Annotated in this window: 55 protein-coding genes (2 of these 55 running past the window's edge); 30 read left to right on the top strand and 25 right to left on the bottom strand. The window is 64.3% G+C overall.

The annotated features are described in order from the left end of the window. From XH85_RS43045 to XH85_RS43070, 6 genes are all read left to right on the top strand, one after another. Positions 1-535: the final stretch of a permease gene (locus XH85_RS43045; protein WP_128936776.1), read on the top strand. The gene continues 992 nt to the left of window position 1, outside the view; 535 of the gene's 1527 nt are visible here — the last part of the coding sequence; its start codon lies beyond the left edge, outside the window; the stop codon is at positions 533-535. A gap of 85 nt (positions 536-620) precedes the next feature. Continuing rightward, positions 621-875 (top strand): AbrB/MazE/SpoVT family DNA-binding domain-containing protein, encoded by a 255-nt coding sequence (locus XH85_RS43050; protein ID WP_128936777.1) that lies wholly within the window; start codon positions 621-623, stop codon positions 873-875. Then, positions 872-1267 carry a type II toxin-antitoxin system VapC family toxin gene (locus XH85_RS43055; protein WP_128936778.1) on the top strand — a complete coding sequence of 132 codons (396 nt, stop codon included), beginning with the start codon at positions 872-874 and terminating at the stop codon, positions 1265-1267. The genes XH85_RS43050 and XH85_RS43055 overlap by 4 nt, the downstream gene beginning before the upstream one ends. Before the next feature lie 71 nt (positions 1268-1338). Then, positions 1339-2154, top strand: coding sequence for an MBL fold metallo-hydrolase (locus XH85_RS43060; RefSeq protein WP_128936779.1), 816 nt, complete (start codon positions 1339-1341; stop codon positions 2152-2154). A gap of 65 nt (positions 2155-2219) precedes the next feature. Next, the gene (locus XH85_RS43065) at positions 2220-2741 is read left to right on the top strand and encodes a hypothetical protein (protein ID WP_164939784.1); all 522 of its coding nucleotides are present in this window, start codon (positions 2220-2222) and stop codon (positions 2739-2741) included. A gap of 321 nt (positions 2742-3062) precedes the next feature. Continuing rightward, positions 3063-4115 carry an amidohydrolase family protein gene (locus XH85_RS43070; RefSeq protein WP_128936781.1) on the top strand — a complete coding sequence of 351 codons (1053 nt, stop codon included), beginning with the start codon at positions 3063-3065 and terminating at the stop codon, positions 4113-4115. 80 nt (positions 4116-4195) lie between these two features. On the opposite strand, the gene XH85_RS43075 is transcribed toward XH85_RS43070, so the two are convergent. Beyond that, a complete protein-coding gene (locus XH85_RS43075; protein WP_128936782.1) occupies positions 4196-4651 on the bottom strand; it encodes a cupin domain-containing protein in 456 nt (151 codons plus the stop codon). A 240-nt stretch (positions 4652-4891) separates the two neighbouring features. Here XH85_RS43075 and XH85_RS43080 point away from each other — a divergent pair, with 240 nt between their 5' ends. Continuing rightward, entirely contained in the window at positions 4892-5446 is a 555-nt protein-coding gene (locus tag XH85_RS43080) for a hypothetical protein (protein ID WP_128936783.1), read from the top strand. A 170-nt stretch (positions 5447-5616) separates the two neighbouring features. Here the strand turns inward: XH85_RS43080 and XH85_RS43085 are convergent, their stop codons facing one another. Further along, positions 5617-6873 (bottom strand): aminopeptidase, encoded by a 1257-nt coding sequence (locus XH85_RS43085; protein ID WP_091885349.1) that lies wholly within the window; start codon positions 6871-6873, stop codon positions 5617-5619. Between the two features lie 113 nt (positions 6874-6986). Further along, positions 6987-8348: a 3-carboxy-cis,cis-muconate cycloisomerase gene (pcaB, locus tag XH85_RS43090; protein WP_128936784.1), complete on the bottom strand. Its 1362-nt coding sequence runs from the start codon at positions 8346-8348 to the stop codon at positions 6987-6989. Positions 8349-8737: 389 nt separating this feature from the next. Between pcaB and XH85_RS43100 the strand changes: the two genes are divergently transcribed. Then, positions 8738-10297 (top strand): winged helix-turn-helix domain-containing tetratricopeptide repeat protein, encoded by a 1560-nt coding sequence (locus XH85_RS43100; RefSeq protein WP_128936786.1) that lies wholly within the window; start codon positions 8738-8740, stop codon positions 10295-10297. Positions 10298-10454: 157 nt separating this feature from the next. Here XH85_RS43100 and XH85_RS43105 read toward each other — a convergent pair whose 3' ends face one another. Next, a complete protein-coding gene (locus tag XH85_RS43105; protein WP_128936787.1) occupies positions 10455-10877 on the bottom strand; it encodes a GFA family protein in 423 nt (140 codons plus the stop codon). 85 nt (positions 10878-10962) lie between these two features. Beyond that, complete coding sequence (gene mddA / locus XH85_RS43110) at positions 10963-11748, bottom strand: methanethiol S-methyltransferase (RefSeq protein WP_128936788.1); 786 nt, start codon at positions 11746-11748, stop codon at positions 10963-10965. Positions 11749-11881: 133 nt separating this feature from the next. Between mddA and XH85_RS43115 the strand changes: the two genes are divergently transcribed. Continuing rightward, positions 11882-13444, top strand: a complete 1563-nt coding sequence (locus XH85_RS43115; protein ID WP_128936789.1) for a winged helix-turn-helix domain-containing tetratricopeptide repeat protein — start codon at positions 11882-11884, stop codon at positions 13442-13444. A 55-nt stretch (positions 13445-13499) separates the two neighbouring features. On the opposite strand, the gene irr is transcribed toward XH85_RS43115, so the two are convergent. The 3 genes from irr to XH85_RS43130 all read right to left on the bottom strand — a co-directional run bounded on the left by irr (position 13500) and on the right by XH85_RS43130 (position 15917). Beyond that, positions 13500-13979: a Fur family transcriptional regulator Irr gene (gene irr, locus XH85_RS43120; RefSeq protein WP_164939783.1), complete on the bottom strand. Its 480-nt coding sequence runs from the start codon at positions 13977-13979 to the stop codon at positions 13500-13502. A gap of 272 nt (positions 13980-14251) precedes the next feature. Continuing rightward, positions 14252-15010 carry a DUF2147 domain-containing protein gene (locus tag XH85_RS47200; RefSeq protein WP_128936790.1) on the bottom strand — a complete coding sequence of 253 codons (759 nt, stop codon included), beginning with the start codon at positions 15008-15010 and terminating at the stop codon, positions 14252-14254. Positions 15011-15278: 268 nt separating this feature from the next. Next, the gene (locus tag XH85_RS43130) at positions 15279-15917 is read right to left on the bottom strand and encodes a TetR/AcrR family transcriptional regulator (RefSeq protein WP_128936791.1); all 639 of its coding nucleotides are present in this window, start codon (positions 15915-15917) and stop codon (positions 15279-15281) included. Between the two features lie 216 nt (positions 15918-16133). On the opposite strand from XH85_RS43130, the gene XH85_RS43135 reads away from it, so the two are divergent. The 7 genes from XH85_RS43135 (at position 16134) to XH85_RS43170 (ending at position 23158) form a co-directional block, all read left to right on the top strand. Next, a complete protein-coding gene (locus XH85_RS43135) occupies positions 16134-17684 on the top strand; it encodes an ABC transporter substrate-binding protein (RefSeq protein WP_128936792.1) in 1551 nt (516 codons plus the stop codon). Positions 17685-17930: 246 nt separating this feature from the next. Next, on the top strand, positions 17931-18902 hold the full coding sequence (locus XH85_RS43145) for an ABC transporter permease (RefSeq protein ID WP_128937625.1): 972 nt from the start codon (positions 17931-17933) through the stop codon (positions 18900-18902). After that, entirely contained in the window at positions 18899-19738 is an 840-nt protein-coding gene (locus XH85_RS43150) for an ABC transporter permease (RefSeq protein WP_128936793.1), read from the top strand. Before XH85_RS43145 ends, XH85_RS43150 begins: the two co-directional genes overlap by 4 nt. A 2-nt stretch (positions 19739-19740) precedes the next feature. Beyond that, positions 19741-21360: an ABC transporter ATP-binding protein gene (locus tag XH85_RS43155; RefSeq protein ID WP_164939782.1), complete on the top strand. Its 1620-nt coding sequence runs from the start codon at positions 19741-19743 to the stop codon at positions 21358-21360. Between the two features lie 307 nt (positions 21361-21667). Beyond that, on the top strand, positions 21668-21889 hold the full coding sequence (locus XH85_RS43160) for a hypothetical protein (protein ID WP_128936795.1): 222 nt from the start codon (positions 21668-21670) through the stop codon (positions 21887-21889). Next, positions 21886-22095, top strand: coding sequence for a hypothetical protein (locus XH85_RS43165; protein ID WP_091885309.1), 210 nt, complete (start codon positions 21886-21888; stop codon positions 22093-22095). The genes XH85_RS43160 and XH85_RS43165 overlap by 4 nt, the downstream gene beginning before the upstream one ends. A gap of 124 nt (positions 22096-22219) precedes the next feature. After that, positions 22220-23158 carry an AEC family transporter gene (locus XH85_RS43170; RefSeq protein ID WP_128936796.1) on the top strand — a complete coding sequence of 313 codons (939 nt, stop codon included), beginning with the start codon at positions 22220-22222 and terminating at the stop codon, positions 23156-23158. Between the two features lie 11 nt (positions 23159-23169). Here XH85_RS43170 and XH85_RS43175 read toward each other — a convergent pair whose 3' ends face one another. Next, on the bottom strand, positions 23170-23454 hold the full coding sequence (locus XH85_RS43175; RefSeq protein WP_128936797.1) for a hypothetical protein: 285 nt from the start codon (positions 23452-23454) through the stop codon (positions 23170-23172). A 189-nt stretch (positions 23455-23643) separates the two neighbouring features. Between XH85_RS43175 and XH85_RS43180 the strand changes: the two genes are divergently transcribed. The 4 genes from XH85_RS43180 to XH85_RS43195 all read left to right on the top strand — a co-directional run bounded on the left by XH85_RS43180 (position 23644) and on the right by XH85_RS43195 (position 28570). After that, positions 23644-23964, top strand: coding sequence for a helix-turn-helix domain-containing protein (locus XH85_RS43180; protein WP_128936798.1), 321 nt, complete (start codon positions 23644-23646; stop codon positions 23962-23964). Positions 23965-24189: 225 nt separating this feature from the next. After that, entirely contained in the window at positions 24190-24915 is a 726-nt protein-coding gene (locus XH85_RS43185) for an outer membrane protein (RefSeq protein ID WP_128936799.1), read from the top strand. A 163-nt stretch (positions 24916-25078) separates the two neighbouring features. Then, positions 25079-27220: a methyl-accepting chemotaxis protein gene (locus XH85_RS43190; RefSeq protein ID WP_128936800.1), complete on the top strand. Its 2142-nt coding sequence runs from the start codon at positions 25079-25081 to the stop codon at positions 27218-27220. Positions 27221-27508: 288 nt separating this feature from the next. Continuing rightward, a complete protein-coding gene (locus XH85_RS43195) occupies positions 27509-28570 on the top strand; it encodes an MBL fold metallo-hydrolase (RefSeq protein ID WP_128936801.1) in 1062 nt (353 codons plus the stop codon). Between the two features lie 168 nt (positions 28571-28738). On the opposite strand, the gene aroQ is transcribed toward XH85_RS43195, so the two are convergent. Further along, positions 28739-29170 (bottom strand): type II 3-dehydroquinate dehydratase, encoded by a 432-nt coding sequence (gene aroQ, locus XH85_RS43200; protein WP_128936802.1) that lies wholly within the window; start codon positions 29168-29170, stop codon positions 28739-28741. Between the two features lie 337 nt (positions 29171-29507). Between aroQ and hemA the strand changes: the two genes are divergently transcribed. Beyond that, positions 29508-30737 carry a 5-aminolevulinate synthase gene (gene hemA / locus XH85_RS43205; RefSeq protein WP_128936803.1) on the top strand — a complete coding sequence of 410 codons (1230 nt, stop codon included), beginning with the start codon at positions 29508-29510 and terminating at the stop codon, positions 30735-30737. Positions 30738-31052: 315 nt separating this feature from the next. Then, positions 31053-34562 (top strand): PAS domain-containing hybrid sensor histidine kinase/response regulator, encoded by a 3510-nt coding sequence (locus XH85_RS43210; protein WP_128936804.1) that lies wholly within the window; start codon positions 31053-31055, stop codon positions 34560-34562. Positions 34563-34598: 36 nt separating this feature from the next. On the opposite strand, the gene XH85_RS43215 is transcribed toward XH85_RS43210, so the two are convergent. The 3 genes from XH85_RS43215 to XH85_RS43225 all read right to left on the bottom strand — a co-directional run bounded on the left by XH85_RS43215 (position 34599) and on the right by XH85_RS43225 (position 36716). Beyond that, positions 34599-35162 (bottom strand): cytochrome P460 family protein, encoded by a 564-nt coding sequence (locus XH85_RS43215; RefSeq protein ID WP_128936805.1) that lies wholly within the window; start codon positions 35160-35162, stop codon positions 34599-34601. 72 nt (positions 35163-35234) lie between these two features. Beyond that, a complete protein-coding gene (locus tag XH85_RS43220) occupies positions 35235-36263 on the bottom strand; it encodes an alpha/beta fold hydrolase (RefSeq protein ID WP_128936806.1) in 1029 nt (342 codons plus the stop codon). 33 nt (positions 36264-36296) lie between these two features. Next, complete coding sequence (locus tag XH85_RS43225) at positions 36297-36716, bottom strand: organic hydroperoxide resistance protein (protein ID WP_128936807.1); 420 nt, start codon at positions 36714-36716, stop codon at positions 36297-36299. Positions 36717-36915: 199 nt separating this feature from the next. Here XH85_RS43225 and XH85_RS43230 point away from each other — a divergent pair, with 199 nt between their 5' ends. Beyond that, positions 36916-39756, top strand: a complete 2841-nt coding sequence (locus tag XH85_RS43230) for an ATP-binding protein (protein WP_128936808.1) — start codon at positions 36916-36918, stop codon at positions 39754-39756. Between the two features lie 179 nt (positions 39757-39935). Here the strand turns inward: XH85_RS43230 and XH85_RS43235 are convergent, their stop codons facing one another. After that, positions 39936-40607: a response regulator gene (locus tag XH85_RS43235; protein ID WP_091885267.1), complete on the bottom strand. Its 672-nt coding sequence runs from the start codon at positions 40605-40607 to the stop codon at positions 39936-39938. Positions 40608-40901: 294 nt separating this feature from the next. On the opposite strand from XH85_RS43235, the gene XH85_RS43240 reads away from it, so the two are divergent. Beyond that, the gene (locus XH85_RS43240; RefSeq protein ID WP_245473595.1) at positions 40902-42536 is read left to right on the top strand and encodes an MFS transporter; all 1635 of its coding nucleotides are present in this window, start codon (positions 40902-40904) and stop codon (positions 42534-42536) included. Between the two features lie 69 nt (positions 42537-42605). Here XH85_RS43240 and XH85_RS43245 read toward each other — a convergent pair whose 3' ends face one another. Both XH85_RS43245 and XH85_RS43250 read right to left on the bottom strand, forming a co-directional pair. Beyond that, on the bottom strand, positions 42606-43079 hold the full coding sequence (locus XH85_RS43245) for a secondary thiamine-phosphate synthase enzyme YjbQ (protein WP_128936809.1): 474 nt from the start codon (positions 43077-43079) through the stop codon (positions 42606-42608). 153 nt (positions 43080-43232) lie between these two features. Then, positions 43233-43754 (bottom strand): hypothetical protein, encoded by a 522-nt coding sequence (locus tag XH85_RS43250; RefSeq protein ID WP_128936810.1) that lies wholly within the window; start codon positions 43752-43754, stop codon positions 43233-43235. Between the two features lie 359 nt (positions 43755-44113). Here XH85_RS43250 and XH85_RS43260 point away from each other — a divergent pair, with 359 nt between their 5' ends. The 5 genes from XH85_RS43260 to XH85_RS43280 all read left to right on the top strand — a co-directional run bounded on the left by XH85_RS43260 (position 44114) and on the right by XH85_RS43280 (position 46753). After that, positions 44114-44488, top strand: coding sequence for an AtpZ/AtpI family protein (locus tag XH85_RS43260; protein ID WP_091885261.1), 375 nt, complete (start codon positions 44114-44116; stop codon positions 44486-44488). Positions 44489-44596: 108 nt separating this feature from the next. Next, complete coding sequence (locus XH85_RS43265) at positions 44597-45346, top strand: F0F1 ATP synthase subunit A (RefSeq protein WP_128936811.1); 750 nt, start codon at positions 44597-44599, stop codon at positions 45344-45346. A gap of 53 nt (positions 45347-45399) precedes the next feature. Continuing rightward, entirely contained in the window at positions 45400-45630 is a 231-nt protein-coding gene (locus XH85_RS43270) for a F0F1 ATP synthase subunit C (protein ID WP_007599451.1), read from the top strand. Positions 45631-45695: 65 nt separating this feature from the next. Next, the gene (locus tag XH85_RS43275; RefSeq protein ID WP_128936812.1) at positions 45696-46262 is read left to right on the top strand and encodes a F0F1 ATP synthase subunit B; all 567 of its coding nucleotides are present in this window, start codon (positions 45696-45698) and stop codon (positions 46260-46262) included. 5 nt (positions 46263-46267) lie between these two features. Next, positions 46268-46753: a F0F1 ATP synthase subunit B family protein gene (locus XH85_RS43280; protein WP_091885253.1), complete on the top strand. Its 486-nt coding sequence runs from the start codon at positions 46268-46270 to the stop codon at positions 46751-46753. 235 nt (positions 46754-46988) lie between these two features. Here the strand turns inward: XH85_RS43280 and XH85_RS43285 are convergent, their stop codons facing one another. The 5 genes from XH85_RS43285 to XH85_RS43305 all read right to left on the bottom strand — a co-directional run bounded on the left by XH85_RS43285 (position 46989) and on the right by XH85_RS43305 (position 52307). Continuing rightward, on the bottom strand, positions 46989-47639 hold the full coding sequence (locus XH85_RS43285; RefSeq protein ID WP_128936813.1) for a hypothetical protein: 651 nt from the start codon (positions 47637-47639) through the stop codon (positions 46989-46991). A 146-nt stretch (positions 47640-47785) separates the two neighbouring features. Then, positions 47786-48373: a GNAT family N-acetyltransferase gene (locus tag XH85_RS43290; protein ID WP_091885248.1), complete on the bottom strand. Its 588-nt coding sequence runs from the start codon at positions 48371-48373 to the stop codon at positions 47786-47788. 36 nt (positions 48374-48409) lie between these two features. Continuing rightward, positions 48410-49699, bottom strand: a complete 1290-nt coding sequence (locus tag XH85_RS43295; RefSeq protein WP_128936814.1) for a M16 family metallopeptidase — start codon at positions 49697-49699, stop codon at positions 48410-48412. After that, complete coding sequence (gene thrC / locus XH85_RS43300; protein ID WP_164939781.1) at positions 49696-51114, bottom strand: threonine synthase; 1419 nt, start codon at positions 51112-51114, stop codon at positions 49696-49698. The genes XH85_RS43295 and thrC overlap by 4 nt, the downstream gene beginning before the upstream one ends. A 548-nt stretch (positions 51115-51662) precedes the next feature. Beyond that, a complete protein-coding gene (locus XH85_RS43305; protein WP_091885239.1) occupies positions 51663-52307 on the bottom strand; it encodes a response regulator transcription factor in 645 nt (214 codons plus the stop codon). 86 nt (positions 52308-52393) lie between these two features. On the opposite strand from XH85_RS43305, the gene XH85_RS43310 reads away from it, so the two are divergent. Further along, positions 52394-53734: a histidine kinase gene (locus tag XH85_RS43310; protein WP_128936816.1), complete on the top strand. Its 1341-nt coding sequence runs from the start codon at positions 52394-52396 to the stop codon at positions 53732-53734. 12 nt (positions 53735-53746) lie between these two features. Here the strand turns inward: XH85_RS43310 and XH85_RS43315 are convergent, their stop codons facing one another. From XH85_RS43315 to XH85_RS43330, 4 genes are all read right to left on the bottom strand, one after another. Continuing rightward, the gene (locus tag XH85_RS43315; RefSeq protein ID WP_091885231.1) at positions 53747-54112 is read right to left on the bottom strand and encodes a nuclear transport factor 2 family protein; all 366 of its coding nucleotides are present in this window, start codon (positions 54110-54112) and stop codon (positions 53747-53749) included. A gap of 114 nt (positions 54113-54226) precedes the next feature. Beyond that, a complete protein-coding gene (locus XH85_RS43320) occupies positions 54227-54979 on the bottom strand; it encodes an SURF1 family protein (protein ID WP_128936817.1) in 753 nt (250 codons plus the stop codon). Then, entirely contained in the window at positions 54976-55377 is a 402-nt protein-coding gene (locus XH85_RS43325; RefSeq protein ID WP_128936818.1) for a DUF983 domain-containing protein, read from the bottom strand. Before XH85_RS43325 ends, XH85_RS43320 begins: the two co-directional genes overlap by 4 nt. Positions 55378-55476: 99 nt before the next feature. Beyond that, on the bottom strand, positions 55477-55762 hold the 3' end of the coding sequence (locus XH85_RS43330) for a cytochrome c oxidase subunit 3 (RefSeq protein WP_091885221.1). The gene runs 611 nt beyond the window's last position; the window shows 286 of its 897 coding nt (coding positions 612-897); its start codon lies beyond the right edge, outside the window; the stop codon is at positions 55477-55479.

Here is a 55762-nt window from a genome sequence, read left to right on the forward strand (position 1 = left end):
GCCACCGGCGCTACTGCTCTGGCGCAATTTTGCCGACAGTTCGGCGGCGCTGACGCTGATCACGCCTGTCATGGTGATGGCTGCCGGACAGCTCGCCGGCGGGCTTGCCTGGCTGACCATCTCGGGCGAGGACGCGCCCGACCTGGTCGCGACCTCGCCGCTGACGCCATCCAGCGTCATCCGTGCCAAGATCGAGGTGGTGCTGATCGCGACCGCCGTGATCTTCTGCCCCCTGGTTGCGGCACTGGCCTTCGCCTCGCCATTCCAGGCGGCAATCAGCGCCGGCGCGATCATCATCAGCGCAGCTTCCGCCACCGCGATCCAACTCTGGTTCCGGGTGCAGGCGCGGCGCAGCCAGTTCCGCCGGCGCCAGACTTCCTCGCGGCTTGCGACCTTTGCCGAAGCCTTCTCCTCGATCGGCTGGGCCGCCAGCGCCGCGCTGCTGCTTGCTCTTCCCATCGCCGGCCTCGTCAGCGGCCTGATCACAGCCAGCCTCATCGCCATCACCTGGAAGTTCAGCCCAAGGCGCGAATAATAAAAGGTGTGAGCGAGGGCCACCTTGAAAGTAAGGCTGATTTTCCTTACATTTCTTTGAATGTCAGAAACCTTACAGGCGGCCTATGGGTGAGCTTACCGTCACAGCCAAAGGACAAGTCACGCTGCGAAAGGATTTGCTGGAGCACCTAGGTGTGCATCCGGGTGACAAGATCTCGATCGAAAAGCTTCCGGGCGGGCGCGTTGAAGTGAAAGCAGCTCGACCCACCGGCAAGATCTCAGATGCTTTCGGCATTCTAAAGACAAAAAGTAATGCGCGGTCGTTGTCGATCGAGGAGATGAACGAGATTATCGCTGACGGCTGGGCTGGCAAGCGATGAAAATAACACCCGACACCAACGTATTGGTACGGGTTCTCGTCGAGGATGATGCCGAGCAGAGCAAGGCGGCTCAGGCCATTCTCAGGAAGGCAGACGTGATAGCTATCTCGATCACCGCACTGTGCGAGCTGACCTGGGTTCTCTCACGTGGTTACAAGATTTCTGCTGCCGACATCGCGATTGCAATTCGACGCTTGATCAATGCCGCCAATGTAGCGGCGAACCGTCCAGTAGCGGAAGCAGGATTGGCGCTGCTCGATGCCGGCGGCGATTTCGCCGACGGCGTCATCGCCCACGAAGGCAACTGGCTCGGAGCCGACACCTTCGTGTCTTTCGACAAGAAGGCCGTGAAACTGATCGAGGCAAGCGGCGGATTGGCGCGGACGCCTTAGCGCTGCATGACGTCGGGATAATTCGACGATACACTGATTGGACTGCCGCCTGAACCACGGACAGTCTTGTGATGACCCGACTATTGCTGACGGCTCTTGCGATCCTCGGCTGGCTGATGGCTCCTGCCCTCGCCCAGCAGCCACCTCAACGCAGCGAATGCCTGGCGATGGCGAACGCGGCGCCCCGCGCGCTGCCGGTCGCGCTCCGGCACGCCGGCGGCTCAGCCGAGGTCGAGATCACCTATGCCGGCCACTCCACCTATTTCATCGATACGCCCGGGGGCCTGCGCATCGCCACCGATTATAGCGGCGCCTATCAGGTGGGACGGCGCCCCGATGTCGTCACCATGAACCGGGCCCACAGCACTCACTACACCCTGTTCCCGGACAAGCGCATTCCCCATGTGCTGCATGGCTGGGGCGAGGACGGCAAGCCCGCGGTGATCTCCGAGCGCATCGGCGACACCTTCATCCGCAATGTCACCACCGACATCCGCCGCTATTTCGGCGACGATTCCGGCGCCGACATGATCCGCGACGGCAACTCGATCTTCATCTTCGAGGTCGCCGGCCTCTGCATCGGTCATCTCGGCCATCTCCACCACAAGCTCGACGACAGCCATTTCGCCCAGATCGGGCGGCTCGACATCGTGATGGTGCCGATCGACGGCACCTACACCATGTCGCTGGACGGCATCTCCGAGATCACCAAACGGCTGCGCTCCTCGGTGGTGCTGCCGATGCACCGCTTCGCTACACCGCTCGACGATTTCATACGCCGGATCGGCCAGCAGTTCGAGATCGACCAGCGCATCGAGCGATGGTTCCGGATCTCGCGGGATGCGCTGCCGTCGAAGCCGACGGTGATCATCCTCGACGGGGTCTGACGCGCAATTTTCTCCAAGTCCGCTAAGGCGCGTTCGTGCTGATCTCCTGGCAACAGGAGATCGACATGACAGATTTTGCGAGACTGTTGCACGCGGACGGACCGAACCCGGAGCACGCGGCGGCGCTGCAGCTTTACGGCCGTTTCGTCGGCGACTGGGACGCCGAAATTACCGCCCATGGGCCCGATGGAACCAAGTACGCCGCACCCGGCGAAATCCATTTTGGCTGGGTGCTGGAAGGGCGCGCCGTGCAGGACGTCTGGATGATTCCTCGTCGCGCGGGCAGCCCGGCCTTTCCGATCGCCGGCAATTGGTACGGCACGACGCTACGTGTCTATGACCCAACCATCGCCGCATGGCGGATTTCCTGGTTCGATCCCGGCCGCAGCGTGTTCCGGCAGCAGATCGGCCGTCCGCAAGGCGCGGACATCGTGCAGGAAGGCACGACCGAAGCCGGCGAGCTGACGCGCTGGAGCTTTACGGAGATCACTGGCGATTCCTTCCACTGGCTCGGCGAGGTCAAGCCTGCGACGGCAACCGATTGGCGGCTCGTCGTCGACGTGAAGGCGAAGCGGCGCAAGACTTAAGATCGAATCGCTCTTGAATCAGTCAGCTCCGGGCGCGCGACAACCTCTCCCGCTTGCGGGGGAGGTCGCGCCGAAGGCGCGGGTGGGGGCTCTCTCCACACTGGGGATCTCTCTGTGGCGGCACCCCCACCCCAGCCCTCCCCCGCAAGCGGGAGAGGGAGCGCACCTTCCGTGTGGCGGCAATCGAGCTTCATCTAGTCGATATCGGTCACACCGCCGCTGTGCTCGCGATGACGGGTGCGGTTGCGCAACGTGCGCTGCTGCACGAAGACATGAGATGCTAGGCTCCCCAGCACAAGAATACAGAGGGAGCGAACGCCTATGGCCGCAAGCGGGTTGCCCGCCAGTACGAGCGGGCTGTTTGTCGAGCCGCGCGAGGACTGGCTCGCGCAGCACCAGGAGGAGATCATCGATGCGGCCCGGCCGATCGTCGATCCTCACCACCACCTCTGGAATCGCGGGCATCGCTATCTGATCGAGGAGATGGCAGCCGACATCGCCTCCGGCCACAACATCATTGCAACCGTCTATGTCGATTGCCGCTCGATGTATCGCGCGCATGGGCCAGAGGCGTTCCGGCCCATCGGCGAGGTCGAGTTCGCCAATGGCGTCGCCGCGATGAGCGCGAGCGGTGCTTACGGCAACGCGGCGATCTGTGCGGGCATCGTCAGCCACGCCAATCTGCTGCTGGGTGACGCGGCCAAGCCGGTGCTGGAAGCGGAAATCGCGGCGGGCAACGGCCGCTTCCGCGGCATCAGGCATTCCTCGGCCTGGGACGAAGACCCCGTCGTCGCCGGCATGTATGCGAACCGGCCGAAGGGCCTGTTGCGGGATCCGACCTTCCGCAAGGGATTCGCCTGCCTCGCGCCGCTGAACCTCAGCTTCGATGCCTGGCTGTTTCATCCGCAGATCGGCGAGCTCACCGAGCTTGCGCGCGCCTTTCCCGATACCAGGATCGTGCTCGACCATTGCGGCGGCCCGGCCGGCGTCGGACGCTTTGCAGGACGGCGCGAGGAGGTGTTTGCACAGTGGCGCGCCTCGATCCGCGAGATTGCGAAATGCGAGAACGTAGTGGTTAAGCTCGGCGGGCTCGCAATGTGCCTGCTCGGCTACGACTTCCATTTGCGCGCGAGGCCGCCGTCATCCGAGGAGCTTGCCACGGCCTGGCGGCCTTATGTCGAAACCTGCATCGAAGCGTTCGGACCCAAACGCGCGATGTTCGAGAGCAATTTCCCGCCGGACAAAGGCCAGTGCAGCTATCAGGTGATCTTCAACGCCTTCAAGCGCATCGCGGCGCCCCTGAGCGAGGCCGAGAAGACGGCACTGTTCTCACAGACCGCGATTGATTTCTATCGGCTCGAACTGCCATCGTGACAAGAAAAGGGGCCCGGATGTTGATCCCGACCCCTCTTCCGTCGTGGCCGCTGGGAAGCGTCCTTGAAACTTTGTGAGCTCTAGCCTGCACCCATCAACGAGGCTGGACGGCGTTCGCCGGTGGAGGTGAACATCTTCTTCAGCTTGTTGACGACGCGGATCAGGAACCCGATCATCACGGGATTGGTCTTGCGGCAGAACGCGATCTTCTTGACGTGGCCTTCGACATGCCATTTGGCATGCGCGCCGTCGCGGAAGAAAATGACGTCGCCGGGGCCGTAGCGCTTCGGCGGCATGCCGTCGCTTTCGAGCACGATCGATCCTTCCATGATCATGATCGTCTCGTCGATATCGTAGTACCAGCTGAAGCGCCCCTCGGTGCAGGCCCAGATGATGGTCTGGGCCGTGCCGTCGGCGCTGGTGGACAGGACGCGCGAGCGCGACACCGGGTTACCCTCGATGATCCAGGACGGCTCGATCGGCCGCAGCTCGAGATCCACATTGCAACTGCCGATTTCAATCATTGCGCGCGACATCTGTTTCCTCAGGGAATAAAATAGGTTTGGCCGGGTCGGAGCCCGGATTGTTTCCAATGATGATCGCAACGCTAGTGACCGCCTTTTAATTCTTCCTTACGCAGGCACCGACAATCAGCCCTAAGTTGCAGGTGCGAAGCAGCTAACGTTGAGATTCCGCTGCGAATTCGCGCACATGACCCCCTCTTTTCCGGGGTGCGACAAAATGCGCGAAAGTGACCATGGAAGGAGCCAATGCCGATGCCCGTCACGCACGAGGCTCTGACAGCCAACCGCGAGGTCGTCGCCTGGCTCGGCGTCCTCGATGTTTCCTTCGGGCCGGACGAGGAGCCCTGGTTCACTATCGACGACATCGAACGCCCGCGGCAGATCGGCAGCGACGGTTCCGGCGGCACGTTCGTGCTGCTGCCGTCGCAGAATGTGCTCTACGTGTCGTCAGAGGGGCGCGCTGGCATTATCGCGGAGAATTTCGAGGCGTTCATGCAGCTCGTCGTCACTCGCCCCTATTGGCTCGACATCCTCAAATTTTCCGCCGGCGGTGATCTCGTGGAGATGCGGCGCGCGGCGGATGCGCTGGAGGCGACACTCGACAACGAGGACGACCTCAACGAGGCCCGCGAGCAAATCCGCGACGCGCTCGACCTGCCCGAGCCGGACGATTCCGTCGGCGCGCTCTACGAGGCAGTCGCTGCTTCCGACGCCATCGTGCGGGCCACCGACGGCAGCCCGTTCACGACGCTGTTCAACCGCTTCAGCATCGACAACAACCCGATACTGCGCAACGCCGCGGCGTGAGACAGCACGCCAGACCATGGGCCTGGGGAAGACTGTCGCCGGGATGCTTACCTCTCCCCGACGGGGAGAGGTCGGATGAGGGGCCGCGGCATTTGGTGAAAGCGTAAACCCTCACCCGGATCGCATCTGCGATGCGATCCGACCTCTCCCTACAGGAGAGGTGAAGCAAGCTACTTCGCCCACTCGCCCTTGCGGAACACCGGCACCTTGCTGCCGTCGGCGAGAATGCCGTCGATGTCGGTCTCGGCCGAGCCGATCATCCAGTCGATATGGATCAGGCTCTGGTTGCCGCCTTGCGCGGCGATCTGCTGCGGCGTGAGCTGCGCGCCGTTGATGAAGCATTTCGAGTAGCATTGGCCGAGCGCGATGTGGGAGGCCGCATTCTCGTCGAATAGGGTGTTGTAGAACAACAGCCCGCTCTGCGAGATCGGCGAGGAATGCGGCACCAGCGCCACCTCGCCGAGGCGGCGCGCGCCCTCGTCGGTGTCGAGCACCTTGTTCAGCACCTCTGCGCCGCGCGAGGCCTTGGCATCGACGATCTTGCCGTCCTCGAAACGCACCGCGATGTTGTCGATCAGGGTGCCCTGGTAGGACAGCGGCTTCGAGCTCACGACGTGGCCGTAGACGCGGCGGCAATGCGGCGTGGTGAAAACCTCTTCGGTCGGAATGTTGGCGTTGCAGCTGATGCCGTTCTTGGAGAGTGAGGCACCGCCCTCCCATTCATGGCCGTCGGCGAGCCCGATGGTGAGGTCGGTGCCGGGACCCGAATATTGCAACGCGCGAAAGCGCTGGCCGTTGAGCCAGTTGGTGCGCTCGCGCAGCACCGCATTGTGGCTCGCCCAATTGCTGATCGCGTCCTCGCGGTCGACGCGAGACGCGGCGAAGATCGCATCCGCGAGCTTGCCGATCGCGATGTCCTCGGGATCATTAGGAAAAACCTGCTTGGCCCAGGACGGGCTCGGATAGGCGATGATGTTCCAGTTGGTGTCGAAATTGACGATTTTTTCCAATGCCGGCTGATAGGCCATGGAGTTGGCCTTGCTGGCGCGCGCCACCTTCGACGGATCCTCGCCCGACAGCAGCATCGGATTGTCGCCGACGATGGCGAGCCGCGCGGTGTTGTCCGAGAAGGCCTTGGCCATGCCCTCGTACAGCCAGCCGGCGGCACGATCGAAACTGTTGTCCTGGCCGTGGCGGTAGCGCGCCAGCGTCATCTCCTCGTCCGAAAGGATCGGCGTCACGATGCCGGCGCCGGCCTTGTAGGCGTGCACGGCAATCCGCCGCACCAGCGGCAGCGCGATGGCAGGCGCCGTCAGAAGAAGATCCTGTCCCGGCCGCAAGCCCAGGCCCACCTTCACCGCCACCTCGGCCAGCCGGTCGAGTTTCGCGGGATCGATGGGAGTAGCGGAATTGCGGTGATCAGTCATGCGGGGCCCTCTGCCGAAAGTCTCTCATTCAATCTAAGCCTAGCATCGCGAGGCGCAAGTGCGCGAGCACCTTGCGACACGGATAAGATACGCAGTTTCACGCATATTGGTTTTCAACGCGTTGCCGATTTCAGCACCCGGTCGACCATGGCGGGGGCAAGCCCGAGGTAATTTTTTGGTGAGGTGAGCACCTCGATCGTGGCGCGGTCGATGCGGCTCGAAACGCGGGAGTCGGATGAGAGCGCATCCGCCAGCGTCAAGCCTTTCTCATTGGCGAGCCGGCAGGCGTCATAGACCACGTCATGCGCCTCCTGCCGTCCGATCTGTGGGGCGAGCCCCATCATGACCGCTTCGGCCACGATCAGGCCGCGGCTGATAGCGAGATTGTCGTTCATCTTCGCCTCGTCCACGATGAGGCCTGCGAGCGCAAACTTCGCCTGGTGCAGCGCGCCGGCGCTCAGCACGAAGCTCTCGGGGATCGCCATCCATTCGGCGTGCCAGGGACCCGTGGCGCGCTCGAAGTCCTGCACCATGGCATCGAGCATCAGGCTTGCATGCTGGCGTACCGCCTTGGACGCCGCCAGCATCAGTTCGGAGGAGATCGGGTTGCGCTTCTGCGGCATGGTCGAGGAGGCGCCGCGCCCCTTGACGAAGGGCTCGTAGACCTCGGCAAACTCGGTCGAGGCCATGATCATGATGTCGAGCGCGATCTTGCCGAGCGAGCCGGTGACGAGCGCCAGGAAGTTCACGGCCTCGGCAAAGCCGTCGCGAGCGACGTGCCAGGTCGAGGCGGGAACGCCGAGCTTCAGCTCGGCACAGAGCGCCTCTTGCACCTCGAACCCCTTGTCGCCGAGCGAGGCCAGGGTGCCGGCGGCGCCGGCGAACTGGCCGACCAGGACGCGCGGCTTCAACTGCGCCAGCCGCTCGGCATGGCGGTCGAACATCGCGAGCCAGATCGCGGTCTTGTAGCCGAACGTTACCGGCAGCGCCTGCTGCAGATGGGTGCGGCCCGCCATCGGCGTGTCGCGATATCGCTTGGAGAGGTCAGCGAGGATACGACGGAGTTCGGCAATGTCCTTTTCGACGATCTCGAGCGCGGCGCGCAGTTGCAGGACTACCGCGGTGTCCATGATGTCCTGCGTGGTCGCGCCCCAATGCAGGTAACGGCCGGCCTCGCCGCATTGCTTCACCATCTGATGCACCAGGGGAAGGATCGGATAGCCGACGATGTCGGTCTCCCGCCGCAACAGATCGAAATCGAGCGCGGCAACATTGGTCCGGGCCGCGATCTGGTCGGCGGCATCCTGCGGGATCACGCCGCATCTGGCCTCAGCCTTCGCCAGCGCCACCTCGACCTCGGCATAGCGCCCCACCAGCGCAAAATCGGAGAACACCTCCCGCATCTCAGGCGTGCCGAAGGCATCGCGGAACAGCATGGAGTCGAGCACGGTGGTCGATGCGGGAAAAGCGGGCATGGGCGTTTCTTCGTGGCTGGGTGTTTTCTGTGAAGGCAGCTTACGCAGGCCGCGCTGTTCGGCAATGGACAAAGGCACTACTCCCGTCATTCCGGGGCGCGCGAAGCGCGAGCCCGGAATCCATTGGGCGGCAAGCGATGCGGACAAATGGATTCCGGGCTCGCGCCAAGCGGCGCGCCCCGGAATGACGAGAGAGAGCCCAAATCGCGGCATCTGACCTAAATCGCCGCACTCGCTTAGCGGCTGGTATTCCCATCCGAAACCGCATGACTGCCATCACGCGATCGTGGTGAACCTGACAGACCGTTCGGCGGACTCACAGACTTCAAGTCGAAATCCATTTTGATTTTATTATTGCCTGATGCCGTTGTGAGGACTGAGTTTTCGACGTGCAATTTCTGTTCCGGGATCATCTCCTCGACACCGACCGGCGCGAGCTGAGCCGCGAGCAGGTTCCCATTGCCGTGGAACCCCAGGTTTTCGACCTGGTCGTGCATCTCATGGAGAACCGCGATCGGGTGGTCAGCAAGGACGAGCTGATCGACAAGATCTGGCACGGCCGCAGCGTCTCCGAATCGACCCTGACCAGCCGGATCAACGCGGCGCGCAAGGCAATCGGCGACAATGGCGCGAACCAGGCGCTGATCCGCACCATCGCACGCAAGGGCTTTCGCTTCGTCGGCGACGTCGAGGCGAAGCGTGGTGCAGCCGTTCCGGAACCCGGCCGCGGGGCACCGGCGCCGCAGCCCACGCTTGCGTTGCCCGACCGGCCCGCGATCGCCGTGCTGCCCTTCACCAATATGAGCGGCGACCGCGAGCAGGACTATTTCTCGGACGGCATCAGCGAGGACATCATCACCGCGCTGTCGAAGCTGCGCTGGTTCTTCGTCGTCGCGCGCAACTCGTCCTTTGTCTACAAGGGTCGCGCAGTGCACCTCCATGAGGTCGCGCGCGAACTCGGCGTACGCTACGTGGTCGAAGGCAGCGTGCGGCGTAGCGGCGAGCGCCTGCGCATCTCGGCGCAGCTCAACGACGTCTCGACCGGCAGCCATCTCTGGGCCGAGCGCTACGACCGCGAGCTGGCCGACGTCTTCGCCGTGCAGGACGAGATCACCGAGGCGATCGTCGCGGCGATCGAGCCGCAGCTCTATGCCGCCGAGAGCTTCCGCGCCCAGCAGAAGCCGCCGGGCAGCCTGGATGCCTGGGATTTCGTGATGCGCGCATTGTCGCATTACTGGCGCATCACCCGCGAGGACAATGCCGCCGCGCAAGGGCTGCTGGAACAGGCGATCGCGATCGATCCCGCTTATGGCAAGGCGCTGGGCCTGCTCGCGACCAGCCATATCTTCGGCGCGCATATGGGCTGGGCGGACATGGCTGTAACCGTGCCGGTCGCCGAACGCGCGGCGCTGGCGGCGGTGGAGGCCGATCGCGACGACGCCTGGGCGCATCACGGCCTCGCCTATACTTATCTATTCCGCCGCCGCTTCGACGACGCACTGGCGGAGTTCGAGCTGGCTCTCAAGCTCAATCCGAATTTCGCGATGGCGTACGCCTTCTACGGCGTGACGCTGTGCTACGCGGGACGATGGCAGGACGGCGACGCCGCCGCGTGCCGTGCGCTGCGGCTGAGCCCGCGCGATCCGCTCGCCGCGATCTATTGCGGAGTTGCGGCCTATGCCCGGTTCATCGGTCGCGACTACGAAGGCGCTGTGCAGATGGCACGCGAGTCGCTACGGCAACGCAGCGATTTCGTCGGTGCGCATCGTGTGCTGACCGCCGCCGCCGGCATGTCGGGAAGCTCGGCTCTCGCTGCGTCCGCCCTGGAAGGCCTGCGCCGCGCCCAGCCCGGCATTTCACTCGCATGGATCACGCGCGAGTTGCCGATGCTGCGCGAAGAGGATCGCGCGCATTATCTGGACGGATTGCGTCGCGCCGGGATGAGGTGAGGACCTCTCCCTCGCCCCGCTTGCGGGGAGAGGGTCAGGGTAATTGGGAGTCTCCGCAGGGACGGTGACAGTTCGACTCGCGGAGGCTCCTCCTCACCCGGATTGCATCTTCGATGCAATCCGGCCTCTTCCCGCAAGCGGGGAGAGGCGAAGCGACCTACTCCTGCATCATCTCACCGCTGCCGCCGAACTCGGCAGGAAAATCCTTCAGCTTGGGCAGACCGTCGCGCATCGGCAGCACCGTCTCGGCGTAATTGACGTGGACGCCGGGCGTGAACGCCAGCGTCGGGATGGTGGCGGTGAAGACGTCGACGAGGCCGAGCGGCGGATGGTTGGTCATGAGATGACCGCCGCACTTCCTACAATATTTGCGCTGGCTGAGCGGCGTCTTGGCGAAGGTCTCGACGTTCTGGGCGCCTTCGGTGATGCGCACGGCTTCAGGCTTCCACAGGCTGAAGGCGTTCACCGGCCCGCCCGACCACGACCGGCAGGAGCGGCAATGGCAATAGCCCATCGCCTCCGGCGCGCCCGTGACCTCGACCGTGACCGTGCCACAGAAGCAGTTTCCGACATGTTTCATTGTTGTCTCCATGATGAAGGATCGTTATCGCGTGTCGGCGCCCCGCGCATCCTCCTCTCGGTGGACGCGCGGAACGAGGCCAAGACTATACTGATCTGCGCCAGGGAATAAGCATCGACACGCGTTGTTTGTACTGCCGGTAGTCGTCGCCGAAGAGATCGATGAGGTCGCGCTCCTCCAGCGCGATACCGACGAAGATGTAGAGCGTCGTCACGGCGGCGAACAGCAGGTGGCCCGCGGTCATGACCGGCGCCGCCCAGAACGCGATGATGAAGCCGAGATAGATCGGATGGCGAACGAAGTTGTAGAGCAGCGGCGTCTTGAACCGCGCAGGCGCCGCTTCCTTGCCGATGAGATGGTTCGTCACCTGATGCAGGCCGAACAATTCGAAATGGTTGATCATATAGGTCGAGATGAACACCAGCACCCAGCCTGCGAAGGACAATGTGACGAGCGTCACGGCAAGATCGGGATCCTGGACCTCCCATATGACCGCAGGCATCGGACGCCACTGCCAGAACAGGAGCAGCAACGACAGGCTCGCCAGCAGCACATAGGTGCTGCGCTCGACCGGTTTCGGGACGAACTGCGTCCACCAGGCCTTGAAGCTCTGACGCGCCATCACGCTGTGCTGAATGGCGAACAGCGACATCAGAAGGAGATTGACGATGACTGCCTCAACCGGCGGCGTGGCGGTTCCAGTGTCGATGGTCTTCGGCACGACCAGCCCCATGACAAAGCCGATGGCGTAGAGGATGGTGACGAAAAACACGAGATATGCCGCAATTCCGTACAGAAAGGCGACGAACTTGAATATGCGTGAGCCCGCAACCGCCGGGCTGATCGAATGAACCTGATCAATCTGGGACATGGAAAGCTCCGTTGTGCCAAAACATCGGCACTTGTTGGTAGTCCCACCATGCACCTCGGACGGGCCTGAGGCTTTCGCTGACAATTGATTTTCGCCTGAGACGCCTTTGATTTTTGCTTGAGACGACGAAAACGTGCGATTTTGCTTTGAAAACAATGTGCTCGACGGCGACCTGCGGGAACTCACCTGCGCCGGGGTCGCCGTGCCGTTGCAGCCGCAAGTATTCGATTTGTTGCTCTATCTGGTCGCGCAACGCGCGCGTGTGGTCAGCAAGGATGACCTGATCAGCCAGATCTGGAGCGACCGCATCGTCTCCGATTCCGCCCTGAACAGCCGAATCAACGCTGCGCGCAAGGCGATTGGCGATGACGGCGCGACCCAGCGGCTGATCAAGACCATTCCGCGCAAGGGTTTTCGTTTCGTCGGCGCAGTCCAGGAAGAAATCCGGAAAGACCTGGCGGCTTCATCTGCGCCCGCTGTATCCGTTCCTGCGCGGCCGAACACCGTGTCGGACCGCCCGGCCGTCGCGGTGCTCGCCTTCGAGAACATGAGCGGCGATCCCGCACAGGATTATTTCGGCGACGGAATCAGCGAGGACATCCTCACCGCGCTGTCGAAGCAGCGCTGGTTCATGGTGATCGCCCGCAACTCGTCCTTCATCTACAAGGGACGCGCGGTCCACGTCAGGCAGATCGCCGAGGAACTCGGCGTCCGCTACATCGTCGAAGGCAGCGTCCGCAAGGCGGACAACCGGGTGCGCATCACCGCGCAGCTCAACGACGCCACATCGGGCGGCCATCTCTGGGCCGAACGCTACGACCGCGAGCTGATCGACGTCTTTGCCGTGCAGGACGAGATCACCAACGCGATCGTGGCGGCGATCGAGCCGCAAATCCATGCGGCGGAAAGTTTTCGCGCTCACCGCAAACCGCCGGCGAGCCTGGATGCCTGGGATCTGCTGATGCGGGCGCTGTCGCACTACTGGCGCGTGACACGGCGGGATCACGAGAGCGCGAAGGCGCTGCTGGAGCGCGCGATCGGGATCGATCCGAATTATGGTCAGGCGCTGTCGGTGCTGGCGGCAAACCATATGTTCGGCGTGCATCTCGGCTGGTCCGAGCTTGCCACGGTGGCGCCGGTCGCGGAAGCCGCCGCACTCGCTGCCGTGCGCTGCGACCATGAGGATGCCTGGGCGCATGCCGCGCTCGGGAGCGTCCTGTTCTCGACCCGTAGGCTGGCCGACGCACTGTCCGAGTTCGAGCAGGCGCTCGCGCTCAATCCGAACTTCTCGCTGGCGCAGGGCTATTACGCGCTGGCGCTGTCCTATGCCGGACGCTCGAAGGAGTCGTTCGAGGCGGCACAGAGGGCGATCCGGCTCTCGCCGCGCGATCCCTCGCTGGCAATCTATCATGGCATCGCCGGCTACGCGCGCTTTACCGAGCGGCACTATGACGAGGCGATCGCGCTCGCGCGCGAGGCGATCCGACACCGCGGCGACCTCACCGGCGCCTACCGCGTGCTCGCGGTCTCCGCCGGCATGACCGGCGACGGAAAGCTTGCGGAGACCGCGCTGGGCGAGCTCCGCCGCACCCAGCCCGGCATCTCGCTGCACTGGATCGCGACGCAATTGCCGTGGGCCAATGAGGCCGATCGCGAGCACTATCTGGAGGGATTTCGGCGCGCAGGGTTGCGGTGATTCCTCTTACCCTCCCCTGGAGGGACCCTGGGGGGATGGTAAGAGCACAGTGGTGCTACGCGCGCTTGCGGCGCAGATGCACGATGACGTCGAGCCGCGCGATCTCGTGGCCGGGAAGCGCCTCGGGCACCCTGGTGAAAGTCAGGCCCTCGGCGACGTCGACCAGCACATCGTCGCCTTCGAGGTAGAAATGCGGATGCACGGATGTGTCGGTGTCGAAGAACGATTTGATGCCGTCGGCCGCGATCCGGCGCAACAAGCCGGCTTCGGTGAACTGGTTCAGCGTGTTGTAGACGGTCGCGAGCGACAGATACATGTTCGCCGCCATCGCCTCGTCATAGAGCTTCTCCGCGGTGACGTGACGATGGCCGTTCAGGAACAGCAGCTGGCCGAGCGCCAAGCGCTGGCGCGTCGGGCGGAGGCCAGCCTCGTTCAGCAGTTGAAGACAGCGTTGCACGCCCTCATCCGGCTGCGGCCCGACGGCATCGGGCCCGCTGTCGTTACCGGCAGGGATATTCGTGGCGTACATGTCCATCGATCGTCTCACGTCTGCAAGAACCAGGACGCGCAACACGCTATCCCAGTTGCTATTCGATCGCAGAAGCGACGACTTGGCTTTGATCCGGATCAAATTTGGGACTTCGATTGCCTCCACGCCGTCATTGCGAGGAGCGAAGCGACGAAGCAATCCAGACTGCCTCCTCGGTGGGACTCTGGATTGCTTCGCTACGCTCGCAATGACGGAGTTTGGCGCAACAGCGCCTGACACAATGTCGCTCGCGAGCGTGGCCGCAGACAATGCTGCTCCTATTTTCCCTTAACCGGGGTCGGCTTCGGTGCCGGCACTTGCGCCCATTCCTTGTCGGCGCGGGGACCATTGAGATCGCCGGTCAGGCCAACGAGTTGACCGGGCAGCACGTCGAGGGTCTGTTGCCAGGTTTGGGTCTGGCACAGGATCTTGATCAGGCATCCCCTGAGCTTGAGGCGGTCAGGGGATTCGCGCCAGAGCGAGACCGAGTACGACTTGCCGTCTTCGGCATTGTAGATGTCGCCGGCAAACCGCCCCTCGGGTGTCGCCTGCAAGCCCATGATGAGCTGGTGGCCGAGCAGCATGCGGGCGCGCTTGTCGGGATCTGGATTCTGGCTGTCGCGATAAGGCTGGCCGCGTTTGTCGACCGGCTCCTTCATCCAGACGATGAAGCCGCAAATACGGTCGCGCGACGGACCGCAGCGCTCGAGCCGGATGCGGGTGCGGCCGTCCTCGACCAGCCAGGTGCCGCTCGGATCGGTGGACGTCGCCTTGTCCTTGTCGGACATGTCGCCGAACTGGTGATCCCTCCCCCGGTAGACGACGACGGGATCGAGGATCACTTTATTGTAAGCGCGCCAGTCGACCTGCGTGGAATAGCGGTAGGGCACGCGGCCGGAAGCGTCCGACTTGTCCGGAGCCATGTAGGCCGAGGACGCCATCTCCGAATAGAGCACGGGAGCGACCGAGGCGCAGCCGGCGGCGGCCACGCAAAGCACCAGCGTTCCCAGACCGCGCAGGGCGATCGAGCGATCCATTCCAGAGTCCTCTTGCGGCTGATTGGGAAGGCCAACCTTTAAAGTTGCGATGGCGACCGCAGCCGCGCTTCGGGACCAGACGCGGCTGCGGCGCTCACCATTGCCAGCCCAATGGCCTCGTCCGGGGCCTTTTTCAGATGCCTTGGGCCGTCTCAGTGGCTCTGGTATAAAACCGACCAGTTGGTTTGTGAAGTTCAAAAACGGAAATTGGCACATTTGGTCGCAGGCGTGGCTTTGGGCAGCCACCGGATGAATTGTTAACGATGAATCAGGCGCGCTTGCGCGGGCTTGCGGCCTTTGCCATCGATGCCGCACTGGATCTAGCGGCACGCTTTGCGGCCGACTGTTCGAGGCCGATCCACTGCGCATCGTCGAGCAGACGCGCGAACAATCGCTGGTGCTCGTCTTTGCTGAGCGGCGACATGCCAAATAGCGAGCTCAGCAGCAAGCCCATCGCTCCGGCCCAGCGCAGCATCGCAAGGTCGGGGTCGGCGGCCTCGTCCCTGATCGCCGCCATCCTTTCCATCTCGCGCTCGCGCGGCAGCGCCATCAGGTTGGGATTCTCGACCATGGCTGCAACCAGCGCCAGCGCGGCAGAATTCGGCGAGGTCGCCGCTTCGCGCACGGTGGCGAGCTGGGTCGCCAGATTGGGATTGGCGGAGGTCGCGCTCACCTTTGCCATATAATCGTTCGAGAACTCCTCGAACCGCGCCATCTGTCGTTCGAGCAGCGCCTTCAGCACCGCCTCCTTGGTGCGGAATTGATGCATCACGCCGCCCTTGCTGAGGCCGCTCTCGCGCGCGATCGCATCGAGCGTCAACCGCCCCGGCCCGTCGCGCGCGATGATGGCGATGGCCGCTTCAAGCGCAGCGTTGCGGGAGCGTTCGGAGCGCGTGGCGTTGTCCATGGCGGACTTGTCTCCGTGACGGGAGAATGAATCAAGTGAAAACAGGACGCGCTGTACATTTTTTGTGCGAACACTGTCGCGACTTTCATCTTGCGGCGCCGAACGAGACTATGTGAGCCTCGATATTGGATGGGGACTGGGATGGGCCGGCCGTCGCTTTGCGCGCGAGGACGTTGCGAAGCGTTTACGGCTGGTCTCGGTTGAGAAAGATACGACATGCCAAAACGAGTGTTGCTTGGTCTCCTCCTGGCTTGCGGCCTCACGGCCCCGGCACTGGCGCAAGAGCCGAAAACGGGGGGTGTGATCAATGCCGTGATCCAGCCCGAGCCACCCGGCCTGATGCTCGCGATGGTCCAGAACGGCCCGACCCAGATGGTGTCGGGCAACATCTTCGAGGGGCTGCTGCGCTACAGCCCCAAGCTCGAACCCCAGCCGCAGCTCGCCGAGAGCTGGAGCGTCAGCGAAGACGCCAAGACCTACACTTTCAAGCTCAGGAAGGGCGTGACCTGGCATGACGGCAAGCCCTTCACCGCCGCGGACGTGCTGTTCTCGGTCGAGATGCTGAAGCAGACACACGCGCGCGCCCGCAACAACCTCGCCCAGGTTGACAAGGTCGAGGCTCCCGACGACTACACGGTGGTGTTCACGCTGAAGCAGCCGTTCGGCCCGTTCCTCGGCATCTTCGAGGTTGGCTCGATGCCGATGGTGCCGAAGCATCTCTATGAAGGCACCGACTTCAAGACCAATCCCTACAACAACGCGCCTGTGGGCACCGGCCCCTTCATGTTCAAGGAGTGGCAGAAGGGCTCGTTCATCCGCCTGGTCAAGAATCCGAACTATTACGAGAAGGGCAAACCCTACATCGACGAGATCTACTGGCAGATCATTCCCGACGCCGCCGCCCGCTCGGTGGCGTATGAGACCGGCAAGGTCGACGTGCTGCCCGGCGGCTCGGTCGAGAATTTCGATGTGCCGCGCCTGTCCAAGCTGAAGGACACTTGCGTCACCGGCGCCGGCTGGGAGTTCTTCTCGCCGCTGGCCTGGCTGTGGCTCAACAACCGCCAGGGTCCGCTCGCGGACAAGCGGGTGCGGCAGGCGGTCATGTATGCGATCGACCGCGACTTCGCCAAGGATGTGATCTGGAACGGGCTCGGCAAGGTCGCGACCGGCCCGTCCGCCTCGACCATCAAATATTACACCGACGACGTGAAGAAATATCCGTACGATCCGGCCAAGGCCAAGGCACTGCTGAAGGAAGCCGGCTACAAGGGCGAGAAGATCCGCCTGTTGCCGCTCGCCTATGGCGAAACCTGGCAGCGCTGGGGTGAAGCGGTGAAGCAGAACCTCCAGGACGTCGGCATCAACATCGAGACGATCGCCACCGACGTTGCCGGCGGTAACCAGAAGATCGGCGACTGGGACTACGACATCGCCTTCACCTATCTCTACCAGTACGGCGATCCCGCGCTCGGGGTGGGACGCAATTACGTCTCCAGCGCCATCGCCAAGGGCCAGGTCTTCAACAATGTCGAAGGCTATTCCAACCCGGAGATCGACAAGCTGTTCGCCGATGGCGCCGTCGCGACCCCTGACACCAAGCGCAAGGAGATCTACGAGAAGGCGCAGAAGATCCTGGTCGAGGACGTGCCGGTGGCCTGGATGCTCGAGCTGCAATTCCCGACCATCATGCGCTGCAAGGTCAAGAACCTGATCACCACGGGGATCGGGGTCAATGACGGCTTCAAGGACGCATGGCTCGACAAATAGTTACAATTCGCGTCTGATCTTCCTGCCATGGCTCTCGCCACATGACCTCCGATCGAGCCGCAAACTCGCTGAACCTCCCCCGCTTGCGGGGGAGGTCGACGCGCTCGCAGAGCGCGGCGGGAGAGGGCTTTCTCCTCTTGGCGTCCTCTCTGCGGAAATATCCTCTCCCCTGCCCTCTCCCGCAAGCGGGAGAGGGAGCGCACCGTGATTCTGGCTGCGTTCAACCTGATCCGATCGCCTTCTAAGATGCTCTCCTTCGTCGCTCAGCGTATCCTGAAGGGCGTGATCGTCCTGCTCGCGATCGTTGTCCTCAATTTCTTCCTGATCCGGCTTGCGCCTGGCGACCCCGCGGTCGTGATGGCGGGCGAAGCCGGGGCCAGTGACCAGGTCTTCGTCAAGCAGCTCCGGGAAAAGTTCGGCCTCGACAAGCCGCTGCCCGAGCAGCTCTTCATCTACGTCAAGGGCGTCGTGACACTCGACCTCGGCTTCTCCTTCCGCCAGCAGGCGCCGGTCGCAAAGCTGATTGGCGAACGACTGCCGGCGACACTGCTGCTGACACTGACGGCATTTGCGATCTCGCTCATGCTCGGCATTCTCTTCGGCACCTTCGCCGCGCGCTTTGCCGGAACCTTCCTCGACACGGCCATCACGGTGTTCGCGCTGATCTTCTACGCCATGCCGATCTTCTGGGTGGCGCTGATGGGGATCCTGCTGTTCTCGGTCACCATGGATTGGCTGCCGAGCTTCGGCTACGAGACGGTCGGCGCCAATCTCACCGGCCTTGCCCACGCCGTCGACGTCGCAACACACCTGATCATGCCGGCGATGACGCTCGGGCTGTTCTTCATGGCGACCTACACCCGCATGACGCGCGCCTCGATGCTCGAGGTGAAGCGGCTCGACTTCGTCAAGACTGCGCGTGCCAAGGGCCTGTCCGATGCCGTGATCCAGCGCCGCCACGTGCTGCGCAATGCGCTGCTCCCCGTCGTGACGCTCGCCGGCGTGCATTCCGGCACGCTGATCGGCGGCGCCGTCATCACCGAGACCGTGTTCGCCTGGCCTGGCATCGGTCGGCTGATGTACGACGCGCTGCTCCAGCGCGACTACAACCTGCTGCTCGGCGTCTTCGTGATCTGCTCCGCCATGGTGCTGATCTTCAACCTCATTACCGACCTGGTCTACCGCATGGTCGATCCGCGCATCGAATTCGCCTCATGAAACAGTTCTGGAAATCGATGCTGAAGAGCCCGAGCGGCGTCATCGGGCTCGTCATCCTGCTGCTTGCGATCTCGGTCGCGGTGTTTGGACCGATGCTATTCCCGAACTCGCCCTGGCGCATGGTGCAGCGGCCGTTCCTGCCGCCCTTCACGCTGTCGACCGTGCCGCTCGGCACCGACGCGCTCGGCCGCGACGTGTTCGCCGGCATGATCTTTGGCGCACGCGTCTCGCTGCTTGTGGGCCTGGTCTCCACGCTGGTCGCGCTGCTCGTCGGCGTGCCGATCGGCGCCATGGCCGGCTATTTCGGCGGCAAGGTCGACGACGCCCTGATGCGCTTCACCGAATTTTTTCAGACCATTCCGAGCTTCGCGCTCGCGATCGTGCTGGTCGCGATCCTGCAGCCCTCGATCTATTCGATCGTGGCATCGATCGCGGTGGTGAGCTGGCCGCCGGTCGCCCGCCTCGTGCGCGGCGAGGTGCTGTCGCTGCGCACGCGCGAATATGTCCAGGCCGCGGTGGTCACGGGACAGAGCAACACCTGGATCATCCTGCGCGAGATCCTGCCGAACGCGCTGTCGCCGGTGATCGTGCTGGCTTCGCTGATGGTGGCGACCGCGATCCTGCTGGAATCCTCGCTGTCATTCCTTGGCCTTGGCGATCCCAATCTGATCTCCTGGGGCTACATGGTCGGCGCCGGCCGCACCGTGATCCGCCAAGCCTGGTGGATCACCGTGTTTCCCGGCGTCGCCATCCTGATCTCGGTGCTCGGCCTCAATTTGATCGGCGAAGGCCTCAACGACGCGCTCAATCCACGCCTGTCGCGGGAGGGACGCTGACGATGACCGCACCGCCCGCCGTCTCCATCAAGAACCTGAGGATCGCGCTGCCCAAGGGCGCCGAGCGTCCGTTCGCCGTCGATGGCGTGTCGCTCGATTTGCAGCCCGGCAAGATCGTCTGCGTCGTCGGCGAATCCGGCTCCGGCAAGTCGATGTGCGCGCATGCGCTGATGGGCCTGTTGCCGGACACGGTGTCGATCGCCTCCGGCGAAATCCAGTTCGAAGGCCGCGACCTGCTCAGGCTGGACGACGACGGCTGGCGCGATCTGCGCGGCCGCAGGCTCGCGATGATCTTCCAGGAGCCGATGACCGCGCTCAATCCGTTGATGCGGATCGGCGACCAGATGGCCGAGATGTTCGAGGCGCACGGCCTGCTCACACCCAAGGAACGGCGCGCGAGAGCGCTCGCATTGGCGCGCGAGGTCGGCTTGCCCGACCCCGAACGCATCGTGCGCGCCTATCCGCACCAGCTCTCCGGCGGCCAGCGCCAGCGCGCCATGATCGCGATGGCGCTCGCGCTCGAGCCCGCCGTGCTGGTCGCGGACGAGCCGACCACCGCGCTCGACGTCACCACGCAGGCGCAGATCCTGAAACTGATCCGCAACCTCCAGCGCAATCGCAACATGGCGGTGATGTTCATCACCCATGATTTCGGCGTGGTCGCCGACATCGCCGACCAGGTCGTCGTGCTCAGGCACGGCAAGGTCGTCGAGGAAGGCCCCGCCGCTGCCGTCTTCAGCGAGCCGCAGCATGACTACACCAAGGCGCTGCTCGCCGCCGTGCCATCGATGGACCCGCCGGTGCGCGCACCTCTCGACGATCAGGCCCGGGCTGTTGAGGTGATCGGGCTGGACAAGACTTATGTCACCTCGGGCGGCTGGTTTCGCCAGGACCGCCGCGTCGATGCCGCGCGCGAGGTCAATTTCAACATCCTCAAGGGCGAGACGCTCGGTCTCGTCGGCGAATCCGGCTCCGGCAAATCGTCTGTCGCGCGGCTCGTGATGCGGCTGATCGAGGCCGACCGCGGCACGGTGCGAATCGGCGAGACCGACCTCACGTCTCTGACGGGCAAGACGCTGCGCGCCGAGCGCCATCGCATCCAGATGATCTTTCAGGACCCGTTCGCCTCGCTCAATCCGCGCCGCAAGATCGGCCACATCATTGCCGACGGCCCGATCGCGGCCGGCACTGATCCGAAGGTCGCATTCGACCGGGCCCGCGATCTCCTGAAGATGGTGGGCCTCGACGCCGGCGCGATCGAGCGCTACCCGCATGAATTCTCCGGCGGCCAGCGCCAGCGCATCGGCATTGCGCGCGCGCTCGCACTCGAGCCCGAGATCATCGTCGCCGACGAAGCCGTCTCCGCGCTCGACGTCTCCGTGCAGGCGCAGGTGCTGAAGCTGCTCGAAGACCTCAAGGCGCGCCTCGGCCTCTCGATGCTGTTCATCACTCACGATCTGCGCGTCGCCGCCCAGATCTGCGACCGCATCGCCGTGATGCAGCGCGGCGCCATCGTCGAGCTCAAGCCAACCGCGCAGCTGTTCGCCGCGCCCGAGCACGCCTATGCGCGTGAACTGCTGGCGGCGGTGCCGGGGCGGAAGGAGCGCGCGCCGGCAGCGTGAGCGGCGGTCGCCCAGTTCTTCGAACTACAAGATTGTTCCAAAAAACTTGCACGCGACACGGGCGAAACATATTCGCTCGATCAGCATTTGCTTTGCGAGACTGCCTTGCCGGTGACGGCAAGAGTAAGCTGTCACCGGCATTCGCTCGCGCGCTAGTTGCAGCCGCGCGATAGGAAGCGGTGAACAGCCCAAGAACCTGGCAAAGAACACCCGACGTTGGGACGCCGGCGCGGTCACGAGCTTTTTATTCCGTCGTGAACGGGCACGCCATTTCAAAGTCGAGGGCGACGTCATAGATGCCGATTGGATGATCGTCATCATCTCATGGCCTACTTGCCCACTGATATTCGGAGCCAACATGGGCGAAGTTATTCGATTTGTCTCGAGATCTGAGCGCGAGCGCATGCGCCTCATTCAGGAGGCACGCGCAATCTACGACAGCATCTTCCCGCCATCCGATCCGGCCAGCGACGGGCAGGATGGAGACAACGGCCGCACGATCGGCGGCGATAGGAGTAAGCTCTCGTGATCAAGATCATCGCCGTGCTTTGCAGCCTCGCCACTCCGAGCAATTGTCACGAGCAGATCGTGACCACTTCCGATTTTGCTGAGGTCTCGGTGCAGTCCTGCCTGATGGGCGCGCCGCAGCTCGCCGACTGGATGAATCAGCATCCGGCTGAGCGCCTGGCGGCATGGCGTTGCGTGATCGGGAAGCAGGGCGGCAGGGGAATCTAGCGAGGAAGATTATCGTCCTTTGCGATTTGAACGATCACTCGGGACGGCTCGATCAAATCACACAGTGACGACAATCCATCGCCGGGCTAACCTCGTCGCCGTTTGGCCATGAGGGGGAAGTCGGATGGAGGTCGCCAGCCTCGTTCTTCCCGTATTCGCAATCATCGTCACCGGCTGGCTCGCCGGCGAGCTCGGCTATCTCTCCCGCTCGCTTGCCGATGCCCTGGTGCACTTTGCCTACAACGTGGCGATGCCGGCGCTGCTGATCGTCACGATCGCGCAGGAGCCCGCGCGCAATCTGCTGGAATGGCGGTTCCTGCTCGCATTCGGCGGCGGCTCGCTGATCTGCTTCGCGCTGGTGTTCCTGGCGGTTCGCGCGGGTGGCAAACACGATCTGGCCAGCAGTACCATCCATGGGATGGCGGCGGCGATGACCAACACCGGGTTCGTCGCGCTGCCGATCCTGCACGCAATTTACGGCCAGCCCGCCGTCCTGCCCGCCGCGGTGGCGACAGTGTTCGTGGCCGCCGTGATGTTTCCGATCACGGTCATCCTGCTGGAAGGACGCGACCCGCACAGGTCCGCGCATCCCACGGGACTGGCAAAGCAGATCCTGCCCAATCCGATGGTGCTGTCGACGCTCATCGGGCTGATGTGGGCGATCACGGGCTTGCCGATTCCGGCGCCGGTCGCGACCTATCTGAACATGATCGCTGCCGCGCTCACGCCCTGCGCGCTGTTTGCCATCGGACTTGGTTTGTCCGTCGAGGGCCTGCGATCCAACCTGAAGGCATCGTTTGCGCTCGCTGCAGTGAAGCTGGTGGTGATGCCTCTGATCGTCTACGGGCTCTGTGTGCTCTTGGGCCTCGATCCTCTCTACACGGTCGCGGCGATCGTCTGCGCGGCCGTGCCGACGGCGAAAACCGTGTACGTCCTCGCGCACGAGCACAAGGTCGAGGAGAAGCTGGTTGCGGCCACGGTGTCGATCACGACGATGCTGTCGGTCGCAACGTTGCTGGTCGCGCTCTATCTGCTCTCCGGCCTCGCGACCGGCAAACGCTGATCGGCATCGGTCTATCTGGTGGTGTTGCTCCACGTCGGCACCGAATTGGTCACGCCGACCGACGGCCAATTGTACGATCCGATCGACGGCGCCGTGACGGTGCCGACCGTCTGTCCGGATGACCCATAGGACGCCCTCGGCTGCGCTGCCGGCGCTCCGGCACCGCCATAGGTCGGCGCCACCACACCGGTGCTGTAATGCCGGCTCGATCGGACCTTCTTTGCTTCAGCCGCGAAAGGCGCGGCAAGCAGTCCGGTCGTGACGAGCGCGGCTATGGCGAATTTGATGCTTGTCATGACTGTTCCTTTCGCCCCGTACGCGCCCCGGTATGCCAACTGTTCATTCATCGGAAAATTTCCATAGGTTCTCCGTTCATAACTCCGTGCGCACTTGAAGGTGCCGCAGCGCGTGCGCCCGCCGCCTTCGGATGGACCCGAATCAGCGTTAGTTCATTGCTTTCATTGACTTCCCTGGACGCAAGCAGCATGACCGGCGCCGAACTGAAGCAACTCCGCAACGACCTCTCCGACGCGCTCGAGCGCAAGCTCACCGCGGCCGACATGGCCAGGCTGTGCGGATTGCCGGAGAAGGGCGGCGCCGACACCATCCGGCGCTGGGAAGTCAGCGGTCCGACACCATCGGCGACCAAGGTGCTGCGCGTGCTCGCGATGGCGAGCGAGCGCTATCCGATCCTTGAGAAGTTCGACATCTTCGATCGTCACGACGTGCGCGAGGAAGACCGGCCGGCAAAGCGCGCAGCCTTCCGCGCGCAGATGCGCGACGAGGCGCTGCGGCGTCTTGGTTAACAAGAGGCGCGCGCAAGTTACCTGCGAGGCGCGAAGTTAAGCCTTCCTTCAGCATTTCTTAAGCCGGCATTAAGTACGAAAATCATTTGCAGCCCAATAAGTTAGGTTGGGCGCCGCTGTGCCACGCATGTGACAGCATTTTCGTCAAAAGCAAGCTATCTGCAAAACCAACGACGGCGCGGAATGCGCGCCTGCCGGGGACCTTACGTGTTGGAGTTCAAGACGATGAAGAAGATTTTGTTTGCGACCGTTGCGCTGCTCGTGATGGGCATGGCCGCGCCGGCCGTCGGTGCCGATCTCGGCAATCGCAACTATTACAAGGCGCCCGCGCCTGCCTATGTCGCGCCGATCTACAACTGGACCGGCTTCTACATCGGTGGCCATGTCGGCGGCGCGTTCTCCAGCGACAACAATTTCAACGGCCTCTCCACCGGCAACAATGGCAACGGCCGTTTCCTCGGCGGCGTGCAGGTCGGTGCGGACTGGCAGCTCAACCCGAACTTCGTGGTCGGCGTCGAGGGCCAGTATTCCTGGCTTTCCGGCAGCGTCGGCGCGGTATTCCCGGGCGGCATCGCCTACACCAACGACCAGCGCGGGCTCGGCTCGATCACCGGCCGTGTCGGCTATACCTGGGGTCCGGGCCTCCTCTACGTGAAGGGCGGCTATGCCTATTCGGACAACAACGAGAAGGTGACGGTCGGCGGCGTGCCGACCGGCTTCGTCATCGATGGCGATCACCGCAACGGCTATACCGTCGGCGCCGGCCTCGAATACATGTTCGCACCGAACTGGTCGGCCAAGGCCGAGTACCAGTACTACAACTTCGGCGACGCGCACTTCACCGCTGGCCCGCTGGTCGGCACCGGCAACTTCACCACCGACGATCACACCTTCAAGGCGGGCGTCAACTATCGCTTCAACTGGGCCAGCCCGGCCGTCGCGCGCTACTAAGCGGTTAGCAAAACCTTATCATCACGAAGGGCCGGCGATGTTGCCGGCCCTTCTTTTTTCGCTCTGCGGAACGCACGCAACCGATTGCACAAATTGCGATTTTTTAACCGGCGTGCCCGATACTCCCGGCCACAAAACAGAAGCAAGGCGTGGGGGAATTTCGATGGCGATCCGTCTCAGTCTCGGCCGGTTCAGGCCGCGTTTCAAACTGCCGAAATGGGGCGTGCGCGGCAGCCTGTTCGCGGCCTTCGCAGTGATCGCCGGCATGGGCCTCGTGATCTCGGCCGGCGCCGGCCTGGTGCTGCAGAATCTCGGTGGGCGCATGACCGAACTGAGCGGGCGGGACATTCCGCGCCTTGCTGCGAGCCTGCAATTGTCGGCATTGAGCGCGAGCCTTGCGGCACAGGGACCTGCCCTGCTTGCGGCCCAAACCGAAGACGCCCTAAACGAGCGCACCAAGAAGCTGAAGGAATTGCAGGAGCAGACACAGCAGAAACTCAACGAGATCATCGAGCTCGGCGCTGACAAGACGGTCGTCTCCGGACTTAGCGAGACCATCAAGAGCATCAACGAGGCGGCCCAGAGTCTGGCCAAGGCCGCCCGCGAGCGGCTGGATATCGCCGCCCTCCATGACAAGCAATATGACGCCCTGCGCAGCGCGCAGAGCGCGTTCGTCGGCGCGGCCAGTCCGGCCATGCTGAACGCCCAGACCCAGGTCAACGCCATTCTGGGGTCGGCCAACCTCTCCGCCGAAGATGCCACCGAAGCCGCGCAGACCGTCGGGCAGCTCGGCAACGTCGTTGCCAGTGGCAATCTCGCAGCCGCCGACATGAGCGCGGCGCTGTCGGCGAACACGGCCGACAAGCTCGACGACATCCAGAAGGAATTCAAGACGGCGCAGGGACGCCTGCGGTCCAACCTCGATTTGTTGCCGAACAATCAGGGCACCAAGATGCTGCGCGAGACGGCGGAAAAGCTGCTCGCGCTCGGCACCGGCAAGACCGGCGTATTCAATTTGCGTGAGAAGGAGCTCGACTCCGTCGACTACGGCCAGACCATCCTGGACGAGACGCGCAAGCTCAATGTCGGCCTCGGCATCAGCGTGCAGCAGCTCGTCGACGGCGTGCAGAAGGAGACCAACGCATCGACCTTCCAGGCCCGCCAGGACATCTCGCTCGCGACCATCGCGATGCTGGCTTTGGGCGCTATGATGCTTGTCGGTTCGGCGCTGTTCGTCTGGCTCTATGTCGGCCGCAACATTCTGCGCCGCATCAGCGGCCTGCAGCGCGCCATGCAGCTGCTGTCAGCCGGCGATCTCGACACCGAGATCGCACGCGCGAAGCACAATGACGAGATCGGTGCGATGACCGACACGCTTCACGTGTTCCGCGACAGCATGATCGAAGCCCGGGCGCTCGCCAGCGAGCAGGACAAGGATCGTGTCGCGAAAGCCGAGCGTGCGGCGCGCATGGAAGCGAAGATCGCCGAGTTCGAAAGCACGGTGCGTTCCGCGCTCGACAATCTCGCGCAGTCGGCCAATTCGATGCAATCGACCGCGCAGAGCATGTCGAATACCGCGGACCAGTCCAACGCGCTGGTGAACGCGGTCGCCTCCGCCGCGGAGGAAACCTCGGTCAACGTGCAGACCGTCTCGGCCGGCACCGAGCAGCTGTCATCCTCGATCGCCGAGATTAGCCGCCAGGTGGTCACCTCTGCGGAAATCGCCAAGAAGGCGGTCGACGAGGCCGGCGCCACCGACACGACCGTGCAGAGCCTCGCCGACAGCGCGAGCCGCATCAGCGTCGTCGTCGATTTGATCCAGACCATCGCCTCGCAGACCAACCTGCTCGCCCTCAACGCCACCATCGAGGCGGCACGCGCGGGCGAGGCCGGCCGCGGTTTCGCAGTGGTCGCCTCCGAGGTGAAGAGTCTCGCGAGCCAGACCGCCAGGGCGACCGAGGAGATCCGCACCCAGATCGCCAGCATGCAGGAGATCACGACCTCGGCAGTCGGCGCCATCCAGGGCATCGGCCGGATCATCGGCGAGATCAACGACGTCACCACGACGATTGCGGCGGCCGTCGAGCAACAGGGCGCCGCCACCCGCGAGATCGCCCGCAACATCCAGCACGCTGCCGGCGGCACCAGCGAGGTCTCCAGCAACATCGTCGGCGTTTCCACGGCATCCGCCGAGGCCGGCGCTGCGGCGAGCGAAGTGCTGGGCGCCTCCGACGCACTGCGCCGCGAGGCCGACATGCTGCGCGGGGAGATCGACGCGTTCCTCAACAACATGCGGGCGGCGTAAGACGCCGGCCACATCGGGGCTGCACTCCCTCTCCCGCTTGCGGGAGAGGGTTGGGGTGAGGGTGCCTCCGCAATGGGACAGTTCGCAACGCACTGGGAATGTCCCGCGAGGAGAGAGCCCCCACCCGGCGCTTCGCGCCGACCTCCCCCGCAAGCGGGAGAGGTAACCGAGCTCGGGGCGCGACTGTCCCACATCACGGAAAAACACGCCGGTATGACGGCCATGCGGCGGCCGCCAGGCATCCTTTTTCGGCTGGCGCCCCGCGCGCGGCGGGGTTAAGCCGGTAGCATGAACTCGAAAACCGACATCGCGCAGTCCTCGGCCGAGGCTCTGCGTTACCCCTGGGAACAGCATCCCGGCCCCGAAGAAGTGGTCGAGGTGCGGCCCGGTGTGCTGTGGGCGCGGCTGAAGCTGCCGTTTCGCCTCAACCACGTGAATATCTACCTGCTCGCCGATGGCGACGGCTATGCGATGATCGATGCCGGTTTCGGCAACGAGGAGACGGTCGAGGCCTGGACAAAACTGTTCGACGGGCCGCTGAAGGGCGTCAACATCACGCGCCTGATCGTCACCCACTCGCACCCCGATCATGTAGGTCTCGCCGGGTGGATCGTCGAACGGTTCAACTGCCCGCTGGTGATGTCGCAGGTCGAATATCTGCAATCGGTCTATCACCAGAACCGCGGCACCGAGGAGCGGCGCGAGGCGCAGCGGCTGTTCTTCCGCCGCCATGGCATGGACGAATCGCTCACCGAAAAACTGCTCGGCCGCGGCCAGGATTATCTCAAGCGCGTCTCGGTGCTGCCGCCGTCCTACCGCCGCATCTCCCACGGCGACGACGTCGTGATCGGTTCGCGCCGCTTCAAGGTGATCACCGGCGGCGGCCACGCGCTCGACCAGGTGATGCTGTATTGCGCCGACGACAAGCTGTTTCTCTCCGCCGACCAGGTGCTGAGCAAGATCTCGCCGAATGTCAGCGTCTGGGCGGTCGAGCCCGACCAGAACTCGCTCGGCGAATATCTGGCCTCGCTTGCCAGCCTCACCACGACGCTTCCCTATGACGTGCTGGTGTTGCCTGGCCACGGCGTGCCGTTCTACGGGCTCAAGACCCGCATCAAGCAGCTCGCCGATCACCACGAGGAGCGCTGCCGCCTGATCGCGGAGGCCTGCCGCGAGATACCGCAGACTTCGCGCGCCTTGGTGCCGGTCGTGTTCAACAAGCATGTGCTGGACGAGCACCAGATGGGCTTTGCCGCCGGCGAACTGGTCGCCCATGTCAACTACATGATCGTCGAGGGCCGGCTGACGGCCGAGACGCAGGACGGCGTGTTGCGGTTCAGGACGACGTGAGTTTTTCGCCTCCCCCGCCTGCGGGGAGAGGCCGACACGCGAAGCGTGGCGGGTGAGGGGGAGTCTCCGCGAGTCCGACTCTCACCGTGATTGCGGAGCGGCCCCTCACCCCAACCCTCTCCCCATAAGAACGGGGCGAGGGAGCAGACCGTCGCCGCAGCAACAAACTCACTTCATATTCGCGATCGCCTGCAGCGCCGCGATATAGCCGTATGGGCCCAACCCGCAGATCACGCCGGTCGCCACGAAGGAGATCCTCGAGTGGCGGTGATATTCATCGCGGGCGTGGATGTTGGAGATGTGGACTTCCAGCACCGGGCCTTCGAATATCTTGATCGCGTCCATGATCGCCACCGAGGTGAAGGAAAAGCCGGCGGGATTGATAATGATAGCCTCGGCATCCTGCCGCGCCGATTGAATCCAATCGACGAGCACGCCCTCATGGTTGGACTGGTGAAAGGTCAACTTGAGCCCGAGCTCTGCGGCGGCTGCCTCGCAGCTCGCGTTGATCTGCGCCAGCGTCGTCGTGCCGTAGATGTGCGGCTCGCGCACGCCGAGCAGGTTCAGGTTGGGACCGTTGAGGATCATCACACGTTTCATCGGGGCGTCCTTTCGCATGAGCTGTCGGCACGACCGACCCGCGCCCTGCCTCGGGACGAGGCTATGGGCGTCGGCGCGACCGACTCTTCAATCATGGACGGAGCGCGCGTCATGGACAAAATGTCCATGGCAGCCCCTGCCCTCCCCCGGTGCCGGTCCCGGCCGGCGGGCCTGTGCTAGGCGGTTGATCCAAATCAACAATCGCCGCCGGACCGGCGTTATCAATTGGCACGCTCGCCTTGCCGCAAATGTGCGCAGGCGCATGGACATCGGAGCTGGAAAAGCTCTAAAAATTGGACGGCCGCCTTGGGCCAGGTTTCCGCTGCAGGTTTTGCCGATGGATTACAACGAGTTCTTCAGTTCCGCCCTCGCCCGTCTCCACACCGAGCGGCGCTACCGCGTGTTCGCCGATCTCGAGCGCACGGCCGGCCGGTTCCCGCACGCGGTCTGGCACTCGCCCAAGGGCAAGCGCGACGTCGTGATCTGGTGCTCCAACGATTATCTCGGCATGGGCCAGCACCCGAAGGTGGTCGGCGCCATGGTCGAGACCGCAACCCGCGTCGGCACCGGTGCCGGCGGCACCCGCAACATCGCCGGCACGCATCATCCGCTGGTGCAGCTCGAGGCCGAGCTCGCCGATCTCCACGCCAAGGAAGCCGCGCTGCTGTTCACCTCGGGCTATGTCTCGAACCAGACCGGCATCCCGACCATCGCAAAGCTCATTCCGAACTGCCTCATTCTGTCGGACGAGCTCAACCACAATTCGATGATCGAGGGCATCCGCCATTCCGGCTGCGAGCGGGTCGTGTTCCGCCACAACGATCTGGCGCATCTCGAGGAGCTGTTGAAGGCGGCCGACCCGAATCGGCCGAAGCTGATTGTCTGCGAGAGCCTCTATTCCATGGACGGCGACGTCGCCCCGCTCGCCAAGATCTGCGATCTCGCCGAGAAATACGGCGCGATGACCTATGTCGACGAGGTCCACGCGGTCGGCATGTACGGCCCGCGCGGCGGCGGCATCGCCGAGCGTGACGGCGTCATGCATCGCATCGACGTTCTGGAAGGCACCCTGGCGAAAGCCTTCGGCTGCCTCGGCGGCTACATCGCCGCCAACGGCCAGATCATCGACGCCGTGCGCTCCTATGCGCCGGGCTTCATTTTCACCACCGCGCTGCCGCCGGCGATCTGCTCGGCCGCAACCGCCGCGATCAAGCATCTGAAGACCTCGAACTGGGAGCGTGAGCGCCACCAGGACCGCGCCGCCCGCGTCAAGGCGATCCTCAATGCCGCCGGCCTGCCGGTGATGTCGAGCGACACCCATATCGTGCCGCTGTTCGTCGGCGATCCCGAGAAGTGCAAGCAGGCCTCCGACCTGCTGCTCGAGCAGCACGGCATCTATATCCAGCCGATCAACTATCCGACCGTCGCCAAGGGCTCCGAACGGCTGCGCATCACGCCCTCGCCCTATCACGATGACGGCCTGATCGATCAGCTGGCCGAGGCTCTGCTGCAAGTGTGGGATCGTCTCGGCCTGCCGCTGCGCCAGAAGTCACTGGCGGCGGAGTAGGCGCTCCTTTCACCTCCCCTGGAGGGGGAGCGCACATTGAGCGCAGCGAAATGTGAGACGGGGTGGGGTGACGGTCTCTCCACCTCGAACGCTGCCCGTGTGGAAAGATCACCCCACCCCGCTCGCGCTGCGCGCGATCGACCCTCCCCCTCCAGGGGAGGGTGAGGGCCGGCCGCTGGCGCTAAGGCTTAACGACAACCCCCAGTTCCCGGCCCCACCGGGCATTTCGCTGTCGCTTGCGACCTTTCAACGCGCTAGATTTGCAGGGAAAATGAGATCGGGCGCTGCCAGCGCCCAGGGAGAAGCGCGCTCGCCATGCTGCACGACTGGGGCGTGATCGCCGCCGCCTTCGGCTACATCGGCTTTCTGTTCCTGGTGGCGAGCCACGGCGACCGCCGTTCGCCGGCCGGGCCTGGCCGCGCCTCCGGGCTGATCTACCCGCTGTCGCTGGCGATCTACTGCACCTCCTGGACCTTCTTCGGCTCGGTCGGCTTCGCCACCCGCACCTCGACCGACTTCCTGGCGATCTATCTCGGTCCGATCCTGATGATTGGGCTCGGCGCCGGTGTGCTCCGGCGCGTGATCCAGCTCGCCAAAGCCCACAACATCACCTCGATCGCCGATTTCATCGGCGCGCGCTACGGCAAGAGCCAGGCGGTGGCGGCCACCGTGGCGCTGATCGCCATCATCGGCTCGGTGCCCTATATCGCACTCCAGCTCAAGGCGGTGGCCTCCTCGCTCGGCACGATCCTGAGCGAAGACCAGGCCTTCTCCCACATCCCGATCCTCGGCGACATGGCACTGATGGTGACGCTGGCGATGGCGGCGTTCGCGGTGCTGTTCGGCACCCGCCATACCGACGCCACCGAGCACCAGCACGGCCTGATGCTGGCGGTTGCGACCGAGTCCATCGTCAAGCTGGTCGCCTTCCTCGCCGCCGGCATCTTCGTCACCTTCTGGATGTTCTCGCCGCAGGAGCTGATCGAGCGCGCTATGAAGACGCCGGAGGCGGTGCGCGCCATCAACTACTCGCCGTCGATCGGTAACTTCCTGACCATGACGCTGCTGTCGCTGTGCGCGATCATGATGCTGCCGCGCCAGTTCCACGTCAGCGTCGTGGAAAATTCGTCCGACGCCGAGGTCGGCCGCGCGCGCTGGCTGTTCCCGCTCTATCTCGTCGCCATCAATCTGTTCGTGATCCCGATCGCGCTGGCCGGCCTCGTCAGCTTCCCGTTCGGCACCGCCGACCCCGATATGTACGTGCTGGCCCTGCCGATCGAGGGCGGCGCGAATCTGCTCAGCGTCGCCGTCTTCGTCGGCGGACTGTCGGCGGCGACCGCCATGGTGATCGTCGAATGCGTCGCGCTCTCCATCATGGTCTCGAACGACCTCGTGGTGCCCTTGGTGCTGCAACGACGGCCGGAGGGGCGCACCGGCGGCGCCGATTTCAGCGATTTCCTGCTGCGCTCGCGGCGGCTTGCGATCTTTGCCATCATGGTGATGGCCTATTTCTACTATCGCGCGCTCGGCAACACCCAGCTCGCAGCGATCGGCCTGTTGTCGTTTGCCGCCATCGCCCAGCTTGCACCAAGCTTCTTCGGCGGGCTGCTGTGGCGGCGGGCGACGGCGCGCGGCGCGATCGGCGGGATGCTGGTCGGCTTCGTGGTGTGGCTCTACACGCTGTTCATTCCGAGCTTCATGGATACCTCGACGACGGGCATCCTGCTGCTCCAGCACGGACCGTTCGGAATCGAGGCGCTGCGGCCACAGGCGCTGTTCGGCGCCGATCTGCCGCCGCTGATGCACGGCGTCATCTGGTCGCTGTCGCTCAACATTCTCACCTACGTACTCCTCTCGCTGGCGCGCCGACCGTCTTCGATCGAGCTGGTGCAGGCCGACCTGTTTGTCCCCAACACGCTCGCGCCGATCTCCCCGAGCTTCCGCCGCTGGCGCACCACCGTCACCGTGCAGGACATCCAGACCACGGTGGCGCAATATCTCGGGCCCGACCGCGCCCGCCATTCGTTCGAGGCCTTCTCGGCGCGGCGCAATGTCCGGCTGGAGTCCGGGGCGCCCGCCGATTTCGAGCTGTTGCAGCACGCCGAGCACCTGATCGCGTCCTCGATCGGAGCCGCATCCTCGCGCCTCGTGATGTCGCTGCTCCTGCGCAAGCGGACGGTCTCGGCGAAGGCCGCGCTAAAGCTGCTCGACGATTCCCATGCGGCGCTGCACTTCAACCGCGAGATCCTCCAGACCGCGCTCAACCATGTCCGCCAGGGCATCGCAGTGTTCGATGCCGATCTGCAACTGATCTGCTCCAACCGGCAGTTCGGCGATCTGCTCAACGTCCCCCCGCATTTCATCCAGTTCGGTACGCCCTTGCGTGAAATCCTGGAATTCATGGGCGTGAGCGATCCGCCCGAGCCGGGCGACCGCGAGGCGATGATCGAACAGCGGCTTGTCGCCTACACCACCGACAGCGAGCCCTATCTCGAACGCCTGCCGGAGCGCCACATGGTGATCGAGGTGCTCACCAATCGCATGCCCGGCGGCGGTTTCGTCATCACCTTCACCGACGTCACGCCCACCTTCGAGGCGGCAGAAGCGCTGGAGCGTGCCAATGCGACGCTGGAAAAGCGCGTCCGCGACCGCACCGAGGAATTGACGCGGCTGAACTCGGAGCTGGCGCTGGCCAAGAGCGCGGCGGAGGATGCCAGCATCTCCAAGACGCGCTTCCTCGCTGCCGCCAGCCACGACATTCTGCAGCCGTTGAATGCGGCGCGGCTCTACATCACCAGCCTTGTCGAGCGCCAGCACAATGGCGAGGAGACCCGGCTGGTCGAGAACATCGACGAGTCGCTCCAGGCCATCGAGGAAATCCTCGGTGCGCTGCTCGACATCTCCAGGCTCGATGCCGGCGCGATGACGACCTCGATCTCGAGCTTCAAGATGGCCGATTTGATGCGCTCGCTGGAGATCGAGTTCGCGCCGATCGCGCGCGCCAAGGGCCTTGAGCTCGCCTTCGTGCCCTGCTCGCTGCCTGTCGAGTCGGACCGGCTCCTGCTGCGGCGCCTGCTCCAGAACCTGATCTCCAACGCAATCAAGTATACCCCGCGCGGCCGCGTGCTGGTCGGCTGCCGCCGCCGCGGCGCCTCGCTCAAGATCTGCGTCTACGACACCGGCGTCGGCATCCCGTCGGTCAAGCGCGCCGAGATCTTCAAGGAATTCCACCGCCTGGAGCAGGGCGCTCGAATCGCACGTGGCCTCGGGCTGGGGCTCTCGATCGTCGAGCGGCTGGCACGCGTGCTCAAGCACGGCATCGCCATCGACGGCAATGCAAGCGGCGGCTCGGTATTCTCCGTAACCGTGCCGACGGCGAAGGCGATCACCCACACCGCGGCCGTGACCAGCGCGACGCCGCTGGCGCGCACGCCGATCTCGGGCGCGCTGATCGTCTGCATCGAGAACGATGCGGCGATCCTCGACGGCATGCGCACGCTGTTGAAGGCCTGGGACGCCGAGGTGATCGCGGTCGCCGACCCCGAGGGCGCGATCGCCGCGATCGAGGCCGCCGGACGACGCGTCACCGGCCTGCTCGTCGACTATCATCTCGACCGCGGCAACGGCATCGCCGCCATCCGCGACATCCGCCGCCGCTTCGGCGACGGCATTCCCGCCATCCTGATCACCGCCGATCGCAGTCCCGCCGTGCAAATAGCTGCGCGCGACGAGAAGATCGCCGTGCTCAACAAGCCGGTGAAGCCAGCCTCGCTCCGCGCCCTGCTCGGCCAGTGGCGCACGCAGCAGATGGTGGCGGCGGAGTGAAGCAGCCTGACTGGTGAAGGCCAGCGGGTCCTCTTGCTAGGGTGCCAGCCGCGTGAAGACGTAATCGCGTCCTTCGGCGCGCGCTTCATGGCAGGCGAAGCAGGTGCGATGCTGGGCCGCGTCGACCGGCTTGCCGTCGATGAAACGGCCAAACCCCCAGCCGCCGGTGGCGGCGTATTTTTTGGAGTTCTTGACCATCACCTGGACCGTGGTGGCAGCGCCGGGAATCGTCGCGGACGCAAACTCGGGGGACTGTTTGCGCTTCCAGGCGCGCTTGACCAGAATGGTGCCGTCTGGGAACGGAAGCTTTCCGGCCTGATAGGCGTCGATTGCGGTCTGGTTGCCGACCACGGCGCGAAGTTCGTCGAGCGGCGCCGCCTCTTCGGCCGGCGCGATCAGTTCCCACTGTTTGTAGCCCGGCGGGATCGTGACGCCGAAGATCGGCGAGGCGTCCGCCGCGCTGCGTTCCACCGGCCCTTCCGCGGAGGCAATCGTGACGAGATACGGCACGCAGGTCAGGAGAATGACGAGGAGAACCATCGCCAGCACGATCATCGTGGCGTAGGGAGATTTCTTCTTTTCAGGTTCGGTTGGTGTCATGACGTTTCATCAAGCTGGGTTCGACGGGCGATCCTCGGTCCAGCCCGGCTGGACCGAGATGCTGACAGATGCTCAGGCGCCATCGGCGTCGATGACGGCCTTGGCAAAGGCTTGCGGTGCTTCCTGCGGCAAATTGTGGCCGATGCCGCCGGCGATCAGGCGAAACTCGTATCGGCCTGAGAATTTCTTGGCATAGGCGCTCGGGTCGGGATGCGGCGCGCCGTTGGCGTCGCCTTCCATCGTGATCGTCGGCACGTCGATGATGGGAGCTGCCGCGAGCTTCTTTTCGAGATGCTCGTATTTGGCCTCGCCCTGGGCAAGCCCGAGCCGCCAGCGGTAATTGTGGATCGTGATCGCGACATGATCCTTGTTGTCGAGCGCCGCCGCGCTTCGATCGAAGGTGGCGTCGTCGAACTTCCACTGCGGCGAGGCGAGCTTCCAGATCAGCCTGGCGAAATCGTGCGTGTACTTCTCGTATCCGGCGCGGCCGCGCTCGGTCGCGAAATAAAACTGATACCACCATTGCAGCTCGGCCTGCGGCGGCAATGGTGCATTGCCTGCGGCCTGGCTGGCGATCAGATAGCCGCTGACCGATACCAGCGCGCGGCAGCGGTCCGGCCACAGCGCGGCGATGATGTCCGCGGTGCGCGCGCCCCAGTCGAAGCCAGCGACAACGGCCTTCTTGATATCGAGCTTGTCCATCAGCGCGATGATGTCCGCGGCCATCGCAGCTGGCTCGCCGTTGCGCGGCGTCTCGCTGGAGAGGAAATGCGTCGTGCCATAGCCGCGCAGATAAGGAATGATCACGCGATAACCGGCCTTTGCCAGGATCGGCGCGACATCGACGAAGGCGTGAATGTCGTAGGGCCAGCCGTGCAGCAGGATCGCTACGGGACCGTTCGAGGGACCCGCCTCCGCATAGCCGACGCTGAGAACGCCGGCATCGATCTGCTTGATCGTGCCGAAGGACGCATTCGATGCGGAGGATCGCGGCGCTTCCGTCTCGGCGCGGGCGAGGTCGATCACGCCGAGACCAATGGCAACGGTTCCCGCAGCGACGCCAAAGAACTTGCGGCGATGCTGGTCGATGATCTGCTTCATGGTGGTGCTCCCTTTGGGGTAGATGATGGTGCGTCAGATCAGCGCGACCGTGACGTCGATGTTGCCGCGGACGGCCTTGGAATAGGGGCAGGTTTGATGCGCTTCATCGACGATGCCGCGCGCGATCTCGCGATCGAGACCCGGCAGACTGACATTGAGGCGCGCCCTCAGCGAGTACGCGCCCTCGTCGAGCACGAGATCGATCTCCGCATCGATCGCGCACTTCCTGGGAATATCCATCTTGCGCTTGCGCGCGGCGATCTCCATCGCGCCTTCGAAACAGGCCGACCAGCCGGCCGCGAACAATTGCTCGGGATTGGTGCCGATGCCTGCACGGCCCGGCGGCGACAGCTTGACGTCGAGGCGACCGTCGGAACTGCGCGATATGCCGTCGTGTCGACCGCCGCTGGTGTGTGTCTTGGCCGTGTAAAGCAATTTTGCCGCTTGCGTCATGAAGCTCTCCTTGCCGTCGCGCAACTGACTAGCAGCGGCTGCCGCAGGACACCCGTTTGGAGTTGTGAGAAGTTGTGAGGCCTCAGTTCGCGCGCCTCACAAAGGCCTGCATCCACGGTCTGATGCCGATGCAGGGAGACGCCTTGCCCGATCACAACCATCTGCTATCGGGGCCCCCGGAAAGGATCAGGATTTCGCCATGACTGAACCGGCCGGGTCTGCGGTGCGAGCCCTATCGTTCGGGCCATTCACCGTGACGCCGCATGAACGGCTGGTGACGCGCGACGGCGTCGCGCTGCCGCTCGGCGCGAAAGCCTTCGACATGCTGATCGCGCTGATGTCGCGGCCGAACCAGGTCGTCAGCAAGTGGGATTTGATGGCGCTGGTGTGGCCCGGCCTGACCGTTGAAGAAGCCAGTTTGCGTTTTCACATCGCAGCTCTTCGTAAGGCGCTCGGCGACGGCAAGGACGGCGCACGCTACATCACCACGCTGTCCGGCCGCGGTTATTGCTTCGTGGCGCCGATCTCGCAGGCCGCTATCCCGGCAGAGCGGCGCCCGGCGCCGCAGGGTGGCCTGTCGCCGGTGAAGCTGCCGAACCGGCTGCAACGGATGGTCGGACGCGACGATGCGATCGCCGCCGTCTCGGACAAACTCATCGCCTCGCGCTTCGTCACGATCGCCGGCCCCGGCGGCGTCGGCAAGACTGCCGTGGCGATCGCGATCGCGCACGACCTGCTCGAGACCTTCGCCGATGCCGCTCACTTCGTCGATCTTGCCGCGCTCAGCGATCCCGATCTCGTGATCACCTCGATCCTGCTGATGCTGGGCTTGCCGGCGCAGACCGACGATCCCTTGCCCGCACTGCTCGCGCATCTCCACGACAAGAGGATGCTGCTGATCCTCGACAATTGCGAGCACGTCATCACTGCCGTGGCGCCGCTGGCTGCGGAGATCTTCCACGCCGCGCCGCATGTCCATATCCTGGCCACGAGCCGCGAAGCCCTGCGCGTCGAGGGCGAGCAGGTCTATCGATTGGCGCCGCTCGCCGTTCCGCCGGACGGCTCCGGGCTCACGGTCGCTGCCGCGCGGACCTATCCCGCCCTGCAACTGTTCCTCGAACGTGCCACCGCCAGCGGCGCGCAGATCGCGCTCGACGATGCCAATGCCGCGATCATCGCAAGGATCTGCCGCAAGCTCGACGGCATGGCCCTGGCGATCGAGCTCGCCGCCGGACGGGTCGAAGCCTATGGCCTGGAGCAGACGGCAACGCTGCTCGACGAACGCCTCAATCTGCTCTGGCAGGGCCAGCGCACCGCGCCGCCGCGACAGAAGACGTTGCAGGCGACCCTGGACTGGAGCTACGAGCTCCTGTCCGACACCGAGCGCCTGGTGCTGCGCCGGCTTGCGGTGTTCGCCGGGCACTTCACCATCGACGCCGCACTCGAGGTCGTGCCGGACGAACGCGTCGATCGCTCCCACCTGTTCGACGCCATCGACAGCCTCGTCGCCAAGTCCATGGTCGCGCCGCGACCGATCGGCGCCATGATGCGCTACCGCCTGCTCGACACCACGCGCGCCTATTTGCTCGAGATCGAGCCGAACGACGCGGCACTCGCCGCACGTCATGCCACCTACTACCGGCAATGGCTGGAGCAGGCCGGCTCGACATGGGCCATGGTGCCGAGCGCCGACGAACGGGCGATCCACTTCTCCGCACTTCACAACGTGCGCGCCGCGCTGGACTGGTGCTTCGGCACGAACGGCAACGCCAGTATCGGCATTGCGCTCGTCGCTGCGGCGGCACCGATCTTCCTCGCCATGTCGCTCCTGATCGAATGCCGGCGTTGGTCGGAACGGGCGCTGCTTGCGATCGATCCCTCCTCGCGCGGCAGCACTGAGGAAATGCACATCCAGGCTGCCCTCGGCCTCACCTTGATGTTCACGCGGGGCGGCAGCGAAGCGGCGCGCGCCGCCCTGAGCCGGGGCCTTGCGATCGCCGAGGCGCGTGGCGACGAGATCAACCGGCTCCAGCTGCTCGGCCGCATGCATATCTTCCACGAGCGGATGGGAGAGTTCGACGCCGCGCTCGGTTACGCCCGGCAGAGCCTTGCCGTCGCCGAGGCGCTCGGCGATGCGGCCTCGATCGCACTCGCCCATTCGCTTCTGGGCGTCTCGCTGCATCTGGCCGGCGAGCATCGCGATGCGCTGACGATGCTGGAGGCCGCCTGGCAGGGGCCGGGCACGGAACGGATCAGCACGGTCTACGGCTTCGATCATCGCAACCGGGCCGGCATTTCGCTCGCACGAGAGCTTTGGCTGCAGGGCCGGCCCGCGCAGGCGCAGCGGCTGGCGCGGCAGACGGTCACCGAAGCCGCGCAGATGGATCATCCGATCACGCTCTGCATCGCGCTGATCTGGGCGGTCTCGATCGACCTCTGGAACGGAGACCTCGACGGCGCGGAAGCGAACATCGACCGCTTCATCGCACACGCCGAATCGCGCTCGATGGGCCCGTACCTCGCGGTCGGCCGAGGCGTCAAAGGCGAGCTGGCAATCCGGCGGGGAAACGCCGCCGCCGGCGTCGAGACGATCAGGGCTTGTCTGCGCGAGCTCCACGACGCCGGCTACGAGCTGCTCACCACGACCTTCAACGTCGCGATGGTTCAGGGCTTGTTGGCACTCGGACAGATCGAGCAGAGTGCGCGCCTGGTCGATGATGCGATCCGCCTCGTCGAGCAAAGCGGCGATCACCTCTACATGCCGGAGCTCTTGCGGATGAAAGGCAGAGTTCTGTTGTCGCTACCGCAGCCGAAGTCTGAGCAAGCAGAGGTCTATTTGATGCAATCCCTGGATTTGAGTCGCCGCAAAGGCGCAAAAGCCTGGGAGCTGCGGGCCGCGATCGATCTTGCCGGGCTATTTGCCGAACGCGGGCAGCGCGAGGAGGCGAAGCGATCACTTCGATCGGCCCTTGATAGCTTTGTCGAGCGCTCGGACTCGGCGGACATCCGCGCCGCCAGCACGCTTCTACGAACATTATGACGATAATGGCACTGCCAATGCGCCGTATCCGGCTCGTTATCCTGAGGCGCGAGTGACACGATGCGCAGCATCGCGCCGGGAGCCTCGAAGGATGAACGGCCAAGGAGACAGCCGGGCCGTTCATCCTTCGAGGCCTCCGCTACGCTCCGGCACCTCAGGATGACGGATATGACCGGCCCTCACCCCGTCGGGGTGCCCTGCTTCCATTGGCCGCCGGCGATTTTCGCGGCGGCGATCACCGCCTGGGTGCGGCTCTCGACGCCGAGCTTTTGCAGGATGGCCGAGACGTGCGCCTTGATGGTGGCCTCGGAGACGCCGAGCTCGTAGGCGATCTGCTTGTTGAGGAGGCCCTCCGACAGCATCATCAGGACCCGGACCTGTTGCGGCGTCAGCGTCACCAGGCGATCGCGGAGGCGCGTCATGTCGGGGTCGGACGCGGCCGACAGATCGGTGTCGGCGGGAACCCAGACGTCGCCTTCCATCACCTTGAGGATGGCGTCGCGCAGCGTCTCGACACCGAACCGCTTCGGGATGAAGCCGGAGGCGCCGAAATCGAGCGAGCGGCGGATCGTGGCGCTGTCGTCGGAGGCCGAGACGATCACGACCGGAATCGCCGGATATTGCGCGCGCAGATAGATCAGGCCGGAAAAGCCGGAGATTCCGGGCATCGAGAGGTCGAGCAGAACCAGATCCACGTCGGAGGTCTGTTCCAGCAGCTTGGTCAGATCCTCGAACGATCCGGCCTCGTCGATCCTGGCCGAGGTCAGGACGCCCGCCACCGCCTGTCGCAGCGCATCGCGGAACAGGGGATGATCATCGGCAATGACGAGATGGGTCGTGGGAGCGTTCATCGTTCTCTTGCTGTCGTTCGCGACCGGCCGGCGAGTCGATGCGGCGGCGGGTCAATTCTTCCCTGCCCGGCCGTGGCATGCAAGTGCACATTATCCCTTTGCTGCAAAGGGGTTAATCCGCAACCTCGTCCGGCCGCGCCGCACCCGATACCAGCACCGTCAGCTGCGCGTCAGTGCGCAAGGCCAAAAGTCGTATTGGGGAGGGTTTCACGGCGATGTTACCTTAACGATCAGGTCGCCCGGCTTTCCGACAGCAGCCGGGTTGCGAAACAACCGTTTGGGGAGCGAAAACTGATGACCATGGCTGCGACCGCGGACGGGACCGTCCGCACCCGAGGGATGACTGGCGAAGAGCGAAAGGTCATTTTCGCCTCTTCACTTGGCACCGTCTTCGAGTGGTACGATTTCTACATCTACGGCACGCTCGGCGCCTTCCTGGCAAAATACTTCTTCTCAAACGTGCCGCCGAATGTCGGCTTCATCTTCGCACTGCTCGCCTTCGCAGCCGGCTTTGCAGTCCGCCCCTTCGGCGCACTGATCTTCGGCCGGCTCGGCGACATGATCGGCCGCAAATACACGTTCCTCGTCACCATGACGCTGATGGGCGTCGGCACCTTCTTCATCGGTCTGCTGCCGGGCTATGCGAGCTGGGGCCTCGCCGCGCCGATCGTGCTGATTGGTCTGCGCCTGATCCAGGGCCTGGCACTCGGCGGTGAATATGGCGGTGCGGCGACTTACGTTGCCGAACATGCTCCGCAGAACCGGCGTGGCTATTACACGTCGTGGATTCAGACCACCGCGACGCTCGGTCTGTTTCTGGCGCTGCTGCTGATCCTCGGCATCCGCACCGCGATGGGCGAAGAGGCATTCGGCGATTGGGGTTGGCGCATTCCGTTCCTGCTCTCAGGCGTCCTGCTGGCGGTTTCGATCTGGATCCGCTTGAGCCTGAACGAGTCGCCGGTGTTCCAGCGCATGAAGGAAGAGGGCAAGACCTCGAAGCGCCCGCTCACCGAAGCCTTCGGCGAATGGAGCAATGCCAAGATCGCTATCTTGGCGCTGTTTGGCGCCACGGCCGGTGAAGCGGTGGTGTGGTACGGCGGACAGTTCTATGCCCTGTTCTTCCTCACCCAGACCCTGAAGGTACCGGCCGTGCCGGCGCAGATCATGATCGTGGTTGCGCTCGCCCTGGGCACGCCCTTCTTCATCATCTTCGGAATTTTGTCCGACAAGATCGGCCGCAAGCCGATCATCCTCGCCGGCTTCCTGCTTGCGATGGTGACCTACTTCCCGATCTTCAAGGGCATCACCCACTTCGCCAATCCGAAGCTCGAAGCAGCGCTGGCAGCCTCGCCAGTGACGGTGATCGCCGACCCCAGCGAGTGCTCGTTCCAGTTCAAGGCAACCGGCACTGAGAAGTTCACCACCGGCTGCGACATCGCCAAGGCCGCACTGGTGAACTTGTCGGTGAACTACCAGAACCAGGATGCGCCGAAGGGCACGGCGGCGACGGTCAAGATCGGCGAGCAGACGCTCACGTCCACCTCGCCCGATTTCGCCAAGGCTTTGCCCGCAGCGATCAAGGCTCATGGCTATCCGGCTTCCGCCGATCCGAACGACATCAACTATGTCATGACGACGGTCCTGCTCTGGATTCTCGTGATTTACGTGACGCTGGTCTACGCGCCGATCGCCGCCTGGCTGGTTGAGCTGTTCCCGAGCCGAATCCGCTACAGCGGCATGTCGCTGCCCTACCACATCGGCAACGGCTGGTTCGGCGGCTTCCTGCCGGCGACGGTGTTTGCGATCGTGGCTGCTACCGGGAACATCTATTCCGGCCTGTGGTACCCGGTCGCCATTGCCGCGATGAGTCTGGTGATCGGTTTCCTGTTCCTGCCGGAAACCAAGGACGTCGACATCAAGCAGATCTAGTTGAGATCAGCCGGAATCAAGGCTCCGGCGATCAGACACGAACGGCCGCGGATTCCGCGGCCGTTTTGCTTATGACGTCGCGCCGACGAACTGCAGTACCACCTCGCGCCGATGCGGCCGGCTGCGATGCTCGATCAGATAGATCGCCTGCCAGGTGCCGAGCGCGAGCTTGCCGTTCAGGACCGGGACCTGGAGCGAGGCTCCCGTCAGCATCGTCTTGATATGCGCGGGCATGTCGTCGGGCCCCTCGGTGTCATGCATCCATCCGGCGTTCTCCGGCGCGAGCCGGGACAGCGCCGTGGCGAGATCGGCGAGCACGGAGGGGTCGGCATTCTCCTGGATCGTCAGCGAAGCCGAGGTGTGACGGATAAACAGCGTCAGCGCGCCGTCGCGCGCGTGAGCTTCGGCGATGAACTTGGCTGCCTCGCTGGTCAGATCGGTGAAGCCGCGGCCCGGCGTCTGCACGGTGAGCAGCGACGATGTGACGGCGGTGGCCTGCACCGACGAGGGCGCCGAACGCGTTACCGATTTGCCTAATGTCATCGAAAATTCCTCCGGAAGCGCCGTAGGGTGGGCAAAGGCGCAAAGCGCCGTGCCCACGTCTTCCCTCGTCATCGTGGAAACATGGTGGGCACGGCGCAAGGCACCTTTGCCCACCCTACAAGAGCTCAATGCTTTGGCCGCGCGAAGGGGTCCTCAAATCTTCCCCGACACGTCCTTCTGCACGCGGTTGGCCATGTCGATCAGCCGGCGCCAGGCTCTTTCCAGGAACGACATCACACGATCGAGATCCTGGTCGCTCGGCAGCGGGATCTCGATCTTGCGCTCGCCCTCGGCGGCTTTCGGCTCCGCCTTCTTGAGAGGATCGGATTTCGGCAGCGGCTCGTCGATCTTTCCCGACACCGTCGGCCCGGCCGCGAGCTGACCCTTCAGCTTCTCGACTTCGGCCTGAAGCCGGCCGATCTCGGCATCGAGTGCGGACCGCTCGTCGGGGACCGCGTAGCAAGCCCAGCCAGCGCCGTTCTTGGTGCAGGTCGACATGGCGCCGGTGCGGGTGTCGAGCCGCAACACGCCCTCGGGGATCGGCGTCATGCTGTAGCGGCCGTTTTCACTGTCGGGAGCGGATTGCGCGGCGGCGAAGCCACCGCTGACGACCATCACCACGGCGAACGCGGCTACCGCAAACCATGATGTTGTGGATGACGTCACAGGTCTCATCTTGCGCTCCGCCACGATGTGCAGGTGGCACTTTCGTAATTCTACACCCGCCGAGGCCATCCGCCGCCCAAAACGCACCACCGATATTCAACAACCGCGACGGTCCCTTTGATCCCGGCAGCGCGGCGAAATGGCGGCTGCATCCGCCGATCATGCGGAGAGCTGCTGCGGTGCGGCGTCACGCTGTGTGCAGCGCTGCTGTGTGCGCCAATATCATCAACTAAATCAGATACATAACAGAAAGCGACGCAATCGTGACTTGGCTTGACTTGATTATAGGCCATCAGTATGGTCCGCGCGGCTTTTGAGGGTGGCGGGCGTAATTTCCATTCAGCCGCGGCGTTTCGGGTCTTCGTTGCATGACACAGGGCACGGGACACGGTGAGAATGGAGATCGCGATAGATCGTCCGAGGAAGCTGCGCTTTCCGAACGGCTCGGAAGTCTTGATCAGCGGTTGTCCGAACTTCGGGACCGGCGGAGCAAGACCGAGCAACCCGCAGGTGACGGTGAAGACGGAGCGGCCAGAGCCTCGGCGATGGCGCTTGGTTTCCGGTTATCCTCGGAGTTGGTCGCCGGCGTCGTTGTCGGAGCGGGGATTGGCTGGGGGTTCGACCGCTTGCTGTCGACGTCGCCTTTCGGATTTATCGTGTTCCTGCTGCTGGGCTTCGTCGCCGGCGTGGTGAATGTGGTGAGAACGGCGGGCGCGGGTCAAAACAGGCGCGGTGGTTCTTAGGCGATCCCCAGGAGAGGAATGATCGTGCCGGCTCGCCGGTACGGGCCGGCCCGGCCGGCAGACCGAGACCCGCCGGCATTGCCCGGCAGACCAAGAGATGCCGCGCTGATGAAAATCGACCCGATCCACCAGTTCAACATCGAGCCTCTCTTCACCCTGGGCCATATCGGCAATCATACGATCGCCTTCACCAATTCGTCGCTCTACATGCTGGTGGCCGTGGCGATCATCTCGATCCTGATGCTCGCCAGCGGCACGCAGCTGATTCCCGGGCGTCTGCAGTCCGTCGCAGAAATCTCCTACGAATTCGTCGCCTCGACCATCCGTTCGACGGCCGGCGCGGAAGGCATGAAGTTCTTCCCGCTGATCTTCTCGCTGTTCATGTTCATCTGCGTCTCGAATCTGGTGGGTATCATCCCCTACACCTTCACGGTGTCGAGCCACCTGATCGTCACCGCGGCGCTTGCGCTCCTGGTGTTCTTCACCGTCCTGATCTACGGCGTCTACAAGAACGGCCTGAAATTCTTCAAGATTTTCGTTCCCCACGGCGTCCCCATCTACATCCTGCCGCTGGTCATGTTCATCGAGGTCCTGTCGTTCTTCCTGCGGCCGGTCTCCCACAGCGTCCGTCTCTTCGCCAACATGCTGGCCGGCCACATCGCGCTGAAGGTGTTCGCGGGCTTCGTCGCCATGCTCGGCTTCTCGCTCGGCGCCGTCGGCTGGGTCGGCGGCGTGCTGCCGCTGGCGCTCACGGTCGCGCTGACCTCGCTCGAGATCCTGGTCGCGTTCCTCCAGGCCTATGTGTTCGCGATCCTGACCTGCATCTACCTCAACGACGCCATTCATCCGGGACACTGAGCGGTCCGGGGAATTTCCACCCACAACGCAATCTTTCTTCCAAGGAGTCTAAAATGGATCCGGCAGCAGCAAAACTTATCGGCGCGGGCATCGCGTGCATCGGCATGGGCGGTGCGGGCGTCGGCGTGGGCGTGATCTTCGGCAACTACCTCGCCGCGGCCGTTCGCAATCCGTCGGCCGCTCAGGGCCAGTTCGGCAACCTGATCTTCGGCTTCGCCGTGACCGAAGCGCTCGGCATCTTCTCGCTGCTGATCGCGCTGCTGCTGCTGTTCGTTCCGCTCTGAGGACGACGTTTTTCGCGCCGTTCCAGCCCATGGGACGGCGCGCGTGACAGCAACAGGAGAACTCCATGGCTGAGAGTCATGGCGACGCAAAAGGTCCGGCGGCGGGCGCTCACACCGAGGCTGACGGTGGTCACCACGGTGGCGGTTTTCCGCCGTTCGAGAGCAGCAGCTTTGCTTCACAGCTGGTGTCGCTCGCGATCTTCTTCGTCCTGCTTTACGTGATCGTGTCCAAGCTCGCTCTGCCGCGCATCGGCGGTGCGATCGAGGCGCGGCAGAACAAAATCGAGGGCGACCTCGCCGAAGCGCAGAAGCTGAAGGACCAGTCCGACGCGGCGCTGAAGGCCTATGAAAGCGAGCTCGCTTCGGCGCGCACGCGGGCACAGGCGATCGGCAACGAATCCCGCGACAAGGCGAATGCGCAGGCGGACGCCGAGCGCAAGGCGCTGGAAGAGCAATTGGCGGCCAAGCTCGCCGGGGCGGAGAAGACCATCGCCTCGACCCGCGCTGCCGCCATGAGCAACGTCCGCGGCATCGCGGCCGATGCGGCAGGCCAGATCGTGCAGCAGCTCACCGGCGTCGTTCCCGACGCAGCGTCGGTCAATGCCGCGGTCGATGCGTCCTTGAAGGGTTAGTCGAGATGTTCTTCGAACCTGAATTTTGGGTCGCCGTCGCCTTCGTGATCCTGATGGTCGTGTTCGGCTATCTCGGGATCTTCAAGACGGCGATGACCGCGCTCGATCATCGCGCCGACCGCATCAAGGCCGAGCTCGACGACGCCGCACGTCTCAAGCAGGAGGCAGCCAAGGTGCTCGCCGACTACAAGGCGCGCAGTGCCGCGGCCGAGCGCGAGGCTGCCGACATCATCGCCAATGCCAAGTCCGAAGCCGAGCGCATCGCGGCCGACGCCAAGGCGAAGATGGAAGACTTCGTCGCCCGCAGAACCAAGACTGCGGAGAGCAAGATCGCGCTCGCCGAGGCCCAGGCGCTGGCCGATGTCCGCGCCGCAGCCGCCGAAGCCGCCGTACAGGCCGCCTCGACGATCCTGTCGCAGTCGGTCAAGGGCCAGGTCGCCGACGACCTGCTCGCCAAGGGCATCAACGAGGTTCGGCAGAAGCTGAACTGAGGGGGTTCGCCTTCACCAATCAAAAAGCCGGCGCGATGAGCGCCGGCTTTTTTGTTTTCGACGCCACGTCAACAAGTACGGTGTCATCACCCGCGCAGGCGGGTGATCCAGTACGCCGCGGCCCTCGGTTCTAACCTTGCTGTCTCGGATTACTGGATTGCCCGCCGGAGCCTGTCATCGGGCTCGCCGAAGGCGAGACCCGGTGGCGGGCAATGACAGCTGAGGTCGTAGCCAATTACTTCCTCTTCCGCCCCTTCGGCTCGGGCGAGAGTGCCTGCGGGTCGAAGCCGACATAGAAGATGTAGGAATCTGCGACCGCGGCTGAGGGGATCGGGTAGGCCAGATCTTCGGCGACGAAGGTGAAAGGCACGCTACCGCCCTCCGACATCTCGACCGTGGTCCGGTAGGCCTTCGAGGCGATCACCTTCTCGCCGACGCCGCCCTGCACCACGGCAATACGCAACGGGACCTCGACCGTCGCAGGCGCGCCGGCGGGACCGGCGATGACACGGCCCTGGATTCCGATCCGGGCGGTAATATCGCCGCCGCTCCGGGCGCATTCGCGCGCCATCTTGGTAATCGTGGCCTGGAAGCGGATCTCATTGCCGACAGCCGGCTTGCCGCTGGCGCCAACCGCATAGGTGGAGGCGCCGGCGCGCACGGTGACCTGCGGGCAATCGACGTCGTCATCGGCTGGCTGGCCGGGCGCGGGCGCCGGCTTGGGCTGCGCCGGCTCGTCGGACTTGCCGCCGAACAGGCTCTTGAAGCGGTCGCTCAAGGACTGGGCCGCCACCGGCGAAACGGACGCGAGCGCAATCGACAACGCCAGCGCGACCGCCGTCCCCTGCCGCAACGCATTCCGCGATGACCGAAGCTCCTTCACCATCGACACCCATACTCCATGACAGCATTCCGGCCGATCGCAGGCCGGCCCGCGCCGTTATATCGCCAAAATCGGCGAACCCAAGGCAGGTAAATTACGGCAGCAAGCAAGGCGGGGCGATCAAGACTTTGGCCGCAGGAGGTGGCGGCTCAGCCGCGAAAATCCTCATGCAGCAGGCCGAACAGCAGGTGATCCTGCCAGATCCCGTTGATGCAGAGATAGCGGCGCGCCAGCCCCTCGCGGGAGAAGCCGCACTTCTCCAGCACCCGGATCGACGGCGCATTGGTGGGGATGCAGGCGGCCTCGACCCGGTGCAGGTTGAGCTCGCCGAACAGCGTCGGCAGCAGCACCCGCAGGGCCGCGGTCATGTAGCCGCGATGGGCGTAGGGCTGCCCAATCCAATAGCCAATGGTGCCGGCCTGCACGATGCCGCGCCGTACATTGGCCAACGTGATGCCGCCGACCATGGCGCCGTCGAGCTCGCGAAAGATCAGAAAGGGATAGGAACGATCCGCGGCGATGTCCTCGGAATAGCGGCGCAGACGGCGGCGGAAGCCGGACCGGGTGAGGTCGTCCGAGGGCCAGATCGGCTCCCAGGGCGTGAGGTAGTCGCGGCTGCTTTCGCGCAAGTGAGCCCATTGCAGGAAATCCGACATCTGCGGAGCGCGCAGCAGCAACCCGTTCCCGCGCGGCACGAGTGCGGCGGGTCCACTGGATGGCAGGCGAAAGAGGGCCATGGTGATGCTTCCGGGGGGGGCGCCCCTGCGCGGCTCCTAATGCAGCCGAGCCTTGGCGCGCGCCCGGGTCAATCCTTCCGCAAAAGACACCGCCGTGTCCAGCCCCCTGCCGCTGCCCAATGCGACGACCGCAGGGCGGCTGCGCGAAAGCAGCGCACGTGCGGCATCCCGGGTCGATTCGACGCTGACGGCGTCGATTCGGGCCACCAGCTCCTGCACGGTCTGCGGCCGGCCATAGGCCAGCACATGCCGGGCAAGCTGCTCGGCACGGGACGAGCAGCTCTCCAGCGCCATCAACAGGCCCGCCTTCATCTGCGCCTTGGCCCGCGCGATCTCGGCCTCGGTCAGGGTTTCCACCGAATCATTCATGATGTCGATCACGACCTCCATCATCTCCGGCGCGTCGGCGGGATCAGTGCCGGTGTAAAGGCCGAAGAAGCCGGTGTCGGTGTAGGGCGCGTGGAAGGTGTAGATGGAGTAGCAGAGGCCGCGCTTCTCGCGCACCTCCTGGAACAGCCGCGACGACATCCCGCCGCCGAGAATGTTGGTGAAGACCTGGAGCGAAAACAGCGACAGGTCGGTCTGCGGCACCCCTTCGAGCGCCAGCGTCAGATGCGCCTGCTCGAGCTCGCGGTGGACCACTTTGGCGCCGCCCTGGCCGAACTGGGCGGATTGCGGCTTCGGTCCCGGTGTCGCCTCAAAGCCCGCGAAACGCTTCTCGACCTCGGCGACCACCTGCTTGTGATCGACCGCGCCGGCAGCGGCCACCACCATGTCGGGCCCGCGATAATGCGTCGACAGGTAGCCACGGAGCATGTCGCGGTTGAAGCCGCGCAGCGTCTTGGCGGTGCCGAGCAGCGAACGGCCCATCGGCTGGTCGGGATAGCAGAGCTCGTTCAGATGCTCGAACACGACGTCGTCGGGGGTGTCCTGCGCAGCCCCGATCTCCTGCACGATGACGTTCTTCTCGCGCTCCAGCTCGTCCGACTCGAAAACGGGATTGGCGAGGATGTCGGCGAGCACGTCGAGCGCGAGCGGCACGTCGGCTTTCAGCACCCGCGCGTAATAGGACGTGGTTTCGGTCGAGGTGCCGGCATTGAGGTCGCCGCCGACCGCTTCGATCTCCTCGACGATCTCGCGCGAGGAGCGCTTGGTCGTGCCCTTGAACGCCATGTGCTCCAGAAGATGCGAGATGCCGTGCTCGTTCGGCTTCTCGTCGCGCCCGCCGACGCCAGCCCAGACGCCGAGCGCCGCAGTCTCGAGATGGGGCATCTTGTCGGTGACGATGGTCAGGCCGGAGGCAAGCTTGGAAATCTCGACGCTCATCCGGCAACTCCCTGCTTTGCGGCGCGGCTGACCGACAGCACGAACCGCTCGACCTCGGCCTGATCGTTCTTCATCACCTTCATGTGCTCGGATTTGGTCATCAATCCGTCGAGCCAGGCAGGCAGTTGCGGCCGCTGGCCGCAGGCTGCCTCGACCGCATCGGGGAATTTGGCCGGATGGGCCGTGGAGAGCACGACGCTCGGGACCGTCGTGTCGGTCGTATCGCGGTCGGCGACCGCAAGCGCCACTGCTGTATGCGGATCGACCAGCTCGCCCGCCTCGCGCCAGGCGGCGCGGATCGCAGCCGCAGTTTCGGTCTCGTCGGCGCGGCCTGCGTCGAACTCCCCGCGGATCGCGGCCAGCGTCGCATCGGGCAGCACGAAGCGTCCGGACTGTTTCAGAGAATCCATCAGGCGACGCACACCAGCCGCATCGCGCTGGCCGGCTTCGAACAGCAGCCGCTCGAAATTTGAGGAGATCTGGATGTCCATCGACGGCGACGCCGTGGCGTGCACCTCGCGCACCTCGTAGATCCCGGTCTTGAGCGTGCGGGCCAGGATGTCGTTGACGTTGGCGGCGATGCGCAGCGTGCGCACCGGCAGGCCCATGCGCTTGGCGACGTAGCCGGCAAAGATGTCGCCGAAATTGCCGGTCGGCACGACGAAATCCACCGCGCGCGCCGGTGCACCGACGGCGACGGCCGAGGTGAAATAGTAGACCACCTGGGCAACGATACGCGCCCAGTTGATCGAGTTGACGCCGGACAGTGACGTCGCATCGCGGAAGCGATGGTTGTTGAACATCCCCTTCACGAGCGCCTGGCAGTCGTCGAAGGTGCCTTCGACGGCGAGCGCGTGCACATTGGCCGCACCCGTCGTCGTCATCATCCGCTGCTGGACCTCTGAGATGCGGCCGTGCGGGAACAGCACGATGAGGTCGACATTCTCCAGACCCGCAAAGGCTTCGACCGCGGCGCCGCCGGTATCGCCGGAGGTCGCGACCACGATGGTGGTACGCTGGCCGCGCTTGGCGAGCACATGGTCCATCAGCCGCGAGATCAGCTGCATCGCCACGTCCTTGAAGGCGAGCGTCGGGCCGTGGAACAGCTCCAGCACGAACTGGTGCGGCGACATCTGGCGCAGCGGCACCACCGCAGGATGGCGGAAGGTGGCGTAGGCCTCGTTGGCCATGCGGCCAAGCTCGGCGTCCGTGATCTCGCCGCCGGCGAAGGGACGAATCACGTCGACCGCGACCTCCCAATAGGGGCGGCCGAAGAAGCCGGCGATGGCCTGCGCCGAAAGCTGCGGCCAAATGGCCGGCACATACAGGCCGCCATCGCGGGCGAGCCCGGTGAGCATCACGTCACAGAAGCCGAGTTCGGGGGCCTCGCCCCGGGTCGAGATATAACGAGTCAAACTGCCCTCCAAAGGCCGACCGAGCCTGAGCCCGCTCGTTAAGCCTTTGATTTTACGAAAATACTTGTTAACAGCCAGCGGCTTTCGGCCACCATAAAGTGTTTTGCGGCATCGGGAAACCGCTTCCGGTCGCTCCCGTTGCTCAATGAAAAAGGGCTGCGGCATTGCCGCAGCCCTTCTCTTGGAAGGTCTGTCGTTGTGTGCAGACCGGTTTGCCTCGTCAGGTCCCCCGACCCGCTAAAACTGTTCGCCCAAGCTTTCGTCAGCTGCAATCAAATCGTCAAGAGCCAAAACGGCAGGCGACGAACGATGTTCCTATTTTTCCCGGCGCGCTCAGGGCATTCTGTCGCCGATACGTGCAATGACTCGCTCCATATTGCCGTTTTCTCCCGAAACCATGGCCGGCCTGAGGAACGAATGCCGCGGCGACCGATTGGGTCGGCGGAGGGTGCCGGCCATCGCCTATGCATTGCCCGGCCGATGGTGACACCGATCCGTCGACCGAACCGCTGCATCCTGGAGCAGCCGGTTCGGTCGTTGGCGGGAGATCAATTCATCCCGATTTCCACGGCGATCCGGATCAGATCGGAATGGTTTTTAGCCCCGAGCTTCTGCTTGAGTAGGGACGTGGTGTTCGCGACGGTCTTGTAGGAGATGCCGAGCGCCTCGGCCACTTCGACGATTTTGTCGCCGCGTCCGAGCAGGCGGAGAATCTCGAGCTCCCGCGGCGTCATCTGCGAGGCTGGATTGGCCTTGATCGCCGCACCGGAAAACGTCACGGCTTCCGCGAGCTGCGGCGAGATGAAATTGTCGCCTGCGACCACCTTGCGCACCGCCTTCAGCAAGATCCTGGGATCGTCGCCCTTGGAAACATAACCCTGCGCCCCAAGCTCGACCGCCCGCACCACGAAGGCCGGATCGTCGTTCATGCTGAACATGATGATCTTGGCGCCCGGATCGTCCTTGCGGATGCGTCGCATCAGCTCGAAGCCGGAGACATCAGGCAGGCTGATGTCGATCACGGTGACGTCGGGCCGCTTGCTGACATAGGCGCGATGCCCGGATTTGGCGTCGGTCGCCTCGTCGATACGGATCGAGTGGTCGGAGGCGAACAGGGTGCGACAACCGGACAGCACCACGGGATGGTCGTCGACGATCAGGACCCTGGTCGCCGGTCTGGCGGTATCTTGCATCGCGCGCTCTCTTGTTTTTCGACTCATAGACCGGCGGGAACAAATGGAAAGAGAGAATCCCACCAAAACACGTTAGAATTGACCTAATGTGGCAACGGCTCTCATTCCGGACGCAATTGTTTCTTCCGCTCGGCGCGAGCCTTCTCGCGGCACTGATCCTGGGCGGCATGCTGCTTCAGACCTTCGCAGGGGGCCAGCTCGCTGAGGAGAATGAGCCGCGCCAGCGTTCGACCCTGGCAATCGCCACCGCGCTCAACAACACCCTGCGCGCGTCGGACAATCCACGGCAGACACTCGATGCCTTTGTCCATTCATTGGGTACCTCCTCCGATATCCAATTCCGCGCCGCCGAGGAGGGTCCCGCGCCCTCCCCGAAAGGCGGCCTGCGCAACCTGCATGGCGTGCCGCAATGGTTCATCGAGCTGCTTGTCATCCCGGAGATGGACGCGGCGTCCCCGGTCATCATCGATGGCAGGCGTGTAGGAGATCTCGTCTTCCTCCCGGACCTGTCGGCCGACTTGTTCGAGAAATGGATCGGCTTTCTCGCGCTGATCTGCCTCGTCCTGGCGCTCATGGTGCTCACGGGCACCATCGCCTATGTCTTCGCGGGATCGGCGCTGCGGCCCCTGCGAAATCTCGGCGACGGGCTCACGCGGATACGGCGCGGCGACTACGCAACGCCGATTCCCGTCGCCGGCCCGCCGGAGATCCGGCAGAGCTGCGAGGAGGCCAATTCGCTGGCCGCAACGCTGGCGCAATTGAGCGCGGACAATCGCAACCTCCTGCACCGCCTGGTGTCGCTCCAAGATGACGAGCGGCGCGACCTCGCCCGCGAGATGCATGACGAACTCGGGCCGCTGTTGTTCAGCATCCGCGCCGGGACGATCGCCTTGATCGAGGCATCTTCACCTGCAGGAAATCTCGGCAATTCGGCGCAGGAGGTGCTGCAATCGGTCGAGGCGCTCCAGCAGACCAACCGCCGTATTCTCGACCGGCTGCGACCGCTCTATATCGAGGAGCTGGGCCTCGCGACCAGCGTGCAGACACTGCTGCAAAACTTTCGCAAGCAGTCACCGCATATCGGCCTGACGGCCACGATCGATCCCGGTCTCAACGGGATCGACGGACCGCTGGCCCAGACCGTCTATCGCGTGATCCAGGAGGCGCTGACCAACGTGCTGCGCCATGCCAAAGCCGGCAATGCCCATGTGCAGGCGACCGTCGCCGGCGAGGCGCTCCTCATCGAGATCTCCGACGACGGCGGCGGCTTTCCCGCCGGCAACGTCTTCGGCCGGGGCCTGACAGGCATGCATGAGCGCGTGCGCGCGCTCAGCGGGTCGCTGTCACTGCTGCGCGCGGATGACCGAACCCATGTACGCTGCCGTCTTCCGGTCGAGACGACGCGGGATGCGTCATCATCAGGCTAGCACGCGATCAGGCTAGCACGCGCAACCGGCATGCGCGCTCTGCCGCGCCGGCTCGCACAGCGTGCTGCGAATCTTGCCTTCGGGGCTGAAGCGAAACGAAGCATGAATGTGCAGCGCGCCGGCGACGGAATATTCGAGTTCGACGCCATGAGGCGCGGGATGAATCTCCTCCAGTCCGAAACCCACCGACGCGAAGGCGCTGAGCCGCGGCTGCCAATAGGCTTCGAGCTCGCTCCGGCCACAATATCGGTGCATGCCGTTGCACATGCATTCGAGCTGGGCGTCGTCGGCATAGAGATCGAGCAGCGTCGTGAGGTCGCCCTTCCGACAGGCGTCCACCCAATCGACGACAATTCCCATCTGATCAAAATCACTCACGCTGCAATCCTCTGCCGGGGACAAGCACTGGCGGCTTAGGACTACACTCGTGAATATGCGCTGAACGGTAAAGCCCGGGCGATACCGGGTTCCCTCGTGGATCTACGGACAAATTCAGCTCGGCCGCCGCCCCCTCACCCACACCGCAAAAGCGATCAACAGGGCGCCTGCGAGCGTGAACCAAGTGATGGCGTATTGCAGGTGATCGTCTTTCAAATGCACGTCGAGCGGACCGGGACGTGGAATGCCGTTCTCGGGCATCGGCTGCTCGAGATCGACATAAAACGGCGCGACCGTCCCCCAGCCGAGCGCGCTCGCGATTCCCCGATGATCGCGCACGAACCAGAGTCGCTTGTCGCGGTTCTCCGCCGGTGTCAGCCAGCCTGCTGGTTCCGGGAACCGGAGGTAGCCGGTGAGCACGACCGGCTGGCCCGTGACGAGCTTCCTCACCGCGCGATCCTCGACACTGCGATCCTGCATCGTGTTCTCGACGAAGCCGGCATCGATCACGACCATCTCGCCGCTCGGAAGCCGCGCCGGCAGGAACGCCCAGGTGCCGGGGCCGGCGGCGTCCTTGCGCACGGCCGAGCCGGAGGAATAGACCATCGCATCGGGCAGCGGGGCGTAGATTGCGGTGAAGCTGACGCGGCGGAATTCGTCGCGCGCGGGATTGAGCGCAGCCCATTGCGCGGGCGCCGGCAGCGCGACCGGCGCTGCCGCAAGCCGTTCGGTGAGAGCGGCGATCAGCTCGTGCTTGGCTGTCCGGCGCTGTAATTGCCAGATGCCGAGTGCGACGAAGACAGCCGTCAGGAGCAGCGTGAACAGCGCAAAGCCGGCCACGCGAGGCTTGCGCACACTCGCGTTCATTTCGCGCGGTCGATGAGCCGGCCCGGCGCTGCCTTGTGGTGGAATTGCAGCGCGATCAGCAGCGACTTCATCGCGCGCAACGGCAACAGCGTGGTGGCGAGGATCAGTGGCAGCCAGAGCACCGCATGCAGCCAGAACGGCGGCTGATACTTGACCTCGACGACGAGCGCGCAGCCGACCACGATCGCTCCAGCCAGCATGATGATGAAGATCGCCGGCCCGTCGCCGCTATCGATGAAAGCGTAGTCGAGCCCGCAGCGGTCGCAGCGAGGCGCGAGCGTCAGGAAGCCCGCATAGAGCTTGCCCTCGCCGCAGCGCGGACATTTGCAGGCGAGCCCGCGCAGCGCGCTTTGCAGGACGGTGGTTTCGGGCTCGGATGGGCCGGTGGTGTCGTTCATGATGGCAAACTCTATCACAGTTTCCGCCGAAGCTTGCGGCGGCCGGAAAGCGAAAGGGCGGCCCAGCGGCCGCCCCTTCTGATCATCTGCCTCGCAGGCTCAGTGCGCACCGTGAGCCATGGTCTCGGCGCCGTGACCCCAGACATAGATGCAGAGGAACAGGAACAGCCAGACCACGTCGACGAAGTGCCAGTACCAGGCAGCGAACTCGAAGCCGAGATGCTGCTTCGGCGTGAAGTGGCCGGCATAGGCGCGGAACAGGCAGACCAGCAGGAAGATGGTGCCGACCAGCACGTGGAAGCCATGGAAGCCGGTCGCCATGAAGAAGGTCGCACCGTAGACGTTGCCGCCGAACGAGAACGCCGCGTGGCTGTACTCATAGGCC

Origin of the sequence: Bradyrhizobium zhanjiangense (assembly GCF_004114935.1) — a bacterium.
Lineage (GTDB): Bacteria > Pseudomonadota > Alphaproteobacteria > Rhizobiales > Xanthobacteraceae > Bradyrhizobium > Bradyrhizobium zhanjiangense.

Bases quoted from the DNA above. Each gene is read 5' to 3' on its own strand.
- XH85_RS43225 (WP_128936807.1), bottom strand. From the start codon at position 36,716: ATGACGCAAGCGGCAAAATTGCTTTACACGGCCAAGACACACACCAGC.
- XH85_RS43195 (WP_128936801.1), top strand. From the start codon at position 27,509: ATGAACTCGAAAACCGACATCGCGCAGTCCTCGGCCGAGGCTCTGCGT.
- XH85_RS47200 (WP_128936790.1), bottom strand. From the start codon at position 15,010: ATGGATCGCTCGATCGCCCTGCGCGGTCTGGGAACGCTGGTGCTTTGC.
- XH85_RS43170 (WP_128936796.1), top strand. From the start codon at position 22,220: ATGGAGGTCGCCAGCCTCGTTCTTCCCGTATTCGCAATCATCGTCACC.
- XH85_RS43220 (WP_128936806.1), bottom strand. From the start codon at position 36,263: ATGAAGCAGATCATCGACCAGCATCGCCGCAAGTTCTTTGGCGTCGCT.
- XH85_RS43210 (WP_128936804.1), top strand. From the start codon at position 31,053: ATGCTGCACGACTGGGGCGTGATCGCCGCCGCCTTCGGCTACATCGGC.
- XH85_RS43055 (WP_128936778.1), top strand. From the start codon at position 872: ATGAAAATAACACCCGACACCAACGTATTGGTACGGGTTCTCGTCGAG.
- XH85_RS43080 (WP_128936783.1), top strand. From the start codon at position 4,892: ATGCCCGTCACGCACGAGGCTCTGACAGCCAACCGCGAGGTCGTCGCC.
- XH85_RS43250 (WP_128936810.1), bottom strand. From the start codon at position 43,754: ATGAGACCTGTGACGTCATCCACAACATCATGGTTTGCGGTAGCCGCG.
- XH85_RS43325 (WP_128936818.1), bottom strand. From the start codon at position 55,377: ATGAACGACACCACCGGCCCATCCGAGCCCGAAACCACCGTCCTGCAA.
- XH85_RS43175 (WP_128936797.1), bottom strand. From the start codon at position 23,454: ATGACAAGCATCAAATTCGCCATAGCCGCGCTCGTCACGACCGGACTG.
- XH85_RS43190 (WP_128936800.1), top strand. From the start codon at position 25,079: ATGGCGATCCGTCTCAGTCTCGGCCGGTTCAGGCCGCGTTTCAAACTG.
- XH85_RS43240 (WP_245473595.1), top strand. From the start codon at position 40,902: ATGACCATGGCTGCGACCGCGGACGGGACCGTCCGCACCCGAGGGATG.
- XH85_RS43075 (WP_128936782.1), bottom strand. From the start codon at position 4,651: ATGTCGCGCGCAATGATTGAAATCGGCAGTTGCAATGTGGATCTCGAG.
- XH85_RS43295 (WP_128936814.1), bottom strand. From the start codon at position 49,699: ATGAGCGTCGAGATTTCCAAGCTTGCCTCCGGCCTGACCATCGTCACC.
- XH85_RS43050 (WP_128936777.1), top strand. From the start codon at position 621: ATGGGTGAGCTTACCGTCACAGCCAAAGGACAAGTCACGCTGCGAAAG.
- XH85_RS43060 (WP_128936779.1), top strand. From the start codon at position 1,339: ATGACCCGACTATTGCTGACGGCTCTTGCGATCCTCGGCTGGCTGATG.
- XH85_RS43065 (WP_164939784.1), top strand. From the start codon at position 2,220: ATGACAGATTTTGCGAGACTGTTGCACGCGGACGGACCGAACCCGGAG.
- XH85_RS43245 (WP_128936809.1), bottom strand. From the start codon at position 43,079: ATGACATTAGGCAAATCGGTAACGCGTTCGGCGCCCTCGTCGGTGCAG.
- XH85_RS43230 (WP_128936808.1), top strand. From the start codon at position 36,916: ATGACTGAACCGGCCGGGTCTGCGGTGCGAGCCCTATCGTTCGGGCCA.
- XH85_RS43070 (WP_128936781.1), top strand. From the start codon at position 3,063: ATGGCCGCAAGCGGGTTGCCCGCCAGTACGAGCGGGCTGTTTGTCGAG.
- irr (WP_164939783.1), bottom strand. From the start codon at position 13,979: ATGGACATGTACGCCACGAATATCCCTGCCGGTAACGACAGCGGGCCC.
- pcaB (WP_128936784.1), bottom strand. From the start codon at position 8,348: ATGCCCGCTTTTCCCGCATCGACCACCGTGCTCGACTCCATGCTGTTC.
- hemA (WP_128936803.1), top strand. From the start codon at position 29,508: ATGGATTACAACGAGTTCTTCAGTTCCGCCCTCGCCCGTCTCCACACC.
- aroQ (WP_128936802.1), bottom strand. From the start codon at position 29,170: ATGAAACGTGTGATGATCCTCAACGGTCCCAACCTGAACCTGCTCGGC.
- XH85_RS43280 (WP_091885253.1), top strand. From the start codon at position 46,268: ATGTTCTTCGAACCTGAATTTTGGGTCGCCGTCGCCTTCGTGATCCTG.
- XH85_RS43085 (WP_091885349.1), bottom strand. From the start codon at position 6,873: ATGACTGATCACCGCAATTCCGCTACTCCCATCGATCCCGCGAAACTC.
- XH85_RS43320 (WP_128936817.1), bottom strand. From the start codon at position 54,979: ATGAACGCGAGTGTGCGCAAGCCTCGCGTGGCCGGCTTTGCGCTGTTC.
- XH85_RS43260 (WP_091885261.1), top strand. From the start codon at position 44,114: ATGACACAGGGCACGGGACACGGTGAGAATGGAGATCGCGATAGATCG.
- XH85_RS43155 (WP_164939782.1), top strand. From the start codon at position 19,741: ATGACCGCACCGCCCGCCGTCTCCATCAAGAACCTGAGGATCGCGCTG.
- XH85_RS43275 (WP_128936812.1), top strand. From the start codon at position 45,696: ATGGCTGAGAGTCATGGCGACGCAAAAGGTCCGGCGGCGGGCGCTCAC.
- XH85_RS43160 (WP_128936795.1), top strand. From the start codon at position 21,668: ATGATCGTCATCATCTCATGGCCTACTTGCCCACTGATATTCGGAGCC.
- mddA (WP_128936788.1), bottom strand. From the start codon at position 11,748: ATGTCCCAGATTGATCAGGTTCATTCGATCAGCCCGGCGGTTGCGGGC.
- XH85_RS43215 (WP_128936805.1), bottom strand. From the start codon at position 35,162: ATGACACCAACCGAACCTGAAAAGAAGAAATCTCCCTACGCCACGATG.
- XH85_RS43150 (WP_128936793.1), top strand. From the start codon at position 18,899: ATGAAACAGTTCTGGAAATCGATGCTGAAGAGCCCGAGCGGCGTCATC.
- XH85_RS43285 (WP_128936813.1), bottom strand. From the start codon at position 47,639: ATGGTGAAGGAGCTTCGGTCATCGCGGAATGCGTTGCGGCAGGGGACG.
- XH85_RS43180 (WP_128936798.1), top strand. From the start codon at position 23,644: ATGACCGGCGCCGAACTGAAGCAACTCCGCAACGACCTCTCCGACGCG.
- XH85_RS43235 (WP_091885267.1), bottom strand. From the start codon at position 40,607: ATGAACGCTCCCACGACCCATCTCGTCATTGCCGATGATCATCCCCTG.
- XH85_RS43185 (WP_128936799.1), top strand. From the start codon at position 24,190: ATGAAGAAGATTTTGTTTGCGACCGTTGCGCTGCTCGTGATGGGCATG.
- XH85_RS43310 (WP_128936816.1), top strand. From the start codon at position 52,394: ATGTGGCAACGGCTCTCATTCCGGACGCAATTGTTTCTTCCGCTCGGC.
- XH85_RS43290 (WP_091885248.1), bottom strand. From the start codon at position 48,373: ATGGCCCTCTTTCGCCTGCCATCCAGTGGACCCGCCGCACTCGTGCCG.
- XH85_RS43265 (WP_128936811.1), top strand. From the start codon at position 44,597: ATGAAAATCGACCCGATCCACCAGTTCAACATCGAGCCTCTCTTCACC.
- XH85_RS43135 (WP_128936792.1), top strand. From the start codon at position 16,134: ATGCCAAAACGAGTGTTGCTTGGTCTCCTCCTGGCTTGCGGCCTCACG.
- XH85_RS43105 (WP_128936787.1), bottom strand. From the start codon at position 10,877: ATGAAACATGTCGGAAACTGCTTCTGTGGCACGGTCACGGTCGAGGTC.
- XH85_RS43145 (WP_128937625.1), top strand. From the start codon at position 17,931: ATGCTCTCCTTCGTCGCTCAGCGTATCCTGAAGGGCGTGATCGTCCTG.
- XH85_RS43130 (WP_128936791.1), bottom strand. From the start codon at position 15,917: ATGGACAACGCCACGCGCTCCGAACGCTCCCGCAACGCTGCGCTTGAA.
- XH85_RS43305 (WP_091885239.1), bottom strand. From the start codon at position 52,307: ATGCAAGATACCGCCAGACCGGCGACCAGGGTCCTGATCGTCGACGAC.
- XH85_RS43270 (WP_007599451.1), top strand. From the start codon at position 45,400: ATGGATCCGGCAGCAGCAAAACTTATCGGCGCGGGCATCGCGTGCATC.